Below are 57,671 nucleotides of genomic sequence, written 5' to 3'. Positions count from 1 at the left end.
CGGCCTGGAGGCGGCCGTCGTCGAGGCGGAGGCGGCGTGGGGCGAGCCGCTGGCCGGGGTGCTGCACCTGGCCGGGACCTACGAGTCCGCCCTGCTGGCCGACACCACGGCCGAGCGGTGGCGGGCGCGGACCCGGGCGGAGGTGGCCGGGTCGCTCGCGGTGGCCGAGGTGGTCCGGCGGCGGCCGGGCAGCGGGCTGATCGCGTTCTCCTCCCTGCTGGCCTGGTTCCCGGCGGTGGCCTCGGGCACCTACGCGGCGGGCAACCGGTACCTGGAGGCCGTCGCCGAGCACCTCGGCGCGGACCACCCGGTGCACACCCTGGTGTGGGGCCTGTGGCGGTCGACGGGCCTCAACGCGGAGCACGAGCACCGGGCGGCGGCCAACCGGGGCAGGCTGCTCGACTTCACCGCCGCCGACGGGAAAGCCCTGTTCACCGCCGCGCTGCACCAGCCGCCGGGCACGATCCTGCTCGGCGTCGACCGGGCCAACCCCGCCGCCCGGCGCATGTTGCCCGCCGAACCCCTGGAGGGCGCGGGGGCGCCGGGACGCGACGCGTTCGGCGTCGACCTGCCCGTGGTGCCGGCCGAGGAGGGGGTGGGGGAGTCGGGGAGGGCGGCCGCGCCCGCGCCCGGTCCGGTGCGCACCACCGAGCGCCCGACCGCCGGCGCGGCGGGCGTGCGCAGGCTGGTGCGCGACACCCTGCGCCGGGTCCTGCCGATCGGCACCGCCCCGGACACCCCGTTCCACGAGGCGGGCCTCGGCTCGCTCGGCCTGGTGCGGCTGCACGCCGCGCTCCAGCGGGCACTGCGCCGCGAGTTCCCGCTGACCGCGCTGTTCGCCCACCCCGACGAGGCCGCGCTGACCGCCCACCTGACCGAGCTGACCGGCACCCGCCCGACCGGTCCCCGCCGGGGCGTCGAGCGTGACCGGCGCGTCGCGATCATCGGCATGGCCGCCCGGTTCCCCGGCGCGCCGACCCTGGAGCGGTACTGGGAGAACCTGCTCGCCGGGGTCGTCAGCACCACCCGGTTCAGCCGGGACGAGCTGATCGCCGCGGGCCTGCCCGCGCCCCTGGTGGACGACCCGGCGTACGTGCCGGTCAGCGGCGCGCTCGACGACATCGCGGGCTTCGACGCCGAGCTGTTCGGCATCAGCCCGGCCGAGGCGGCGGTCACCGACCCGCAGCAGCGGCTGTTCCTCCAGGTCTGCCACCAGGCGCTGGAGCACGCCGGGTACGCCGGGGCGGCCGGCCGGACCGGGGTCTACGCGGGCTCCGGGATGACCCTGTACTCGCTGCGCACCTACCTGCGGGAGAACCTGGGCGGCGCCGACCCCGGCGACCAGCTGGCCGCGCTCCAGGTGGCGATCGGCAACGAGCCGGACTTCCTGGCCACCCGCGTGGCGTACCGGCTGGGCCTGACCGGGCCCGCGCTGACCGTGCGCTCCGCCTGCTCCACCTCGCTGGTCGCCGTGCACTCGGCGGTCACCGCGCTGCTGGCGGGCGACGCGGACATGGCGCTGGCCGGCGCGGCGGCGCTGCACGTGCCCCGGGCCGCCGGGTACCGGTACGAGCCGGGGTCGATCCTGTCGGGCACCGGCGCGTGCCGGGCGTTCGACGCGGCCGCGGACGGCACGGTCGGCGGCAACGGCGTCGCGGCCGTGCTGCTCAAGCCGCTGGGGGCGGCGCTGGCCGACGGCGACACCGTGCACGCGGTGATCCTCGGGTCGGCGGTCAACAACGACGGCGCGGCCAAGGTCGGCTACACCTCGCCCGGCGTCGCGGGGCAGGTGGCGGTGGTGCGCGACGCGCTCGCGGCGGCCGGGGTTGAGCCGGGGTCCGTCGGGTACGTCGAGGCGCACGGCACCGGGACCGCGCTGGGCGACCCGATCGAGGTGGAGGCGCTGCGCGCGGCGTTCGCCGGGCGGTCGGAACCGCTGCTGGTGGGGTCGGTCAAGCCCAACATCGGCCACCTCGACAGCGCGGCGGGCATGGCCGGGCTGCTCAAGGCGGTGCTCGCGCTGCGCGCCGGCACCGTGCCGCCGCAGGCGAACTTCGACACCCCCAACCCGGCGCTGCGCCTGGACGACGGCCTGATCGCGGTGCCCACCGCGCCGACGCCGTGGCCGCTGCCGGGGGTCCGCCGGGCCGGGGTGACCGCGCTGGGCGTGGGCGGGACAAACGCGCATGTCGTGCTGGAGCAGGCACCGGAGCCGGCCCGAGAAGGGGCTGCGGGAGGGGCTGTGGAAGGGGCTGCCGAAGAAGCCCCGCCGCCGCACCCGGACGCGCCGTGGGTGGTGCCGCTGTCGGCGCGGGGACCGGAGGCGTTGTCGCTGCTGGCCGAGGCCACCGCCGACGCGCTCGCCGGAGCCGACCCGGCGGACGTGCTGACCACGCTGGGCGCGGGGCGCGGGCGGCTGCCGCACCGGCTGGTCGCGTGGGGCCGGGACGCCGCCGGGACCGCCCGGGAGCTGCGGTCGGGCGGGTCGGCGCGCGGGGTCGCCGGGCGCCCCGGTCCGCTGGTGTTCGCCTTCGCCGGCCAGGGGGTGGATTGCGCGGGCGCGGGGACGTCGCTGCTGGCGCACCCCCGGTCGGCGGCCGTGCTCCGCGGGCTGCTCGACCGGCACCGCCGGGACTGGGGCGTCGACCTGCTGCCGCCGCTGCTGGGCGAGCCGCACGCGTGGACGACCGCGACCCTGCAACCGGCGCTGCTGGCCGTGCAGCTGGCCCAGGTGGCGCTGCTGGCCGAGCTGGGCGTGCGCCCGGAAGCCGTGGTCGGGCACAGCGCGGGGGAGTACGCGGCGCTGGCGGTCGCGGGCGCGTTGTCGCCGGAGGACGCCCTGCACCTGGCCGCCGTGCGCGGGGCGCTGGTGCAGTCGCTGCCCGAGGGCGCGCTGCTGGCGGTGTTCGACGAGGTCCAGGAGGACCCGGCCGGCCTGTCGGTGGCGGTGCGCAACGGACCCGGGCACACCGTGTTCGGCGGGTCGCCGGGCGCCGTGGCGGAGGCGGAGCGGTCGCTGACCGCGCGCGGGGTGCGGTGCCGGCGGTTGGCCGTCGACCGGGCCTTCCACACGCACGCGGTCGACCCGGTGCTGGACGCGCTGGGCCGGCAGGCGGCCGGGTTGGCGTGGCGGCCGCTGGCCCTGCCGGTGCACTCGGGGACCGGGGTGGTGCTCGCGGAGGGGACGGTGCCGGGCGCCGACCACGTCCGCGCGCACACCCGGCGCACGGCGGACTTCCGCGGCTCGGTCGACGGGCTGGTGGCGGACGGCCACACGACGTTCGTGGAGCTGGGCCCGTCCGGGGTGCTGTCGGCGCTGGGCGGGCAGTGGGCGGGCACGACCTGGCTGCCGCTGCGCCGCCGGGGCGCCGACACCGTCGTCCCCGGCCTGGCCGCCCTGTTCTGCAACGGCGTCGAGGTCGACTGGGCCGCGCTCGCCCCCGGCGGCAGGCGCGTGCCGCTGCCCACCTACCCGTTCCGGCCCACCCGGCACTGGGTCGACCCGGTGCCCGAGCCCGTGACCACGTCCGTCGACCAGGGGAGTACGCCCGCTGTGCCCGCTGTGCCCGCTGTGCCCGCTGTGCCCGCTGTGCCCGCTGTGCCCGCTGTGCCCGCTGTGCCCGTCGTGCCCGCCGTGCCCGTCGTGCAGAGCAGCGACCCGGACGGGGTGGTACTGACCCGGGTGCGCGAGCTGACCGCGCGCCACCTGGGCGACGACCCGGACCGGATCGCCCCGGACGTGCCGTTCTTCGACCTGGGCGCCGACTCGCTGTTGATGATCAACATGGTGCGGGAGCTGGAGGTCGCCTTCGGCGTGCGGGTGGCGATGCGGGAGCTGTTCGAGGAGGTCGACACCCCGGCCCGGCTGGCGGGGGTGATCACCGAGCGGATGTCGGCCGACCGGCGCGCCGAACTCGTGCCGACCCCCGCGCCGGTACCCACTGCATCGGCACTCCCCGCGTCGACACCCACCAGGCCGGCACCCACCGGGCCGGCACCCGCCGCGCCGGCACCTCCCCCGGAAGTCGCCCCGGCGGCCTCCGGAACGGCCCTGCTCACCGCGCCTGTCCCGCCCTCCGCCGCACCCGCCCCCACACCCCCGCCTCCGCCGACGCCCGACACCGGGCACGAAGCCGTGGTGCGGGAACAGCTCAACCTGATGGACCGGTTCACCCGGATCATGTCCGAGCAGCTGGCCCTGCTCTCGGGCAGCCCGGCCACCTCCGCACCACCCCCGCCGACCCCGCCACCCCCACCGCCCCCGGCGGAGGGCACCCAGCTCGGCCCGCGCCCGACGATCGCCAAGGGCTCCGGCATGACCGGTACGCGCCTGGACCCGGCCCAACGCGCGCACCTCGACGACCTCGTCACCCGCTACACCGCACGCACCAGGACCTCCAAGGAGATCGCCCAGCGCTTCCGCCGCCCGCTGGCCGACAGCCGGGCCGTGGTCGGGTTCCGGGGCGTCACCAAGGAGCTGCTGTACCCGCTGGCCGCGCGCCGCGCCGGGGGCGCCTACCTCGAAGACGTCGACGGCAACACCTACGTCGACATCACCATGGGCTTCGGCGTGCTGATGTTCGGCCACGACCCGGACTTCGTCACCGACGCCGTGGCCGCCCACCAGGCCGACGGCATGAGGCTGGGCCCGCGCGGTCCGGAGACCGGCGAGGCCGCCCAGCTGCTCGCCGAGCTGACCGGCCTGGACCGGGTGGCGTTCTCCACCTCCGGCACCGAGGCGAACTCGGCGGCGTTCCGGCTGGCGCGGGCCTACACCGGGCGCACCAGGATCGTCACCTTCGACGGCTCCTACCACGGGCACTTCGACCCGGTGCTCGGCCGACCCGTGCCCGCGGGCGGCGACGTGCCCCGGACGGTGCCGGTGTCGGCCGGGGTGCCGCTGTCGGCGGTGGCCGAGTCGGTGGTGCTGCCCTACGGCGACGAGGCGAGCCTCGACGTGATCCGCCGGCACGCCGGGGAGATCGCCGCCGTCGTGCTGGAGGCCGTGCCCAGCCGGTACCCGCTGAGGCAGCCGGTGGAGTTCGTGCGCGCGCTGCGGCGGCTGTGCGACGAGACCGGCATCGTGCTGGTGTTCGACGAGATGCTGACCGGTTTCCGCCCGCACCCGCAGGGCGCGCAGGGCGTCTTCGGGGTCAGGGCGGACCTGGCCACCTACGGCAAGCTGATCGGCGGCGGCTACCCGATCGGGGCCGTCGCGGGGCGCGCCGACATCATGGACTGGGTCGACGGCGGCTTCTGGCGGTACGGCGACGACAGCGTGCCCGAGGGCGAGACGACCTTCTTCGGCGGCACCTACATCCAGCACCCGCTGGCGATGGTCGCGGCCAAGGCGGTCCTGACCCACCTGCGCGACCGGGGTCCCGGCCTGCAACAGGCCGTCAACGCCCGCACCGAGCGGTTGGCCACCACGCTCAACGACTTCTTCGCCGCCGAGGGGTTCCCGGTGTCCGTGCACCGGTTCGGCTCGCTGTTCCGGTTCGCCCACCGGGGCAACCTGGAGCTGCTGTTCCACCACCTGGTGCTGGAGGGCGTGCACGTCTGGGAGTGGCGCAACTTCTTCCTCTCCACCGCGCACACCGACGCGGACGTGGACTTCGTCGTGGACGCGGTCCGCAACTCGCTGCACGACCTGCGCCGGGGCGGTTTCCTGCCGGGCGGGCCGGCCCCCGCGCCCGCACCGCGCCGCGCGCCGCCGCGCATCCCGCGCACCCCGGCCCGGACCGGTGCGGCCGAGGCGGAACCCGCCGGGGTCGGGAAGACCACCCCTGACTTCAGCCTGTACTTCTTCGGCGACTACCCGCACGACAGCCCGCACGACCGCGGCGGCGACAAGTACGCCGCGATCCTGGCCGCCGCCCGGTTCGCCGACCGCGGCGGCCTGCACGCGGTGTGGTTGCCGGAGCGGCACTTCGACTCCTTCGGCGGGGTGTTCCCCAACCCGTCCGTGCTCGCCGCCGCGATCGCCGCGCAGACCAGCCGGGTGCGGGTGCACTCGGGCAGCGTGGTGCTGCCGCTGCACGACCCGATCCGGGTCGCGGAGGAGTGGTCCGTCGTGGACAACCTCTCCGGCGGGCGGGTGTCGATCGGGGTGGCCAGCGGCTGGCACGCGCGGGACTTCGTGCTGGCGCCCGGGGTGTACGGCCGGCACCGGGAGGCCGTGTACGAGGGCGTGGAGGTGATCCGCGCGCTGTGGCGCGGCGACGCGGTCACCAGGACGGCCGGGAACGGCGAGGAGGTCGAGGTCAGGCTGTACCCGACCCCGGTGCAGCCGGAACCGGACTTCTACACCGCGATCGTCGGCAACCCCGAGAGCTACGAGCGGGCCGCGCGCGGCGGGTTCGGCGTCATCACCAACCTGATGGCGCAGGACGTGGCGCGGTTGGCGGACAACATCGCCCTCTACCGGCGCACCCGGGCCGAGGTCGGGCTCGACCCCGACGCGGGGCGGGTGGTGCTGCTGCTGCACACCTACCTCGGCGACGACACCGAGCGGGTGCGCGCGGAGGCGTTCGGGCCGTTCTGCGCGTACCTGCGCTCGTCGCTGTCGCTGTTCGGCCAGGTGACCAACAGCCTCGGCTTCTCCATCGACCTGGACCGCGCCAACCCCGAGGACCTGGACTACCTGCTGTCCCGCGCCTACGAGCGCTACTGCGCCGACCGGGCGCTGATCGGCACGCCGGACGACGCGGCGCCGATCGTGCGCGCGCTGGCCGGGCTGGGCGTGGACGAGGTGGCGTGCTTCGTGGACTTCGGCCTCCCTCCCGCGCGGATCACCGCCGGGCTGCCCTGGATCGACGCGCTGCGCGCGATGTTCGCCGACGCGCCGCCTGCCGCCGAACCGCCTGCCGCCGGCCCCGCCCCCGAACCGACCGCCGCCGAACCGACCGCCGAACCGCCCCCCGCCGAACCGACTATCGACGTGCGCGGCACCAGCCCGACCGAGCAGCAGATCTGGTACGTCGAGCAGACCCTGCCCGGCCGCCCCACCCACAACGAGTCGATCGTGGTGGCGCTGGAGGGCGAGCTGGACACCGGGGCGCTGCGCACGGCGCTGGCGGAGGTCACCGCCCGGCACGACGGCCTGCGGTCGACCTTCCACGACATCGGCGGCGAGCTGAAGCGGATCGTCACCGCCCCGACCGGGCCGGCGCTGCCGGTGCGCGAGGACCCGGGCGCGTCGGTGGCGGAGGCGGCGCGGCGGGTGGTGGCGCGGGAGACCACGACGCCGTTCGACCTGGCGCGCGGGCCGCTGTTCGAGCCCTACCTGGTCCGCCTCGCCCCCGACCGGCACCTGCTGGTGCTGCGGATGCACCACCTGGTCATCGACACCGTGTCGGCGACGGTCCTGACCGGGGAGGTCTCCGCCTGCTACCGGGCCGCCACCGGCGGCGTCGAGGCCGCCCTGCCCGCCCCGGACCCGCTGCCCGCGCCCCGCCCGCCGTCGGCGGGGTCGCTGTCCTACTGGACCGAACTGCTCGCGGGCGCCCCGCGCGAACTCGACCTGCCGCAGGACCACCCCCGACCGGGGGAGCCGTCCGGCCGGGGCGCGTCGGTCGGGTGCGAGCTGGACCCCGGTGTGACCGCGGCGCTGCGGGCGGTGGCGCGCCGGCACCGGGTGACGCCGTTCATGGCCCTGCTCGCCGGGTGGGCCGTCGCGCTGCGGGTGCTCGGCGGGCGGACCGACCTGGTCGTGGGCACGCCCTTCGCGCACCGGCCGGAGGGCGCGGAACGGGCGGTCGGGTTCTTCGTGCACACCCTGCCGCTGCGGATCGCGGTCGACGACGGGGCCTCGTTCGCCGAGCTGCTGAAGGAGGTGCGGGCCCGGGTGCTCGGCGCCCAGGAGCACCGGGGGGTGCCCCTCCCCGAGATCGTGCGGGCGCTCGGTGGCAACCCGGACCCGCTGCGCAACCCGCTGTTCGACACCGTGGTGGAGTACGACAACGAGGCCGTCTTCGAGCTGGACCTGCCCGGCGCGCGGTCGACCCTGGTGGACGTGGCGGTCGACCGGGCGCCGGTGGACCTGGTGCTGTTCCTGACCAACCTCGGCGACACCGTGCGCTGCCGGCTGAACCACGCCCTGGACCTGTTCGAGACCCCCACCGCCCGCCGCGTCCTCGACACCTACGGGCGGGTGCTCGCCGCGGCGGTGGCCGCCCCGGACCGGCCGCTGCGCGAGCTGGACGTGCTGACCCCCGGCGACGCCGCCCTGCTCGACGCCTGCTGCGACGGCGGTCCGCCGCCGCACGGCCCGGCCCTGCTGCACGAGGGGGTGCTCGCCCGGCCGGCCGACGACGTCGCGGCGGTGGTCGACGACGGGCGCGTGACCACCCGCGCGGAGCTGCGTGCCAGGTCCGCCGCCGTGGCCGGGGCCGTCGCCGCGCTGGGCGTGCCCGCCGGGACGCCGGTGGCGGTGCTGCTGCCGAGGGGCGCGGACGCGGTGGCGGCCGTGGTGGGCGCGCTCACCGCCGGGGTGCCCTACGTGCCGCTGGACCCGGAGCAGCCCCCGGCCCGGTTGGCGCACATGGTCCGCAAGGCCGGGGCGGCGGCGGTGCTCACCACCGCCGGCGCGGAGGCGCCCGGTGGGCTGCCGACGATCCCGGTCGACCGGCTGCCCGCGTGCCCCGGTGCCCCCGGCCACCCGGTGACGCCGGACGACGTGGCGTACGTGCTGTTCACCTCCGGCTCGACCGGGGAGCCCAAGGGCGTGCTGGTGGAGCACCGGTCGATCGCCAACACGATCGGCTGGTACAGCCGCGACCTGGGGCTGACGCCCGCCGACCGGCTGTCCTGGTTCTCCAGCCCCGGGTTCGACGCCTCCGCGATCGAGGTGTGGCCGGCGCTGGGGGCGGGCGCGCCGCTGCACGTCACCCCGCCCGGTCTGCGCCACGACCCGGCGCGGCTGCGCGACTGGCTGGTGGACACCGGCGTCACCGTCGCGTTCCTGCCCACCCCGGTGGGGGAGCTGCTGCTCGACCAGGACTGGCCGGCGGACGGCTCGGTGGCCCTGCGGCACCTGGTCGTCGGCGGGGACGTGCTGCGCCGCCGACCCCCGGTCGGGGCGCCGTTCCGGCTGTGGAACGTGTACGGCCCGACGGAGGCGGCCGTGGTGTCGACCTGGACCGAGGTCGCGCCTGCCGGGGTCGCGCCTGCCGGGGTCGTGCCTGCCGGGGACGGGCCGCCGACGATCGGGCGGCCGGTCCCGGGCACCTGGCTGCGGGTGGTCGACGGTGCCGGGCGGCGGGTGCCGGTGGGCGTGCCGGGGGAGTTGCTGCTCGGTGGGGTCCAGCTGGCCCGGGGGTACGCCGAGCCCACCCCGGAGCAGGCGGCGCGGTTCACCGGCGCCGGCGTGGACCGCGCCTACCGGACCGGTGACGTGGTGCGCGTGCGGGCCGACGGGGAGCTGGAGTTCCTGCGGCGCGCCGACCGGCAGGTGCAGCTGCACGGGTTCCGGGTGGAGCCGGGGGAGGTGGAGCACCAGATTTCCGCGCTGCCCGGGGTGCGGGAGGCGGCGGTGCGGGCCTGGACCGGGGCCGATGGCGTGGTGCGGCTGGCCGCGTACGTGGTTCTCGGGCTTGCGGTTCCCGCGCCGGGGGAGGCGGTCGCGGCGCTGCGCGCGGAGCTGGCCACCCGGCTGCCCGCGTACATGGTCCCGGCGACCTGGCACGTCCTCGACGCCCTGCCGCTGACCACCAACGGCAAGGTCGACCGGGCCGCGCTGCCCGAGCCGTCGCTCCTCGCACCCTCGCCGGCTACCTCCCCGCCGCCCGCCTCCCCGCCGCCCGCCTCCCCGCCCGCCTCCCCGTCGGCCGAACCCGCGCCGCCGGAGAGCGACGTCGAGCGCAGGCTGCGCGCGCTGTGGGCGACCGAGCTGGGCCGGGAGTCGGTGCCGCCGGAGGCCACGTTCTTCGAGCTGGGCGGGCACTCGCTGACCGCGATCCGCCTGGTGAACCGGATCTGCGCCGAACTGGGCGTGCGGCTGGACGTGCCGTCCTTCCTGCGCCGGCCGACCGTGCGCGGCCTGGCGGCGCTGCTGGCGCCGCAGGTGGGGCCGGCCGAACCCGGGGTCGAGGTCGGGGCTCCGGCGGGGTGGGGGCAGCGGCACGGGTTCCGGGTGACCGCGGCGAGCGACAACCCGGGCGTGCTGACGATCGCGCTGCGGTTCGCGCTGCACGGCCGGCTGGACGTCACCGCCCTCCGCCGCGCGCTGACCGCGCTGGTGGCCAGGCACCCGGCGCTGCGGACCCGGCTGCGCGAGGTCGACGGCCAGGTGCGCCAGGAAGTGCTGGTCGCGGCCGAGGTGCCGCTGCGCGTCGTGGCGGTCCCCGGGACCGGGGTGGACGCCGCGGTGCTCGCGGCCGCCGCCGAGGCGCCGGACCTCACCCGGACCGGCACGTTCCGCGCCACCCTGGTCACCGTGTCCGACCGGCACGCGGAACTGCTGCTGGCGGTGCACCACGCCTTCAGCGACGGCTGGTCGACCACGGTCCTCGTCCGGGACCTGGGCGAGCTGTACCGCGCGGACCTCGCCGGCCGGGCGCCCGACCTGCCCGGCCCGTCGGCCACCTACGTCGACTTCACCGAGTGGGAGGCGGCCCACCTGTCCGACCCGGCCACGCGCGCCGCCGTCGCGCGGTGGGCCGAGCACGTCACCTCGGTCGGGGCCCGACCGCTGCTGTTCCCCACCGACCGCCCGAGGGCCGGAACCCCGACCGGGAACGGCGAGGTCCGCACGACCACCCTCCCGCCGGCCCTGGCGGCCGGGGTCGACGCGCTGGCGGCCCGCCGGGGCACCACGGCGTTCGCGGTGCTGTCGGCGGCCTTCGCCGCGCTGGCCCACGAGGTGACCGGCATCCCCGCGCCGGCGTCGATGTGCGGGGCGGCCAACCGGCCGGAGGCCCGCTTCGAGGACGTCGTGGGGGTCTTCACGCACTCGTCCTGGGTGGTGGTCCCGGTGGCGGGCGTGCCGAGCTTCGACGCGCTGGTGTCGGCGGCGACCGAGGCGGTGTGGCAGCGGCTGGCGCTCCAGTCCGTTCCCGCGCCGGTGCTGGGCGAGGCCGCGGGCGGGGCGTTCGCGGGCACCCCGCCGAGGGTCATCTTCGGGTACTCCGGCGGCGCGCCGGCCCCGCGCCTGGAGCTGACCGGGGTGCTCCCGGCGGTCCCGGTGGACGTCGCCCTGCCGGTGGCCAGGGCCGAGCAGACCTGGGTGGTCGGGCCCAACCCGGCGGGAGGGCTCGACCTGGTGCTGGAGTACGCCACCGACCTGTTCGACGCCGACGCGGTGGCCGCCTGGGCGACGCGGTTCGTGGAGATCCTGAGCGCCGGGGTCGAGAATCCCGCCGGCAGGCCCTGGCGCTCGCCGTGACGGCCGCGGGCACGCCGGAACGCGCCGTAACGGGTCACGGGCACACCGGGACGCGCCGCGGGCACGCCGGAGCGGTCCGGCGTGCCCGTCCGCCGGTGCTTCAGGCCCGCCGGTGGGCCGCTTCGAACGCCTCGATGACGTGGGTGGGGATGCGCCCGCGGTCGGCGAGGTCGTGGCCGTTGCCGCGGGCCCAGTCGCGGATGGCCCGGGTCTGCTCCTTGTTCCGGGTTTCCGGGGCGGGCCGGCGCGGGGCGGTGCCGGTGGTCACCGCGCGCTTGGCGGCGCGGTCGCCGGTCTTCCGGGCGCCCGCGATGTAGTCGGCCAGGGCGTCGCGGAGCCGGTCGGCGTTCCGGGGGCGCAGGTCGATCTCGTAGGAGACGCCGTCGAGGGCGAACACGACGGTCTGCCCGTCCTCGGTCGGGGTGCCGTCGAGGTCGTCGATGAGCTGGACCAGGACTTTCTGAGCCACGGTTACCTCGCTGGCGCTCGGACTGAGGTGAAGTCGGCAGCCTAACAACACCGACTGTCACCACGTCGCCTCTCGACCGGGGGTGTCGTAGCACGTTCGGGTGAAAAATCTCCTATTGCTTCAGTGAAGACCAATACCGAGAGGTGCTCGGGTGGTGGTCCGCGCTCCAAGGCGCTGACGGTCCACCCGGGACCCTGGAGCCGCCGACTTCCCGGGGCTGCACGGGCGTTTCCTCGCCGAGGGCGGCCGCATTCCGGTCGCTCACTTCTCCGTGCTGGACACGCCCTTCCCGTTCACGCCGGCGTTGCCGCAGGCGCGTACGGAGCGGTTGCTCGAACATCACGTGCGAGGCGTGGGCGTCGACCTCCCGGAGGGGTGGCGGGACCGGGCCCCCGCCACCTGGCGCCCGGGACGTTCGCGGAGCGCCTGGACTTCGGCGTGGACCTGGTGCTCAGCCCGTTGGCCTGACCTGGGTTGGCCTGATCGGGGTTGGCCTGATCGGGGTCGTCGTCCCGGGGCGCGCGGCCCACACCCGGCGTTCGGTGCGCACCGCGAGGTCGTCGCGGCGCAGGAGCGACCGGGGGCCGTCGGTGTCGAGCAGCCCGTCCAGCGCGGCGAGGTCTTCGGGGGACAGCAGCCCGGCGACGCCGACGCGCAGGCGGCGCAGCCCGCTCAGCGCGTAGCGTCCGACCACCCCGGTGTGGGTGGCCTCCACGTCCACCGCGATGGTGCGTTCCGCTTCCACGACGAACCCGGCGGCGGTCAGTGCGGCACCCCAGTCGGCGCCCCGGTGGGGCAGGTGCTCGGCGTGGTGGTGCGCGAGGGCGGCGTGGCAGCGCTCCTCCAGTCCCGGGCGGTCGTCCGGGGCGTCCTCGGGCAGGAACCGGGGAAACCCGGCCAGTTCGACCACGGCGACCAGGCCGCCCGGCGCGAGCAGGTCGCGGACCCGGCGCAGGGCGCGTCCGGGGTCGGCCAGGTGGTGCAGGGAGGCCGAGGCCCACACCAGGTCGGGGGTGCCCGGTTCGGGCCACGTCGCGTCGAGGTCGGCCTCCGCGGTGCGCACCCGGTCGGACACCCCCGCGACCTGGGCCTTCTCCCGCAGGCGGCGCAGGTGGTTCGGGGAGGAGTCCACCGCCGTCACCTCCGCCGCGGGGAAGCGCGCCAGCAGGGCCAGGGTGCCCGCTCCCGTTCCGCAACCCAGGTCGAGGATGCGGCGGGGGGCGGTTGCGACGGGCAGCCAGGCGGTGATGGACGCGGTGTGCTCGGCCAGGGCCTCCGCGTCCAGGTCGAGGATCTCCGCCTGGTCGGCGTCGTGGTCCGGCTGGTCGCCGTGGTGGTCGCGGTGGTGGTCGCTGTGGTGCGTGCCGTGGTGGTCGCCGTGGTGCGGTGTGCGGGGGGATGCGTGGGTCACGACCGCCACGCTAGGAGCGTCGGGCGTTCCCGGCACGGGCGCTTCCCGGATGCGCAACTCGATGCCCGCCCGCGCTGCCGAACGCGCAAACACCCCGCTGCCGGCCGTCACCGGGGTGCCCGGTCCGCCTTGGCGTCCTCGCGGGTCTGGTGGCCGCGACGGGCGTCGCGGTCGAAGATGCCCAGCACCTCGCACGGTCCGCTCTCCACGCCGATGGCGTGCGGGAGCATCGTGGGGAACTCGGCGGACTGGTTCGTCTCCACCCGGAAGCGGCGGTTGCCCAGCAGCAGGATCGCCGTGCCCGACAGGACCACGAGCCACTCGCGGCCGGGGTGGGCGCGCAGGCGCGACAGGTTGTCGGGCGGCGGGTCCACCATGCGGTGGCGCACCACGGTCATGCCCGGGTCCGCCCGCACCGACCACCGCATCAGCCCGTGGGCCGCGTCGTGCGTGGGGTTGGACACCACGTCGTCCGCGGCCGTCTCCACCAGTTGGTCCAGGGAGGTGTTCAGCGCGCGGGCGAGGGTGACGAGCTGGTCCAGGGCCAGGCGGCGCTGACCGTTCTCGATCCGGCTGAGCGTGGACTGGCTCAGGCGGGCGCGGGAGGCCAGGTCCTCCAGCGACCAGCCCTGGGCCACCCGCAACGCCCGGATCCGCTTGCGCACCAGACCGTCCAACTCGCCGCTGTCGTGCTCCACGCGCAACAGCGTATGCCCCTGGCGCACGAAGCGCGCTCCGGTGATGCCGGCGGGGGTTGCCCGTCACGCGCCCGCTTCGCGCCGCGGCGCCGCCGGGCCCGGCCCGCCGGGCCGGTGTTGGCAGGCGGGCGGAGAGCCGGTGTCGGCCCGGCAGCGCCCACCCCTACCCGACGGTGAACTGCGTGGAGTGCCAGCCGGTGGCGCCGTCCGGCGTCGGCGCGACCCGGGCCTCGGGCTGGGTCGCGCCGGTGCGGTCGGTGGCCCGGCACTCCACGGTGTGCTCGCCGGGCCCCAGGTCCAGCTCCACGCGCCACATGCGCCAGGTGGCGAGGTTGACCTCGGTGCCCAGTTCCGCGGTGCGCCACGGCCCGCCGTCGGCCCGGACCTCGACCTTGCCGATGCCGCGCTGCTGGGCGTAGGCGATGCCCGCGACGGTGACCGACCCGGCGGGGACGGTGGTGAACGGCGAGGGCGCGTCGATGCGGGACTGGGTCTTGATCGGCGCCCGCTGCGCCCAGCCGCGCTCCAGCCAGTACGCCTGCTTGTCGTCGAAGCGGTTCAGCTCCAGGTCCACGACCCACTTGGTCGCGGAGACGTACCCGTAGAGGCCGGGCACGACCAGCCGGGCCGGGAAACCGTGCTCGATCGGCAGCGGCTCGCCGTTCATCCCGATCGCCAGCAGGCCCCGGTCCAGCACGTCGGCCACCGGGGTGCCGCAGGTCCAACCGTCCACACTGGTGGAGAACAGCTGGTCCGCGCCGGGCTTGACGCCGGCCCGCTCCAGCACGTCGCGCAGCGGCACGCCGATGAAGTTCGACGTGGACACGTACTCCCCGCCGACCTCGTTGGACACGCAGGTGATCGTCACGGTCCGCTCGACCAGCGGCATGTCCCGGATGTCGGCGTAGCCGAGCACCACCTCCCGGTCCACCCCGCCGTGCAGGCGCAGCGCCCAGTTCTCCACCCGCACCCGGGGCACCGACAGCGCCGTGTCCACCCGGTAGAAATCGCTGTTGGACGTGATGAAGGAGGGCGTGCCGAGCGGTGCGAAGTCCGCGCCCGCCGGGATCGGCGGCGCCGGCGTGGCGGGGGTGAGCGGACCCAGCCCGACCGCGGAACCCCCGGTGTCACCCCGACCGGCCAGCAGTTGCCCGCCGGTCCCGGCGACACCCGCGCCGACCGCCACCCCGGCGGACATGACCAGGAACCGCCGCCGACCGGTGCCGGCCCCCGCCGGGGAACCGTCCACCGCGGCACCGTCCACCGCGGCACCCTCAACACCTTCAGCGGAGGCACCGTCCCCGACGCGGGCGCCACGCCGGACCGCCACCGCGTGCAGCCACCGGAACACCACCACGCCGACCACCAGCGCGGCCACCGGCGCGAGCAGGTCCACCGGGCCCAGGTCGGGCCGCGACCACACCGCCGCGACCCCCACGGCCCCGAGGACGACGGCGAACACGGTGCCCGGCCGCGGACCGCGCCGCGACAGCAGCCCCGCCACGACCGCCAACCCCAGCAGCACCACGCCCATCCCGCCGATCAGCACCAGCTTGTCGTGGGTGCCGAAGGTGCGGATCGCGAACTCCTTGACCGGAGCCGGTGCCAGGTCGATCGCGGTGTTGCCCACCGCCAGGAACGGCGAGGCGTTGGGGCCCAGCACACCGGCCACCAGGTGACCGACCGCCAACCCCGCGCCCAGCCCCAGGACGCCGACCAGCGCCGCCGGTCCCGCCGGTAACCGGTCCGGCGCGCCCGCCCGGTGCCCCGCCGAGGACGACGGCGGTTCCGAAGGCGTCGCTCCCGGCCGTCCGCTCTCCATCATGCCCAGCCCTCCGGGAACTCGCGGCCCACGTCCCGCGCGGCAGGTCCCCGCCGCGCTGCCGTGGTGGCAGTCACGACAGGTAAAGCTACAAGTATTTCAACTCAGGCAGCAAGGCGGGCGGGGTCGGGCGGCGGCGCACGGGATGTGCGGGCCATCCCGCCGTCGTGTCGAAGACCGTGATCGACCTACCCGTATTGAGGTGTATCCGCTGGTCGTGCCGTCGATCCGGCGACCCGGCCGCGCACCCGAACCGCAATGACCGACTCCGGACCGACAAAGAATTCAAATAGTTATAGCCAATTGGGCCGGATGGGGCAAACTGGTCGGACTGATCTTGTGGAACTCCCGGACGTGCCGCCGGAGGGGGTGGGCCGACGATGTGGCCATCGTGCCGAGCCACCGGGCGCGGGCGCCCGCGGGTGGGGTGCTCCCGGGTCCGCGGATCGGGACCGAGGCAGTGACAACGGGAAGGACTACTGGTGATGAGCAACCGCGCGCACCGTTCGGCGCTCACGGGCCACCTTGTTGGCGCGGGGGTCGATCGGCGCGACTTCCTCCGGTGGACCGGGCTGGCGTTCGGCAGCGCCGTGGCGCTCACCTCGTGCAGCGCGAAAGAGGGCGAGCCCGCCGCCACGACCACACCGCCCCCGGCGACGGCCGAAGGGCCCTTCCCGGCCACCACGCCGCAGGTCAGCCGGAACTACTCCTACGTGACCGTCAAGCACCCGGAATCCGTCAAGACGACGGTTTTCGGGATCAACAACAGGGACGAGACGGTCGGTTACTTCGCGGACGGCCGGGGGGTGCACGGCTTCCTGCGCTCCGCCGCGGGTGAGTTCTCCCAGGTCGTGGACCACCCGGAGGCGGGGGACACGACGGCGTTGTACGGGCTGAACAACAACGGCGACGCGGTCGGCTACTACCAGCCCGGCAAGGGCTCGTACCCGGGGACGATGTCGCTGCCCGCGGAAGGCGTCTCCTCGTTCACCTACTCCTCGACGACCAAGGGGTTCGAGTCCATCGACACCCCCGAGGACGGCACCGGCACGGTGGTCGCCTTCGGCATCAACGACTCCGGTCTGGTCTCCGGCTGGTACTTCGCCCGCGACGAGTCCGGGCAGTCCCAGGCCATCATCAAGGGTTTCGTGTGGTCCAAGGGGGAGCGCAAGCACGTCGACACGTTCCGGCACCCCGACGACGCGGGCGAGGGCACCTTCTTCATGGGCATCAACAACGCCGGGCTGGTGGTCGGCCAGTATATCGGCGAGGGCAAGGCCGCGCACGCCTTCGTCCGCGACAGCAACAGCAAGGTCTTCGCCGCCTCCCCCATCGACCACCCGGACGTGCCGGCCAGCGAGGGCGGGACGAGCGGGCTGGGGATCAGCGACCTCGGTGTCATCGCCGGCTTCTACCTCGGCAAGCAGGGCCCCCAGGCGTACCTGCGGGCCGGGCAGGACGAGTTCATCCCGCTGAACTACGCCGAGGCCGCCTCCGGCATGTCCGCCTGTGGCATCAACACCTCCGGGAAGGTCGTGGGCGACTTCTACGACAGCCGCGGCGACAACCTCGGCTACATCGCCACCCCCGTGTAGGGGGCCGCTCGGGGCCGGGGTGGACCCGGCGGGGAGGCGCCGGCCCACCGCGGCCGGTGCCCTCCTCAGACACCCGGCGCCGCGGCGCGCATCCCCCCGAGCAGGGTGGCCAGGTAGCGGTGGGCGGTGGCGGTCCGGTCCTCGGGGCCGACGCCGTGGACCCGGGCGGCGTAGGCGATGCCGCACATCAGCGGCACCAGGTCCGCGTCGACCACGCCGACGCGGACCCAGGCCGCCCGGTAGGTTCCGACCCCGCACCCACACCGGTCGTGATCCGCTCGACCGGCACCGGCACGAGGACGGACAGCGCGATGCCCCACCCGGTCGAACCCGCCTTCGCCTCCTCGGTGTTCTTCATCCCCACCAACCGCGACTGCTCCCGCGCGGCGGCCGGCTACGCGGAGGAACTGGCGTTCGCCCGCGAGCGGTTCGGGCGGTCGATCCCGCTGGTGGTGTTCGAGACCGACGACGGCCCGCACGCGCGGGCCAACGCGGACGCGCTCGCCGACCTCGCGCGCGCCCACCCCGACCTGCCCGTCCACCACCTCACCGCCGACCGCCAGCGGACCTGGTTCGAGCGGCTGCTGCGCGACGAGCCGGCCGTGCTCGGGCAGGTGTTCCGGTCCCCGCGCCGCGACTACGGCACCGCGATGAACAAGCTGTTCCTCATGACGGTGTCCTTCGGCGCCGACGCCCTGCACCGGCGCGACTCCGACACCCGGCCGCTGGGCCAGGAGGTGCCCGAGGCCGCCGGGAAGCACCCGATCGAGGTGGAGCTGTCCTACCTCGGCCGGCGCGTCGGGGAGGTCGACCTGCCCCTCCCCGCCGACCCCGCCGTGGCCGACGCGCCGATCTGCGTGGTGGGCGGCAACTACTTCGGCGAGTGGAACCTCGACGTCAAGGACCTCGCCCACCGCTCCTACGACCTGGTCCACCGGCTCTACGAGATCCTCGGGTTCGCCCCCGACGACGTGGCCGCGCTGGTGGCCGAGGTGTTCCCGGCCGAGCAGGTCCACGACGCGCGGGACGCGCGCACCCTGCTCCTGGCCCCCAACCAGGGCGCCAACCCCGACTGCGGCAACGTCGCGGTCACCCGCCTGCACGAACTGCTGCCCACCGTGCCCGGCCGCAACAGCCTGGCCGCGGACTACTTCGCCTTCGACGTGGCGATGGCCCTGGGCGTCCCGGCGCTGCACCACACCCGGGCGGTGTTCCACGAGTACCACCCCGGGCGCTTCGACCCGGCGCAGAAACAGCTCTACTGGGAGGGCGTGGCCCGGTTCGCGGACTACTTCACCGCCTACGGCCCGCTGTTCGAACCCGGCGCGCCCGGTCGCGCCGGGCCCCCGGCCGACCTGGTCCCGGCGTCGCTGCGCGCGGCGCTCGGCCGGGCGGTCGGCGCCCTGCCCGGAGCGGACCCCGCGCCCCGCGCGGCCCGGATCAGGGCCCTGGCCGACGAGGTCCTGACCCCCGTCGACGAGCGCTACGCCCGCGTCGGCAGGCACCTGGCCGCCAACGCCGAGCGGTACGTGCGGGAGGCGGACGAGGACTACGCCACCCACCGGCTGCTGCTCGACCGCTGGCCGCACCTCGTCGAACGGGCCCGCGAACTGGACCTCCCGGCCATCGCGCCCGCCCTGCGGCCCTGACCGGCCGCGACCATCGTCGCCCACGCGCGGGACGAAGGTCGGTCCCCGCCCACCACCTTCGTCGCGAACCCGGCCCTCCGGCTTGACCGTGCCGCAGCGGCATGGTTTCCACTTGCGGTGTCGACGTGACCGCGTCGGCGAGGCCGGAACCGGGGAGGACGCGCGCCGTGGCGTGGAGCACCAGCCAGCTCGCCGACCTCGCCGGCACGACGCTGCGCACGATCCGGCACTACCACGACGTGGGCCTGCTCGCCCAGCCCGAACGCCGGGCCAACGGCTACAAGAGCTACGGCGTGCCCCACCTCGTGCGCGTGCTGCGGATCAAGCGGCTCACCGACCTCGGGCTGTCGCTGGGGCAGATCGCGGACCTCGGGGACGCCGACGAGCACCCCGGTGAGGCGCTGCGCCTGCTCGACGCCGAACTGGCCGCCACGATCGAACGCCTCCGGCGGGCGCGCGCCGAACTCGCCCTGCTGCTGAGCCGGGAGGCGCCGACCGACCTGCCGCCCGACGTGGCCGCGGTGATCGCCGAGGCGGACCTGTCGCCGCGCGACCGCTCGTTCACCGTCGTGCTGGCCCAGCTGCTCTCCCCGGAGGCGCTGTCCGTCTACGCCGGGGCGTTGGGCGGCTACTCGAAGGACCCCGTGGTGGTCGAGTTCGACGCCCTGCCCGTCGATGCGGACGAGGGGACCCGCCAACGGCTGGCCGAGGGGCTGCGCGCGCTCCCGCTGGTCAAGGAGGTGCACGCCGCCTTCCCGGACCCGGCCGGTGTCTACGCCGGTGCGCCGCGAGGTGAGGAATTCGTGGTGCGGACGATGGGCAAGGTCCTCGTCGAGCTCTACAACGAGGCCCAGATCGACGTCCTGGTCCGCGTGAACGGCTGAGTTCTCGTTCTCGGTTTTCGTTCTCGGCGCGCCAGGGCGGCGCGCCGTCGGGAGGTGTTCGCGGATGAAGAAGCTGTTGTCCCTGCTCGCGGTTCCGATCGCGGCGGCGGCACTGGTGGTGCCGGGGGTGTCGTCGGCCGAACCGGCGCCCGCCACCACCGTGGAGTGGGTCGAGTGCCCGGCGGACGCCGCCGCACCCGGCCTGGAGTGCGGGACGGTCCGGGTGCCGCTGGACTACCGGGACCCCCGGGGCCGCACGATCGAGGTGATGATCTCGCGGCTGGCGAGCCGGAACCCGGAGAAGCGCCGCGGCATCCTGCTGACCAACCCCGGCGGACCGAGCCCCGGCCTGAGGTTCCCGGCCGAGCTCGCGCTCGGCGGCCTGCCGCAGGAGGTGCGCGACGCGTACGACGTGATCGGCGTCGACCCGCGTGGCGTGGGCCACAGCACGCCGGTGACGTGCGACCTGACGCCGGAGCAGCAGTTCGCCGGCAGCGTCCCGCCCTACGCGGTGACGCCCGCCGACGTGCGGGAGTGGGCCGGCGAGACCCGGGAGATCGCGCGGCGGTGCGCCGCGTCGCCCACCGCGCACCTGATGCCCCACACCACGACCGCGAACGCCGCCCGCGACCTGGACCGGGTCCGCGCCGCGCTGGGTGAGCCGAAGGCGTCCTACCTCGGGTACTCCTACGGCACGTACCTGGGCGCGGTGTACGCCACGCTGTTCCCCCGGACCACCGACCGCGTCGTGCTGGACAGCAACCTCGGCGCGGGCGGCTGGGACGTCGAGGGCGGCCGCATGTACGCGCGCGGCGTGGAGGACACGTTCCCCGACTTCGCGCGGTGGGCCGCCGCCCGCCCCGACCTCGGCCTGGGCGGCACGCCCCGGCAGGTGCGCGCGAAGTACTTCGACCTCGCCGGCCGGCTCGACGCGGCGCCGGCGCAGGGCCTCACCGGGCCGCAGTTCCGGATGCTCACGTTCGTCGGCCTCTACGGCACCGGCGACGCGGCCTTCACCCGGCTGGCCGACCTCTGGCGGGCGCTGGACACCGGCACGCCGCTGCCGCCGGACGACACGCCCCTCCCGCCGGGACTGGAGAACATCATCGCCGGCCGCCTCCACATCGTGTGCGGCGACTCCCGCTGGCCCACCTCGGTGAAGACCTACGAGCGCAACGTCGCCGTCGACCGCGTCCGCTACCCGATGTTCGGCGCGGCGGCGGCCAACATCCAGCCGTGCGCCTTCTGGCCGGACCCCGTGGAGCAGCCGGTGCGGATCTCCGACCGGGGCCCGCGCAACGTGCTCATGGTGCAGAACGAGCGGGACCCCGCCACGCCGCTGGCCGGCGCGCGCTCGACGCGACGGGCCTTCGGGGACCGGGCGGCCATGGTGACCGCCGACCAGGGCGGGCACGGCGCCTACGTCCTGGGCGCCAACACCTGCGCCAACAACGCGGTGACCGGGTACCTGCTCGGCGGGCGGCGCCCGGCGCACGACCTCCGGTGCGCCGCCGAGACCCCGCGCACCTCCGGCTCCACGCGGACCCCGGCCATCGGGTAGCGCCCCGGTCCGGTTCCACCTCCGGCCGGTTCCACTACCCGGCCGCCCCACCACCCGACCGGCTCCACCCACCGACCGCGTCGCGGGTCGGCCCGCCCTCCACGGGGTGGGTCGGCCCGCGAATCCGTCACCCCGCCGACCGGTGTCACCAACCCGCACCGCCGACCGCCTTGCCGACGCCCGGTGGAGGTGATCGACCGGGTGTCACCCGGCCCGACGCGAACTCGCGGGTCGCCTCGCGTGGCGGAAGACTACCGTCTCGTCAACACCGATATCGAAGGGAAGGCTGAAACAACCCTTTCGTGTACTCCGGTCCGTGATGCGGTGGCATCCGGCGCGAGCACGGGTATGAAACCGCGCGTGCCAACGAAAACTTTGCCCCTCACGGCCGCCCAGCAGGGCGTGTGGTTCGCCCAGCAGCTCGACCCGGACAACCCGATCTACAAGGCCGCCGAGGCCGTGGACGTCGACGGGCCGCTGGACGTCGCGTTGCTGGAGGGGGCGATCCGCCGGGCGGTCGACGAGACCGAGGCGTTGCGGGCGGCGTTCCACCGCACCGGGCAGGGCCACCTCCGGCAGGTGATCGACCCGTCCTCGGGGTGGGACCTGCCGGTCCTGGACCTCCGCGGGCGGGCGGACCCGGTCGCGGCCGCGGCGGCGTGGGTGCGCGCCGACCTGGCCGAGCCCGTCGACCTCGAACGCCCACCGCTGTTCTCGTTCGCCCTGCTGCGCACGGGGGAGCGGCGGTGGACGGTCTACTTCGGAATCCACCACGTCCTCCTCGACGGCTACGGCTTCTCGCTGTTCATCCAGCGCGTCGCCGAGCTGTACGCGGCGGCCGAGGAGGACCGGGCCGCGGCGCCGTGCCCGTTCGGCTCGTTCGAGCAGGCCCTGGCCGAGGAGGCCGAGTACGAGGCGTCCGAGCGGTTCGCGGCCGACCGGCGGTTCTGGGCGGACCGGCTGACCGGCTGGCCCACCGCGGGCGACCCGACCGCGTCCTCGTCGGTGGTGCCGCGCACCTCCCTCCGCGAGACCGGCCACCTGGCCCCCGCCGACGCCGCGGGCCTGCGCGCGCTGGCGCGGCGGGCGAAGACGGGCCTGCCGTCGGTCGCGATGGCGGCGCTCGTGCTCTACGTGCACCGCCTGGCGGGCGAGGACGACGTCTCGCTGGAGCTGACGGTCAACGGCCGGTCGACCAGCGCCTCGCGCCGCGTGCCGTCGATGGTCGCCGGGGTGCTGCCGCTGCGCGTCTCGACCACCCCGTCCGCCACCGTCGCCGAGCTGGTGCGCGACACCGCCGCCGCGGCGAAGGACCTGTTGCGCCACCAGCGCTTCTCCACCACCCACCTGGTGCGCGACCTGGGCATCGCGCCGCACCGGGGCGGCTACCTGGGCGACTGGGGCATCAACATCATGATGCACGACGCGGAACTGCGCTTCGGTCGTCACCCGGCGGTGCTGCGCAACCTGTCGAACGGCCCGGTGACCGGCCTCGGCGTCAACGTCTACGACCGGCCCGCCGACGGCTCCCTGCGGATCGACTTCAACTCCGACCCCGCCAGGTACGACGCCGAGGCGCTGTCCGCCCACCACCGGCGCTTCCTCGCGCTGCTGCGCACCCTGGCCACCACGGACCTGGACCGGGAACTGGGCGAGGTCGACCTGCTCGACGAGCGCGAGCGCGCCCTCGTGCTGCACGAGTGGAACGACACCGCGCTGACCACGCCGGACACCACGCTGCCCGCGCTGTTCGAGGCGCAGGTCCGGGCCGCACCCGACGCCACGGCCCTGGTCTGCGGCGCGACGAGGCTGTCCGCGGCCGAGCTGAACCTCAGGGCCAACCGCCTGGCGCACTCGTTGATCGCGCGCGGGGCCGGACCGGAGACGTTCGTCGCCCTCGCCCTGCCCCGGTGCGCGGACTACGTGGTCGCGCTGCTGGCGGTCCTCAAGGCGGGCGCGGCCTGCGTGCCACTGGACGCCGGCCACCCGCCGGCCCGCCTGCGGGCGCTGCTGGCCGAGATCGGGCCCCTGTGCGTGCTCGCCACCGCGCGGACCGGCGCGGCCCTCCCCCCGGACCACCCCGTCGTGCTGCTGGACGAGGTACCGGACGGGGTCGACCCCGACCGGTGGCCGGGCACCGACCCCGTCGGCACCCACCGGCCGCACCACCCCGCGTACGTCAGCTTCACGTCCGGCTCGACCGGCCGGCCGAAGGCGGTCGTGGTGGAGCACCGCCAGCTGGCCAACCTGTTCCACGACCACCGGGCCGAACTCCTGGGCCCGGCCCGGGGGCGCCTGCGCTCGGCGGTGACCGCGTCGTTCTGCTTCGACACCTCCTGGGAGGGCGTGGTGTTCCTCGCCGCCGGGCAGGAGGTCCACCTGGTGGACGACGCGGTGCGCCTGGACCCCGCCGCGCTCGTGCGCTACTTCCGGCGCCACCGGATCGACTTCGCCGACCTCACGCCGTCGGTGCTGCGCACCCTGCTCGCGCGGGGCCTGTTCGCCGGCGAGGAGAGGTTCCCCTGGCTGCTCATGGTCGGCGGGGAGGCGATCGACCCCGTGCTGTGGCGGACGCTGCGCGAGTGCCCCGGCATCGAGGCGTGGAACTACTACGGACCGACGGAGACCACGGTCGACGCCGTGTACTGCCGGATCACCGGCGAGCAGCCCGTCATCGGGCGTCCGGGCCACAACGTCCGCGCCTACGTCCTCGACCGGGCGCTGCGGCCGCAGCCGCCGCTGGTGCCCGGCGAGCTGCACCTGTCCGGCGCGCAGGTCGCCCGCGGCTACCTCGGGCAACCCGGCCTCACCGCGCAGCGCTTCCTGCCCGACCCGTTCGGCCCGCCCGGCGCCCGCATGTACCGCACCGGCGACGTGGTCCGGTGGACCGGCGACGGCGCGCTGGAGTACCTGGGGCGCACCGACGACCAGGTCAAGGTCAGCGGGGTGCGCATCGAGCCCGGCGAGGTCGAGGCCGTGCTCCTCGCGCACCCCCGCGTCGCCGAGGCGGTGGTCACCACCTCGGCCTCCGCCCTGTCCGCCCACGTGGTCCCCGCCCGCCGCCCGCTCGACGAGGCGGAGCTGCGGTCCTGGGTGGCGGAACGGCTGCCCACCTCGATGGTGCCCTCGTCGGTCGTGCTGCTCGACCGGCTGCCGCTGACCGAGCACGGCAAGCTCGACCGCTCCGCCCTGCCCGCGCCCGAGGTCCGCGCCGGCCGGGCCGCGCGGACGCTGCGGGAGAAGCAGCTGTGCGCGTTGTTCGCCGAGGTGCTCGGCGTCGCCGAGGTCGGCGCGGACAGCAGCTTCTTCACCCTGGGCGGGAACTCGCTGCTCGCCGCCGAACTCGTCAGCCGCGTGGGCTCTGAGCTGGGCGCCGGTCTCCCGCTCGGCGCGGTGTACGGGGCGCCGACCGCGGCCGACCTCGCCCGGCTGATCGACCGGGCGACCCCGTCCCGGGCGTTCGACGCGCTGCTCCCGCTGCGCGCCGGCGGTTCCCGGCCGCCGCTGTTCTGCGTGCACCCGGTGGGCGGGCTCGCCTGGTGCTACGCCGGGCTGCCCCACCACCTGCCCGACGACGTCCCGGTGTACGGCCTCCAGGTCCCCGGCCTGGTCGACCCCGACGACCTGCCCGCCACGTTCCACCAGATGATCGACGGCTACGTGCGCCGCATCCGCTCCGTGCGCCCGACCGGGCCCTACCACCTGCTGGGCTGGTCGATCGGCGGCGCGCTCGCCCACGCCATCGCCGCCCGCCTGCGCTCCGAGGGCGAGGACGTGGGGCTGCTGGCGCTGCTCGACGCGCGGCCGATCGACCCGGGGGCGGTGTTCGAGGGGCAGGACGTCCTGCCCCTGCTGCTGGAGGCGGCCGGCCTGACCTCCGACGGGTGCTGCGGGCTCGGCGAGCGGGACATCGGCACCCTCACCGCGGTGCTGGCCCACTTCGCCACCCTGGTGCCCACCTACCACGACTCGGTGTTCGACGGGGACGTGCTGTACTTCGAGGCCACGGAGGGCGACCGCGCCCACGGCAGCGGCACGTGGCGCTCCCGGGTCACCGGCCGGGTCGTCTCCCACGGCATCGCCTGCACCCACCACGCCATGACCCAGGCGGAACCGCTCGCCGTGGTCGGCGGCCTGATCTCGCGCCACCTGCGGGACCGGGCCGGTGCCCCGGACCGCGTGGGCGTCGTCACCGCGCTCCCGGCGGAGGCGTGATCCCCCGGCTCCGCGGCACCGGCGAGGCGGCTCAGGGTTCGTCGCCGATGGCTTTCCCGTGGACGCGTTCGTGGGTCTGCCGCGGGTCGGCGCCGTGCTCTCGGGCGTCGATGGCGGTGCGCAACTCGTCGGGACCCATTCGGTCGTGGCCGAGCACGCCCAGCAGTTCGGCGCGTTTGTGCAGCGCCTCTATGTCTGTTTTATCCATTGTGGCCCTTTCTGTCGGCGTGGGTCCCGAAAAGGGAACTACCCCGGTGGCCGACCCCTGATACGCGTTTCCCCCCATGAACCGCGACCGGCGATCCGGGGCGTCACACCCGCACCCCTCGGCCTTCGGCCGGCCGTATAGGCGACCCGACGGGGGATGGCGGCCGGCGCGGCGCGGCCGGCACCGTCTCGCTGCCCGCGTGCGGCCCGCCCGCGGCCGGGAACGAGGGGAGCGCCGTGCCGGACGACGAGAGCGGTGGCCTGCTCCGGCAGTTGTCGAGCCGCCAGATCGGCATGATCTCGCTGGGCGGCACCATCGGCACCGGCCTGTTCCTCGGCGCCGGCCTGGCCATCTCCCTGGCGGGCCCCGCCGTGGTGCTGGTCTACCTGGTCGGCGCGCTGGCGGCGGTGGCGGTCGCCTACGCGGTGGCCGAGATGGTCGTGGCGCACCCGGGAGCCGGCGGGTTCGGCGCGGTCGTCGCGCGGTACGCCGGGCCGCTCACCGGCTACGTCCAGCGGTGGTGCTACTGGGCGACGCAGGTGATCACGGTCGGCGGTGAGGTGGTCGCGGCTGGCCTCTACGTCCGGTACTGGTGGCCGCAGGTGCCGCTGTGGGCGGCGGTGTGCCTGTTCTCGCTGCTCATCCTGGTGGTCAACTTCGCCGCCGTGCGGTTGTTCGGCGAGGTCGAGTACTGGTTCGCGATGATCAAGGTGACGGCGCTGGTCGTCTTCCTGGTGCTCGGCGGGCTCTACGTGGTGTTCGGGCTGCCGGGGCGGGACGCGGTCGGGCTGTCGGCGTGGACCGACCACGGCGGCTTCACCCCCAACGGGCTGACCGGCGTGGTGCTGGCGATCACCGTGGCGACGTTCAGCTACGGCGGCGTGGAGTCGGTGGCGATGACCGCCGCCGAGTCGCGCGACCCGGCCCGCGACATCCCGCGCGCGGCCCGGCGGGTGGTGCTGCGGCTGGCGCTGTTCTACGTGCTGGCCACCGGCATCATCGTGGCGATCGTGCCGTGGACCGAGGCGGCGGCGGCCGAGGGGGTGGCGGAGAGCCCGTTCGTGCGGCTGTTCACCACCCTCGGCGTCCCGGCGGCCGCGGGGCTGATGAACCTCGTCATCCTCACCGCCGCGCTGTCCGCCGCCAACACCACCCTCTACCTCGCGTCCCGCACCCTGCACTCCCTGGCCCTGGACGGCTACGCGCCGCGCCGGCTGGCCTCGGTGACCGACCGGGGCAGCCCGGTGAACGCGGTGCTCGCCTCGACCGTCGGCCTGGCCGTCGCGGCGGTCGCGGCGGCCCTGTCGCCCGGCACGGCGTTCCCCGTGCTGCTGGGCATCGCCATGTTCAGCGGTATGACGGCCTGGCTGCTGATCTTCGTCGGCCACCGGGCGTTCCGGCGCGCCCGCGCGGACCAGCCGCCGTCGGCGGTGCGGTTGCCGGGCGCGCCGGTGACCTCGGTGCTGAGCGTGGTGTACGTGGTGCTGGTGCTGGTCGCCTCGGCCTTCACCGCGGCGTTCGGCCCGGCCTGGCAGGTCGGCGTGCCGTTCGTGCTGCTGGTGCTGGCGTCCTACCCGCTGGTCCGGGCCCGCCGCGCGGCCCGGGAACGCCGGGTGGCGGGCAACTACAACGACTCGGTGTAACCGTGCTCGACGATCCGCCGCGCGGACTCGACGTAGTAGCCCTCCGGGCCCTCCGGCGCGAACGTCGCCAGGCCGTCGACGTACCGGTTGAACATGCAGAACGCCGCCGCGATCAGCACGGTGTCGTGGATCTCGACGTCGGTGGCGCCCTGCGCCCGCGCCGCGTCCACCATCTCGGCGGTGACCTCGCGGCCGGAGCGCTGCACCGCGCCCGCGATCCGCAGCAGCGCCTTCAGCTTGTCCGGGATCGGCGCGGTGTCGAGGTCCGCGCGCACCCGCTGCACCAGCGGCAGGCCCTCGTCGAGCTGCGCGGCGGCGAAAGCGGAGTGGGAGTTGCAGCAGAAGTCGCAGTCGTTGAGCCCGGACACGTACGCGGCGATCAGCTCGCGCTCGCCCGCGGGCATCGAGTGAGGTGCCCGAAGCAGGACTTCGGCCAGTTCGTTGAGCGGTTTCGCCGTCTCGGACCGGAACTTCATGGGGCCGGTGATGCCGGGGAACCGCGTCTCGTCCACGCCCAGATCGATGTGCGCCATGACCGCCACGCTAGCCGTCGCCGTTCGCGGCGTGGACCGGCCGACTGCGTGGTCCCGCAACGCCGATCGCCGCCCGGACCGCGCCCGGACCGGTGCGACGACGCGCGGGTCAGGCGGTGCCCTCCCGGGTGTGGTGCCTGCCCACCGGGAGCATGAGCGGCTTGCCGGAGACGGGGTCGGTGATCACCCGGCAGTCCAGGCCGAAGGTGGCGCGCACGGTCTCGGCGGTGAGGACCTGCTCGGCGGTGCCGGCCGCGTGCAGGCCGCCGCGGGCCAGGGCGATGAGGTGGTCGGCGTAGCGGGCGGCCAGGTTCAGGTCGTGCAGCACCATGACGATGGTCGTGCCGCGCGAGCGGTTGAGATCGGTGAGCAGGTCCAGCACCTCGATCTGGTGGCTGACGTCCAGGAACGTGGTCGGCTCGTCCAGCAGGAGCAGGTCGGTCTGCTGGGCCAGCACCATCGCGATCCAGACGCGCTGGCGCTGGCCGCCGGACAGCTCGTCCACGGCGCGGTCGGCCAGGTCCGCGGTCCCGGTCGCCTCCAGCGCGGCGGCCACGGCCAGGTCGTCCTCCCGGCTCCAGCGGGACAGCACGCCCTGGTGCGGGTGGCGGCCACGGCCGACCAGCTCGGTGACCGTGATGCCCTCGGGCGCCAGCGGCGACTGGGGGAGCAGGCCCATGGTGCGGGCCAGCTCCTTGGCGGGCATCCGGTGCACCCGCTCGCCGTTGAGCAGGACCCGGCCCGCCCTCGGGGTGAGCAGCCGGGACATCGAGCGCAGCAGGGTGGACTTGCCGCAGGCGTTCGCGCCGACGATCGCGGTGATCCCGCCGGGCGGCACCACCAGGTCCAGCGAGGTGATGACGGCGCGGTCGCCGTAGCCGATGGTCAGCTGCTCCACCGCGAGGGTGTGGGTGGCGGTCACAGCGAGCCTCCGGCGCGGTTGGTGCGGATGATGAGGTAGATCAGGTAGGGGGCGCCGAGCACGCCGGTGACCACGCCGACGGGGTAGCGCGCGCCCAGCAGGAACTGGCCGGCGAAGTCGGCCACGAGCACCAGCAGCGCGCCGACCAGCGCCGCCGGGAGCACCAGCGACCCGCTGGGCCCGACGAGCCTGGCCGCGATGGGGCCGGACAGGAACGCGACGAAGGCGATCGGCCCGGTGGCCGCGGTCGCGAACGAGATCAGCCCGACCGCGGAGACGATCACCGCGATCCGGGTGGGGTCGAGGCGGACGCCCAGCGCCGAGGCGGCGTCGTCGCCGAGCTGCATGGTGGCCAGCGCGCGGGTCTGGGCCAGCAGCAGCGGACCGAGGACGACCACGGCGCCCAGCACCGGCAGGACGTCGGACCAGGCGGTGCCGTTGAGGCTGCCGGTCAGCCACCGCAGCGCCTGCTGGAGGTCCCACTCGCCGGCGCCGTTGAGCACCCAGTTGATGGTGCTGTCCAGCATCGCGGAGATGCCGATGCCGATCAGGACCAGCCGGGTGCCCGCCACCCCGCCCCGGTGCGACAGCAGGTAGATCAGCAGCGCGACGCCGAGCCCGGCGACGATGGCGAAGACCTCGACGGCGGGACCGGACAGCGAGAGCGAGACGATGGCGAACGCGGCGGCCGCGCTCGCGCCGGCGCTGATGCCGATGACGTCCGGGCTGGCCAGCGGGTTGCGCAGCATGGTCTGGAAGGTCACGCCGCCCAGGCCGAAGCAGAGCCCGACCAGCGTCGCCAGCACGGTGCGCGGCAGCCGCAGGCGGCCGACGGTGAACGACGCCCCGGGCACCTGCTCGCCCAGGACGACGGCGATGACGTCGCCGGGCGGGTAGAACCGCCGGCCGACCATGAGCGACACCGACGCGGCCACCAGGACGAGCGCGGTGAGCACCGCGATCACGGCGCGGCGGCGGCGGGCCCGGCGCGTCCTCGTGCGGACCACCAGGGCGACGGTCGCGGGGGTGGCGGTGGCCGTGGTGTTCACAGGGAGCGGACCTTCTGCCGGCGGACGATCCAGATGAAGAACGGCGCCCCGACGAGCGCGGTGATGATGCCGACGTCGACCTCCTCGGGCCGGGTCACCAGGCGGCCGACGACGTCGGCGGCGGTCAGCAGCACCGCGCCGCCCAGCGCGGAGAAGGGCAGCAGCCGGCGGTGGTCGACCCCGATCAGCAACCTGAACAGGTGCGGGACCACCAGGCCGACGAACCCGATGGGCCCGGCGACCGCGGTGGCCGCCCCGCACAGCACGACCGCGCCGGCGAACGCGCCGAGGCGGGTGAGCACGACCCGTTCGCCGAGCCCGGCGGCCAGGTCGTCGCCCAGCGCCAGCGAGTTCAGCCCACGCGCGGTGAGCGCGCACACGACCGCGCCGGCCACCAGGAAGGGCAGCACCTGCCCGATCCGGTCGAAGGAGGCGCCGCCGACCCCGCCGATCTGCCAGGACCGGAAGGTGGCCGCGACGTCGTTGCGCGCCAGGACGACCGCGCTGATCAGCGAGGTCAGGGCGGCCGAGGTGACCGCGCCCGCGAGGGCGAGCTTGAGCGGGGTGGGCCCGCCGCGGCCCAGGGAGCCGACGGCGTAGACGAACACCGCGGCCGCCGCCGCGCCGAGGATGGCCACCCAGATGTGGGAGGTGGCGCTGACCAGCCCGAAGGACACCATGCCGGTCACCACGGCCAGCGAGGCGCCCATGTTCACGCCCAGGATGCCGGGATCGGCCAGCGGGTTGCGGGTCACCCCCTGCATGACCGCGCCGGCCAGCCCCAGCGCCGCGCCGACCAGCGCGGCCAGCACGGTGCGCGGGACGCGCTGCGCGACGGCCGCCTGGGCCAGGGTGTCCTCCACCCCGCGCACGCCGGCCAGGACGTCGGCCACCGCGACGTCGCGCGCCCCGGCCACCACCGACGCGACCACGGCCGCGAGCAGGGCGACCAGGACGGCGAGCAGCCACCAGGCGCGGGCCCGCCCCGGGTGCCGCGCGGTGGCGGCGCCCGGGGCGGGCCGGTCGGTCGACGTGGTCATCTGACCTTGTCGGCGGCGGCCGCGAGCTGGGCCGCGTACTCGTCCAGCACCCACGACACCGACATCGGCGTCGGGTTGGCCGCGGTGCCCGCGGGGGAGGAGCCGGACAGCATGACGACCGAGCCGTTGGCCACCGCGCGCATCTTGGACAGCAGCGGGTTGGCGGCCAGCGCGCGGCCCACCTCCTCGTCGCCGTAGCCGACCACGATGTCCACGTCGTCGAAGGCGTCGATCTGCTCGGTGCTGTGGCGCAGGCTGAACTTGTCGGTGGTCGCCGACGCCCCGGCGATGCTGCCCGGCGTGGTCATGCCGAGGTCCTCGAAGAACATCGCGCGGGTGTCGTGCGTGGTGTAGAAGCCGATCTGGCTCAGGTCCGTGGTGTCGAAGTGGGTCATGAACATCGTCGACTTGCCCCGCAGCTGCGGGTACTTCCCGGCGACGTCCTCGATCTGCCGCTCGATGTCGGCGATCATCTTCTCGCCGTCGGCGGAGCGGCCGAGCGCCTTGCTGCCGGCCGTGATGCTGTCGCGCCACGGGGTGGCCCACGCCGTCTTCGGGTAGGCGACCACGGGGGCGATGTCGCCGAGGGTGTCGTAGTCCTCCCGCGTCAGCCCCGAGTAGGGGGCGAGGATGACGTCCGGGCGGGTGTCGGCCACCGCCTCGAAGTCGATGCCGTCGGTCTCGTCGAACAGCACCGGGGTGGGCGCGCCGAGCTCCTTCAGCTTCTCCGAGACCCAGGGCAGCAGCCCGTCGCCGTCGTCGTCGCCGAAGTTGGCCTTGGCCATGCCCACGGGCACGATGCCCAGCGCGAGCGGCACCTCGTGGTTGGCCCAGGCGACGGTGGCGACCCGCTCGGGCTTCTCCGGGATCGTGGTCGACCCGAGCGCGTGCTCGATCGTGACCGGGAACGAGTCCCCGGCGGGGGTCGGGCCGGCGCCGGCGTCCTCACCGCCGTTCTCGCTCGGGGAGGAACAGGCGCTGAGCGCCATCGCGGCGACGGCGGCGACGGCCCCCACCCGCAGGCGGCGTGAACGCACGGGCGAACCCCTTTCGTCGAGGCCAGGCACCGGCGGTCGAGATGATCACGAGCCTGAGGTGTGCTTAGCCTTGCCTAAGCTAGAGGACCGTGATCGCGGTTCGGTAGGTCTGTCCACTGTGATCTGGAACCCGTCGGTACCGGATCTGTGTCCGGTCGGTCGCGGGGTGCGACCGCCGTCCGCCGGGGGCTGGCGACCGTCCGCCGGCGGGTCGGCGACGGCTCGTGCGGAGGTCCGGCGACGGCTCGTGCCGCCTCTCCCGGACGGTGGACCCGGTTGTCTCGATCGAGTGATGTTGAGGAGCGGTCACCACCCCGGCGGTGACCGTCGTCGGAACCGCGGACGGGCGGCGGGGTCCACGATCGTGCAGGTAACGCCCCTGTGACGCGCCGCCGCCGGGCGAGGGGACCGGTCGGTGGCGGGTCCGGCGAGCCGGTTTTCTCCGCCGGGTGTGGTTTGGCGTCCCGGGTTCCGAGGGCATTCGGTTTTCCCGGAGGTCCCCACGGAGAGCAGGAGTGAACATGACGGCACCGGTGCGCGGCACCGACCGGTATTGGGCGTCGCTGGAAGAGGCGGCGTCCGATTTCGTCCTGGCCCTGCGCGAGGGCGGGCGGGACGACGAGGAGTGGGTGCGCGCGCTGGGTGAGGCGCACGGACTCGACGGCCTGGCCGACCTGGTGGCCCTGCTCCTGCGACACCTGCACCTGGCCCACCCGGACCTGCCGCGCACCCCCGCGGGCGGGGTCGACCTGGCGGCCCTGGTGCCGACCAGGGAGGACGCGGTCACCGTGCTGCTGGCCTCGTCGCAGTGGGCCCGCGCCGACGGCGTCGCCGTGCCCGACGCCGGCCACATCACCCTCGCCGACCGCATGGCCGCCGCCGTCGAACGGGTGTGCCCGGTGCTCCAGGCAGCCCTGGACGCCGCGGCGACGCCCGGGAGCGCCCGGTCGATCATGCCGGTGCGCGAGGTGCTGTACGACCTCGACCGCGACCCCTACAGCATCACCAGGACCCTGGCGCTGGTGGCCGACGCCATCGTGGTGGCCACGGGTCGCGCGAACGGGTGAGCCGGTCCGGTACCGGGTGGACCGGGGACGAGCCGCCCCGGCACGTCGAGCGGGCTCTCCCGCCACTGCGGCCCGCGCGGCGGCTGGTCGGACCCGGCGGGTAGAGCGCGTTCTCCACCCGCTGCGGCTGCTGCCCGCCGCGGCCCGCGCGGTGGCCGTGTCGACCACCGCGCGGGCCCGGTCCACGATCTGGTCCGTCGGCACCGGTCCGTCGGCACCGGTCCGTCGGCACCGGTCCGTCGGCACCGGTCCGTCGGCACCGGTCCGGCGGACTCGCGCCTAGCAGGTGCCGTCGGACTCCCTCATGCCCGTGTTGGCGCCCGCCGTGCGGCTGACGATGCCCGGCACGCAGCTCGTCTGGTCGAGCCGGTAGCTGTAGGGGATGCCGACCGAGGTGGTGGACGTGGGGTTGGGACCGGCGGGGTTGGTCTCCTCGTCGGGGGCCGACCAGGTCACGTTGTCGAAGGTGTTCCCGCTGACCTGCCAGTACCCGGCCTCGTCGGTGTAGAAGGTGCCGAGGGCGTCGTGGACGTCCTTGAAGTAGTTGTTCTCCACCTTGGCCTTCGCCCCCGCCCGGGAGTTGATCCCGGACTCGTGGACGTCCACGTAGTGGTTGTTGTACATGTGCCCGATACCGCCCCGCAGCAAAGGGGTGCGGGAATCGATGTTCTGGTACAGGTTGTGGTGGTAGGTGACGAACCCGTTCGAGGTGTCGCTCTCGCTCGAACCCACCAGACCGCCGCGACCGGAATTGCGCAGGGTGCTGTAGGACAGGGTCACGTACTGGGTGTTGTCCTTCATGTCGAACAGGCCGTCGAAGCCCTCCGACTCGCCGCCCGAGGCCAGCAGGGTGGCGTGGTCCACCCAGACGTTGCGGACGTTCTTCTCCATCCCGATGGCGTCACCGCCGTTCGAGGTGGGCGAACCCGACTTCTTGACGTTCTGGATCGTCACGTTCCGGATGATGATGTTGCGCGACTCGCGGATGTGGATGCCGAGCTGGTCGAACACGGCTCCGCTGCCGACCCCGATGATCGTGACGTTGCTGATCCGCTTGAGCTCGATCACGCCGGCGGCGGTCTCGCAGCTGTCGCCCGAGACCTTGGTGGTGTTGCCGTGGTTGATCCGGCCCTCGACCTGGATGGTGATCGGCGTGCTGCTGCCGGCCCGGCCGCACAGGGCCTGGTGGATCTGGGTCCCGGAGGTGGCCCGGACCGTCGCCCCGCCCTGACCGCCGGTGGTCCCGCCGTTCTGGGACGCGTAGCCCGTCGCGGCACCGGCCGCCGCCGACGCCGGCGGCATCGCCAGGACCACGCCGGCCGAGGTCGCGGCGACCAGCGCGGCCGCGGCCGCGGGGAATCGCCGTGCGACTGATCTCTTCATTCCTTCTCCTGCGTCGTCGAAGGGTGGGAAGGCTGTCGAATTCGTTCGGAACCAGTTCCGGCACAGCTCGGAAAGCGCTTGCCTCACGCTAGGTGCCGATGTCGACCGTGTCAATCAGCGACGGCTTGTTCACGAATGTGCACAACGCCCCGCGAAGTTCCGGTACGTGAACCCGGCGCTCCTCCCGCCCGCCGCGCCCCGGCCACGTCCTGCTGATCAACGGGGAGCGGTGGCACTCACCCCGTGGTGTTCCGACCACCCATGCGGTTCGGCAGGCGAAAACCGAGGGTCACGATCAAGGCCGCCGCCGCCACCGTGAAGAGTGTCGCGCTGCCTTGAGGGCGTATTTTCCGCACCGCCCCTGGGTGGCGACAAAATTTCGCGCTGTCATGTTCCTGACAGGTAGTCCGGAACTCACGGCACACACGGGAAGGCAGGAAGATGGGCAGATCCAGGTTCACGGCCGCGGCATCGGCCGTCGCACTGGCGGTTTCGGGGTTGCTCGTGGCCGCCGGAGGCACGGCCCAGGCGGAAGCCGGGTACGACAACATCGCCATGTACAAGCAGGAGAAGACCCAGTGGTGCTGGGTCGCCTCGGGGCTGACGATCGCCAAGTACCACGGCCTCGGCAGCACGCAGGCGGACTTCTGCACCCGGGCCCAGCCCTACTACGGCTGCAACAACCAGCCCGCCACGCTCGACGACATGGCCAGGGGCTGGAGCAGCCTCGGCATGGCCCACCCCGGCTCCGGCCTGAACAGCGCGGCCTCGTTCAACCAGGTCTACACCGACGTCAAGGCCGCCCGCCCCCTCGGCGCGCGCATCGGGTGGACCTCGGGCGGGGGCCACATGAACGTGGTCTACGGCTTCGACACCGCGAACAACACCATCGCCGTGGCCGACCCGTGGCCGGACACCGCCACCTACACCTGGTGGAACTACAGCGACTACGTCAACAACAACTCGTTCAAGTGGACCCACTCCCGGATCGGCATCTCCCGTTGAGGCAGGCGACATGCGCGAAACACGAACACCCGGTGTGCGGACGGCCTCACGCCTCTCGCGGCTGACCGCCGTCCTGGCCCTGGGCGCGTCGGTCCTGCTGTCCACCCCCGGCCCCGGCCGCGCCGCCGAGGACCCGCTCCCGGACATCCCCGACTACCAGGCCGCCCTCGACGCGGTGAAGTCGACCGACGCACTCAACGCCGTCTGCCGCTTCCTGGCCGCGCCGGTGCCGCAGGGCGGTTCGGAGACACCGCAGACGATCCCGGACAAGGCCGAGCCGTGCGAGGGCATGCCGACCTTCACGATCAAGGACCCGCTGGCGCTCAACGAGCTCACGCCGGGCTTCGTCGCGGGCACCTCCCCGCCGGTCGCCGTCGAGGCGATCAGGCTCGGCTACCTGGTGTCCTCGCTGAGCGTCACCGTCAACAACCGCCAGGCCACCGTCATCCTCGCCCCGACGCAGGGTGGCGGTTGGCACCTGGCGGCGGTGCGCGAGGGCGACAGCGACGCCGCGTACGCCGCCAAGGCCGGTGTGGGGTCCCTGGTGTTCAACGAGCCGCAGGTCCGCGGCTGGTACGAGCTGAGGCTCCTCACGGTCAAGCCGCTCAACGACCAGGCGCGCGAAGCCCTGGGCGGCCAGTCGTCGGTGTCGCTGAGCGACTACCAGAAGCTGGTCAAGGCCCGCTACGCCGACAAGCTGCCCGGGTCGGACTACGACACGCGGGGCATGTCCAGCGGCTACGGCACCGCCCGGGAGCCCGGGGACACGACGTCCTCGGCACCCCTGCTGATCGGCGGTTCCGGCACGGCCCTCGCGCTCGCGGGCGGCGCTTTCCTGCTCTTCCGCCGCCGGCGCGCCACCACCGGCTGAACCCGCCCCTTTCGCCCCGGCACCCGGCATCCTGCCGGTGCCGGGGCGAAGCCGTGGCTACCCTTCGGCGCAGTGCCACCGGCAGGGGAGGGGGCGGAGTGGAGCGAGAAGACCTGCGTGCCGGCGCTTACGTGGTGTGGGCGCCGCCGGAAGGGCTGGAGGGCGTCGACCTGGGGCCGGGGGCGCCCGGCGTCACCGCCCGTTCCGCGCCACGTCGGACTTGATGGTCTTCATGGCGAAGCGCGACTGGAGCTTCGCCAGGCCGGGTACGGCCATCAGCCGTTGGGTCAGGAAGCGCTCGTAGGTGGGCAGGTCGGCCACGGCGATCAGGGCGTGGTAGTCCGGTGCGCCGAACATGCGGCGCGCCTCGACGACCTCGTCGAAGGCGACCAGCGCGGCCTCGAACCGCTCGACGGTGGCCCGCGCCTGGTCGGTGAGTTCGAGGTCGACCTGGACCTCGAAGCCGCGGGCGAGGGCGTCGGGGGCGATGCGGGCGTGGTAGCCGAGGATCACCCCGTCCTCCTCCAGCCTCTTGACCCTGCGCAGGCACGGCGAGGGGGTGAGGCCGATCCGGTCGGCGAGTTCGGTGTTGGTCAGGCGGCAGTCGCGACGCAGTTGGTCGATTATCGCGCGGTCGATGCGATCCACGGGGCGATTGTGCCAACAGTGGGCCGTTCGCGGGCAACAAAAGCAATCGGCTGCTCCGGTCTCCCGCCTACCGTCGTCGGCAATGGCCGCTCGGAGACAGGGGTAGGACATGAGCACCACCATCGAGCCCTCCACGCCGTCACCCACGCCGTCATCCGCGCCGCCGTTCCCGGCGCTGCCCCCGGCGGGCGCGCGGGCCACCACCGAGGAGTTCTGGGCCACGGCCCGCCGTCACCTGATCCGCTACTCGGGCGGCGACTTCACCCCGGCGATCATCGAACGCGCCGCCGGGTCGGAGGTGTTCGACAGCGACGGGCGCGCGATCCTGGACTTCACCTCCGGGCAGATGAGCGCCCTGCTGGGGCACTCGCACCCGGCCGTCGTGGAGGCGGTCAGCCGCTCGATCGCGACGCTGGACCACCTCTTCAGCTGGATGCTCAGCCGCCCGGTGGTCGACCTGGCCGCCGCGCTGGCCGCCACGTTGCCCGACCCGCTCGACAAGGTGATGCTGCTGAGCACCGGCGGCGAGTCCAACGAGGCGGCCATCCGGATGGCCAAGCTCTGCACCGGCGGGCACGAGATCGTCGCCTTCGACCAGTCCTACCACGGCGTCACCCACGCGGCCGGCGCGGCGACCTTCAGCGTCGCCCGCACCGGGTACGGGCCGGTCGCGCCGGGCAACATCGTCGTCCCGACCCCCAACGCCTACCGCCCGCTGCTCACCCGCGACGGGGAGCACGACTGGCGGGCCGAGCTGGACTTCGCGTTCACGATGGTCGACCGGCAGTCCGTGGGCAGCCTCGCCGCGTTCATCGCCGAACCGATCCTGAGCACCGGCGGCGTCATCGAACCCCCACCGGGCTACTTCGCCGCGCTCAAGCGCAAGTGCGAGGAGCGCGGCATGCTGCTGATCCTCGACGAGGCGCAGACCGGGCTGTGCCGCACCGGCGACTGGTACGCCTTCCAGCGCGACGGCGTGGTGCCCGACATCCTCACCCTGTCCAAGACCCTCGGCGCGGGGCTGCCGGTGTCGGCGGTGATCACGAGCGCGGAGGTCGAGGAGCGCTGCCACGAGCGCGGCTACTACTTCGTCACCACCCACGTCTCCGACCCGCTGGCCGCGGCGGTCGGCCTGGCGGTCGTCACCGTCCTGGCCGAGCACGGCTTCGACCGGATCGCCCGGCGCCGGGGCGAGCGGCTGCGCCACGGCCTGCTGGAGCTCCAGTCCCGCCACGACCGGATCGGCGACGTCCGCGGCCGCGGGCTGTTGCAGGGCGTCGAGCTGGTCACCGACCGCGTCGACAAGCACCCGGCCGAGCGGTTCGGGGCCGAGGTCACCGCCGCCTGCTTCGAGCTGGGCCTGCACCTCAACATCGTCCAGTTCCCCGGCAGCAGCAGCATCCTCCGGGTGGCCCCGCCGCTGACGATCACGGACGCCGAGCTCGACCGCGGCCTGGACCTCCTCGACCGGGCGCTGACCACCGCCGCGCGACGCGCCTGACCCGACCGCCGCTGCCGGTACCGTGCGGCCGTGAGCACGAGGAACATCACCTGGGCCGAGGTCGTCGAGCTGTTCCGGCAGCGGGGTCTTCCCCCGTCCACCCGGGAGAACCTGCACGAGGGCGAGTACGTCCTGCACGCCGGGAACGCCGTCGTCACCGGCAACTTCCCCCTCAACCGCGGTGAACCGCACCCGTGGGACGTGGCCTGGGACATCGGCTGCGTCGTGGACGGCGACCTGACCGTGTCAGGCAGCGTCTACGACGTGGACGACGGCGCGGCGGCGCTGGTGGTGCTCGGCGACCTGCGCACGACCGGCATCCACACCACGTGCGACCCGAAGATCGTCGTCACCGGCGACACGACCGCGGAGGTCGTCTTCGGCGAGTACACCGACAAGTACCTGGAGTTCCGCGGCGACCTGCGGGCCGCCGTGCAGGTGTGGCTGGCCGAGTGCGCCCCCGACCACGTCGGCGGCACGCTGTCGGGCCGCCTCGTCCAGCCGCCCTGCGCCGACCACACCCACCTGAACGCGGCGGAGGTGGAGGCCACCACCGTCCCGGTCGCGGACCTCCTCGTGCCCGAGGTGCTCGACGGCGCGGGCGGGGTCGACGGCGACGCCCTGCGCGAGCGGCTGGTCGCCGGTCTGCCGGTGCTCAGGGGATGAGGTCGTTCCCCGTTGCGCGACATTCGGCTTTTCCCGGTGCGGCAGTACCCGCTCGGACCACATCAATACGCTGTACAGGTGATATCACCGGATGGGCCGGTCACAATACCGGTCGACCGGAGCGGGCATTCTTGGCCCGGCACCGCCGCCTGTCAAGCATTGTGGGCAAGCCGTAGGTGCGGGGTGTGTGCGGTGGCGGGACATCAATCCGGGTGGTAGAACGGTATGAAGAGGTCGGCGGTCGGAGTCAGGCTGCCGCGCGGTGCGGAAAAATGCGGTGGGCGCCTGGGAACGGTGGGCCCCGGAATGAGCGGCGAATCTCATTTCGCCATTCCCGAGGAGGTGGCCTTGATCCTCAGCGGCTCGGCCATCCAACGCGCCGTGGCTGCGGGTGAGATCTGCGTCGATCCTTTTGACCCGGCGCTGACGAATCCGAACAGCCACAACTACCGGCTCGGCCCCCGGCTGCGGGTGATGGCCGACGACGTCGCCGATCCGACCAGGTCGCCCGCGTTGACGGAGTTCACCGTCTCCGAGGTGGACGGGCACGTGCTCGAACCCGGCCGCGTCTACCTCGGCACCACGGCCGAGCGCATCGGCAGCACCCACTACGTCCCGAGCCTCATCGGGCGGTCCTCCCTCGGCCGGCTCGGCGTTTTCCTCCAGGTCTCCGCCGACCTGGGCCAGCTCGGCGCGGTGCACCACTGGACGTTGGAGATCGTGGTGACGCAACCGGTCCGGGTCTACGCGGGCATGGTGGTCGGGCAGGTCAGCTTCTGGCGCCCGGTCGGCGGGCGGATGCCGTACGAGGGGCACTACGGGACCCGGTCCGACCCGGCTCCCTGGAACCCGGCCGTCGCCTCCGGTTTCCCCGAACACGGCGAGAGGAAGAAACGGTGATCCTCACCGGTCCCGAGATCGAGAAGCAGGTCGCCGCGGGTCGCATACGAATCGAACCGTTCGACCCGTCGAGGCTGAGCCCCAACAGCTACGACTTCCTGCTCGGCGACGAGATCTGCTGGTACGTCGACGAGGTGCTCGATTGCCGGGTCGAGAACAAGGTGCGCTACGCGACCATCCCCGAGCACGGCACGGTCCTCGAACCCGGCCGGATCTACCTGGCCGGCACCGCGGAGCGGATGGGCAGCGAGCACTACGTCCCCATCATCCGCGCGAGGTCCTCCATCGCCCGGCTCGGGCTGTTCATCCACGTGACCGCCGATCTGATCGACATCGGTTCGATCAACAACTGGACGCTCCAGCTGCACGCGGTACAACCGGTCCGGGTCTACCCGGGAATGCGCATCGGGCAGGTGACCTTCTGGTCCGTCGAAGGCGAGATCGAGCTCTACCGGGGCAAGTACCAGCACTCGCGCCGCCCGATGCCCTCGATGATCCACCGCGACTTCAGCGACGAGGAGCTGACGACCCAGCCCGTCGGCTGATGCCCGTGGACCGACCTGGACCGAGGAGCACCCATGCGCATCGCCACCGGGATCGACCTGCCGCTGGCACCGTCGGCGGGCAGCCCGATCCTGTGCGGTGACGTGTACCGCGCCCTGCGCCGCACCGGGGGAGCGGGGCTGCGGACGACCTTCTTCTGCCTGCCCCCGGTCACACCCGACTGGGACCACGGGTTCACCGAAATCGTCGTGTGCGAGAGCGTGAAGCAGCCGTACGGCCCGGAGTTCCCCGCCTACGTGGACGCGCTGACCGACGAGGTCTCCCGCCACCTCGCCCGCGCCGACCACGACGTGATCCACGCCCAGCACCTGGGGTTCGGCCTCAGCCTCGCGTTCTCCCGCGCCGCCACCGACCTGCCGGTGGTGTCGATCGCGCACGGCACCGACGTCATCTCGGCGCTGGCCTCGGCGCAGGCGCGGGCGGCCCTGGTCGAGGTGGTCGAACGCAGCGCCGCGGTCGTCGTGCCCAACACCGCGCTGCGGGACCGGGTCGACGAGGTGACCGGCGGCCGGTTCGGCGACCGGCTCGACATCGTCCCGTGGGGAATTCCGCTGCACCGGGTCGCCCGGCGGCACGTGCCGGGCGCCAACCGCGTGCTCAACCTCCTGCACGCCGGTCGGCTGGTGGAGAACAAGAGCACCCGCACGGCGCTGGAGAGCCTGCCCCTGACCCGGTACCCGCACCGGCTGACGATCGCGGGGGACGGCGAGGAGCTGCCGTGGCTGCGCCGGCGGACCGTCGAACTCGGCCTGTCGGACCGCGTCGACTTCCTGCCCTTCCTGACCCGGGAGGAGCTGTGGCGGCGGTTCGCCGACCACGACGCGTTCGTCTTCACCACCCGTGGGATCGAGGCGTTCGGGCTGGTGGCCGTCGAGGCGCAGGCCCACGGGCTCCCGGTGGTGCACTCCGAGATCCCGGGGTTGTCGCGGACGCTCGGTCCCGCCGCGGTGCCCTTCCGCCCCGGCGATCCCGCCGCGCTCGCGGCCGCGATCGACCTGTTGGCCGACGACCCGGCCGCGCGCCGGGAGGCGAGCGCCCAGGGGTTGCGCAACGCCGCGACCTTCGACGTGGCGCGGACCGCCGACCGGGTGGCGGAGGTGTCGCGGCGGGTGCTGTCGTCCGCCCGACCGGTCGCCCGCTGAACCGGTGACCGCCGAGTCGGTGCCGCCCGAGCCGGTGACCGCCGAGTCGGTGCCCCCTGAGCCGGTGACCGCTGAGCCGGTGACCGCTGAGTTTGTGACCTCCGGGCCGCAGACCTCCGGGCCGCAGACCGCCGGCGCCGAGACGTTCCGGCAGCACCTCCGCCGGACGGTCACCGGACCGTTCCGCGACCCGTCGCTGCGCCGGACCTGCCTCCCCTTCACCGCCGCGGGCAGCGCCGTGTCGATCCTGTTCGTGCTCATCCCCGTCTTCGCCGTCACCGAGCTGGACGCGGACGTGGCCGCGGTCGGGTTGCTCTTCGTGCTCATGACGACGACCGCGGTCCCGACCAGCCTGCTGCTGGGGCGCCTGGCCGACCGCACCGGCAGCAGGCGCCGACTCGGCGTCGGCAGCGTGCTGTGGGTGTGCGCCGGCTGCACGGCCCTGCTCGTCGTGGACGACGTCGTCCACCTCGTGGTCGTCGGCGTGGTCTTCCTCGGCGTGCTCGAAGCCGCCAACGCCCAGCTCTTCGCGGCGGGCCGAAGAGCCGCCGGCCGACCCGACGAACCGACCGAGCTCGTCGCCCTCACGGCGCTCATGCGGACCGCGTACGCGCTGGGCTACGTGCTCGGGCCGGTGATCGGCACGGCGCTGCTGACCGGGTTCGGGGTGCGCGTGGCGCTCGGCGCGTGCGGGCTGATCTACCTCGGGACGCTCCGCACCCACCTGACCCGCCGGTCCCCCGACGACCACCGGACCCCGGGGAACCGCCCGGTCCCGACGACCCGGCGGCGGGCCGGGCTCGGCTTGCTGCTGGCCGCGCTCGGCCTGGCGCTGACGGCGCCGATCGTCCGGTCCGCGTTCCTCGTGGTGTTCCTGACCGAGGGGGCGGGCCTGCCGCTCGCACGGGTCCTGCTGGTGCTGGGCGTCGCGCCGCTGGCTGAGGTGGTGCTGATCCCGGTCTGCGGCGTGGCCGCGGCCCGGTGGGGCCCGGACCGGGTGGTGCTGGGCGGCTGCGTCGCGGCCGGCGTCGAGATGGTCCTGCTGGCCCACGTCGACCGGGTGTGGCAACTGGCGCTGCTCCAGGTGCTCGGCGCGGTGGCGGTCGCCTGCCTGGTGAGCGTCGGGATGGCCGCGGTGCAGGAGCGGTTCCCCCGGCGGGACGCGTTCGGCACCGGCGTCTTCGTCGCCACCCGGTCGGTCGCCGGTCTGCTCGGCAACGGCGCGGGCGGACTCCTGGGCAGCGCCCTCGGCCTGCGCTGGGTGTTCCTCGCCGCGGCCGTGTGCTCGTTCCTCGCCGCCGGCCTGTGCGCCCTGGCCGTCGCACGCCCGCGCCGGCCGGTCCACGAGCGGACCTGACCTCGTGTCGTCGGGGGCAGGTGCCGGAGGTGCTGCAATGGGCGCATGTGCCTCGAAGAGCTCCGCGCCCTGCTGGCCCGGCACGTCCGCCCCGACTGGACCACCGCCATCGACGGCGTCCTGATCTCGAAGGTCGACCGGCCGGACCCGCCGACGCCCTCCACGTCCGGCACGGTCCTCGCGGTCATCGCCCAGGGCGCCAAGCGCCTCGCCCTGGGCGACCGGATCTACGAGTACGGCCCCGGGCAGTACCTGGTCGCCTCCGTGGACCTGCCCGTCACCGGGCACTTCACCCGGGCGGACCCCGAGCGGCCCGCCCTGGGCTTCGGTCTCGTGCTGGAACCCGCCGCCGTCGCCGAGTTGCTGCTCCAGGCCGGTCCCGGGGACGTCCCGCGCGCCGGCGGGGGCGTTCCGTCGGGCATCGCCGTCAGCGACGCTTCCCCCGCGCTGCTCGACGCGGTGGTCCGGTTGCTGCGCCTGCTCGACGAGCCCCGCGACCGGGCCGTGCTGGCGCCGATGGTCAAGCGCGAGGTCCTGTGGCGGGTGATCACCGGGGAGCAGGGGGCGACGGTGCGCCAGCTCGGCCTGGCCGACAGCGGCCTCAGCCACGTCTCGCGGGCCGTGCGCTGGATCCGCGAGCACTACGCGCAGCCCTTCCGGGTCGAGGACGTGGCGCGCATGTCCGGCATGAGCGTCTCCGCCTTCCACCGCAACTTCCAGGCGGTGACCGCGATGAGCCCCATCCAGTTCCAGAAGCAGATCCGGCTCCAGGAGGCCCGGCTGCTGCTCGCCACCCACCCGGGCGACGTCACGGGGGTCGGCCGGCGCGTCGGCTACGACAACCCGTCGCAGTTCAGCCGGGAGTACCGCCGCCGGTTCGGCGCGCCCCCGAGCCGGGACGCGGCCCGCCTGCGGGACGCCGGGCGCGCCACGGCGGGCGCCCTGGGCTGAACCGGACCGGGCCCGGTGGAGGATCGTGCAAGGGCGGGGCAGGATAGTTCTACTGTTCCAGCAGGTCAGAGCGGTTGAATGGGATCACGACTTCTCCACCCGGGTAGGGAGGTGTTGCTCCGCCCGGGGGTTCCACGACACCGCAGGGAGCACCACGTGAAGACGGTCCTGATCACCGGCACCTCCTCCGGCTACGGGCGGGAGACCGCCCTCCACTTCCACGACCGGGGCTGGAACGTCATCGCCACGATGCGCACCCCGCGCCCGGACGTCCTGCCCGGGTCGGACCGGCTGCGCGTCATCGGCCTCGACGTGACCGAACCGGCCGGCATCGCCGCCGCGTTCGAGGCGGCGGGACCCGTCGACGCCCTGGTCAACAACGCGGGCATCCCGTCGATCGGCGTGTTCGAGGGCACCCCCGCGGCCCGGGTGCGGGAGGTGTTCGAGACCAACACGTTCGGCGTGATGGAGACGACCCGGGCGGTGCTGCCGCAGTTCCGCGAGCGCGGCTCCGGCGTGGTGGTCAACGTGACCTCCAGCGTGGTGCTGGGCCACATGCCGCTCACGGCCGTGTACAAGGCGAGCAAGATGGCGGTCGAGGGGTTCACCGCGTCCCTCGCGCTCGAACTCGCGCCCTTCGGCGTGCGGGCGAAGACGGTCGAGCCTGGCGCCTGCCTGACGACGAACTTCGGGGTCCGGGCCACGAACGGGGCCTCGCCGGACGACATGTTCCCGGAGCCCTACGCGATGTGGGCGAAGAAGGCCGTGGACGGCTTCATGGATCAGGACCTGTTCACCCGGGAGAGCGACGTTGCCGAGGCGGTGTGGCGGGCGGTGCACGACACGACCGGTCAGCTCCGCTTCCCGGCCGGCCCCGACGCCGTCCGGCTCGCCGAGGCGAGGTGATCGACGAACGGGAGGGTGACGCCGTGCCGTCACCACGAGCAGCCGGCTCCGCGGGGACGCGCGGAGCCGGCTGCTCGTCCGGCCGGGTCCGAGTCCACGCACTCCCGTCGCGGACCCCCGCCGCGGGCCGTACCCGGGGTGCCGGGTCAGGAGTGCCGGTTCAGTAGTGCCGGTTCAGGGGTGCTGTCGCACCTCGTGCCTGCCGTGCCGGAGTTGCGGGGCGCGTCGTCGGCGGGCGAGGGTCGCGACCACGGCGAGGGCGATGCCGCCGAGGGCGTAGGCGGAGAGGGTCCACAGCGGTCCGGCGGTGGCGTGGCCCGAGAAGTAGACCGTGTTGCGGATCGCGGTGGTGGCCGCCCCGGGCGGGAGCCAGGGGCCGATGGCGCGCCAGAACGTCGGCAGCAGCGGCGTCGGGTAGGCGCCGCCCGCGCTGGGGTTGCCCAGGACGACGAAGGCCAGGATGGTCACGCCGATGCCGACCATCCCCAGCAGGACCTGGAAGGCGAGGGTGGCGGCGGCCGCGGCGAAGACGACGAGCGCGCCGATGGTCCACAGCCGGAGGTGGTGACCCGGCAGGGCGTCGAGCACAGGGCCGGCGATGAGCGCGCCACCGAGGCCCGAGGCCACCGCGTAGAGGGCGAGGGCGCCCAGGCGGATGAGGGTGCGGTGCAGGTTGACGGGGAGGGCGCCGCCCGCGAGACCGATGATGGCGGCGGCGAGGTAGCCGCCGACGATCCAGCCCAGCGCCAGGTAGAACGACGACAGACCGCGCCCGTCGCCCGCGGCGGGCGGGAGGATGTCCTCGACGGTGACCTGCCGGTTCTGGGCGGTTTCGACCTGCTGGGCGATCTGGGCGGCGGTGGAGGACACGGCCGGGCCGCTCGCGGAGGCGACCAGCAGGGTGTCGGTGGTGCCGCCGGTGTCGACGACGATGGCCGCGTCGACGGTCCGGTCCAGGATCAGGGCGCGGGCCCGGTCCTCGCTGTCGGCGGTGCGCGCCCGGAGCGGTTCACCGTCGAGCGCGTCGAGCCGCTGGACGAGCTGGTCGGCCACGGGTGCGGGCGCGACGACCGCGACGGGGATGCGGTGCGGCGTGGGTGCGTGGAAGGCGCCGATGTAGGACAGCACGAAGCCCAGCTGCAACGCCAGGACGCCCAGGATCAGCAGCACCGCGCGCAGGTCGAGCGCGTCGCGCAGCTCGTCGGCGAAGCGGGTCCGCTCCTGGCCCCCGGTCACGGGCTGCCCGGTGGGGGATGGGTGGGTCATCGGGTGGGTGTCCTCCGCGGTGCTGCCTGCCGTCCTCTTCGGACAGCATGGGGCAGGCCGTCCGGTCACGCAGTCCGGGCGGCGGGTTCGTTCACCCGTCCCGGGCGCGCTGCCCGACCTGCGCCGTGACCACGCCGGGGAACGCCTCGGCCGACCGGAGCGGGACGGTGACCGCGATGCGCATCCGGGTGACACCCAGGCGGGGAGATTCGCGGTCACGTGGTGGACGATGTCGACGCCGTCGGCCAGGGGGACCTCGCGGATGCGCTCGCGGGTGGTCAGCGGGACCGGCCGGGGGTGGAACACCTCGCGCGGGACGTACCCGAAGTGGCTCAGGCCACGTGCCGGCGGGCGGCCGGGTCCCGGGACCCGGCCGCCCCCCCCCCCCCCCCCCCCCCCCCCCCCCCCCCCCCCCCCACCGGCCACCGACCCGACGCCGTACCGGGGTGCGTTCTTCCCCTCGCGGGCGACGCCGGGCCCACCGGGCTCAGACGAAGCGCCAGAGCTGGTCGGCGGCGCCGTTGTCGTCGTACAGCACGACCTGCGCGCCACGGGCGGTGGAGCCGCCGGTCACGCCGAGGACCCGCCCGCCGTTGCCGCACTGGACGCGGAAGTAGCCGTTGCCGCCGTGGCGGAGCCGCCACCTGTGGTCGGTGGTGCCGTTGTCCGACCACTGGAGCACCCGGGCGTTGTTGGCGTTGGCGCCGTTCTCGACGCCGAGCACCTTGCCGCTGTGCGAGTTGCGCAGCCGGAAGTACCCGTCGGGGTCGAGCACGGCGGTCCACAGGTGGTCGGCGGTGCCGTTGTCGTCCCACTGCACGACCGAACCGCCGTCGGCGGTGGACATGTCCTGCACGCCGAGCACGAGGCCGCTGGCGCGGTTCTGCACGCGCCGGGCGCCGGTGGGCACGAACCGCCACCGGTTGTCGGCCGAGCCGTTGTCGGGGTCCTGCACGGCCTGTGCTCCCTGCGCCGTCGATCCGCTCAGGATGCCCAGCAGCTTGCCGCTGTTGACGTTGCGGATCTTGTGCGTGCCGTCGCCGTTGTCCACCAGGGTCCACTTGTGGTCGGCGGTGCCGGTGTCGCTCCACTGGAGGACGCGGGCGTTGTCGGCGGTCGACATGTCCTGCACGCCGAGGACCTTGCCGCTGTTGAGGTTGCGCAGCCGGACGTTGCTCCCGTCCGCGACGACCTGCCAGTTGTGGTCCGCGGTGCCGGTGTCGCCCCACTGCACGGCCAGGCCGCCGTCGGCGGTGGACATGTCCTGCACGCCGAGCACGAGGCCGCTGGCGGCGTTGAACAGCCGGTACCCGCCCTCCGACCCGCCGCCCCCGCCGGTGGTGCTCCAGTAGACGGTGTAGTTGTGGCCGTGGGCGTCGTGGAACGGGCCGAGGTTGACCGTCGCGCCGTCGGCCCGCGCGGTGAAGGCCAGCGACGACGTGCTGGTGCGGGTGATGGAGCCGACGTCGAGCACGGGCAGCCGGGACAGGGCGGTGTTGCCGTAGTTGCCCGACAGGACCGCGGGACCGTAGGTGATCGCGACGACGGCCGGGTTGTCGTTGGCGGCCTGCGTCACCACGCGCATCGGCAGGCGGAGGGAGACCGTGTCGCCGGGCGCCCACGACCTGGTCAGCGAGGCGTAGGTGCCCGGGGTGGCGGTGACGCCCTGCGCGACGCCGTTGACGCTGACGGTGGCCCCGGTGGTCCACGCGGGGATGCGCAGGCGCATCGTCCACGACCCGGCCGCGCTGCCGCCGACGGTGAGGGTGGTGGTGTCGGAGGCCGGGTAGGTCGTGGTCTGGGTGACCGTGATGCCGCGCTCCGACCACGTCAGCACCGACGGGGTGTAGAGGTTCACCGTGAGCGTGGTGCCGTCGCGGAAGTAGATCGAACCCGCCAGGGACGTGTTGACCTCCAGCGCGGTGCCCTGGCAGCACCAGAAGGTGGTGTAGTCGGTGCTCCAGTTGCCGCCTCCCCACGCGGGCCCCGTGTTGCCCCGCCGGTGACCGGGGTTGAGGCCGGTGAAGTAGCAGATGTGGCCGTGCGGGTCGGCGGGGTTCTGCTGGCCGATCAGGTGGTTGAGCAGCGCGCGCTCGTAGAAGTCGAAGTACGCCGCGTGGTCGGGGTTGAGCAGCCACAGCTCGCGGGTCAGCTTGAGCATGTTGTAGGTGTTGCACGCCTCGGCGGTGTCCGTGTTGAGGTAGGCGGCGATGGCGTTGGGCGCGCGGAAGTGCTCGGCCTGGCTGTTGCCGCCGATCACGTAGGTGTGCGCGGCCACGGTGATGTTCCAGGCGTTGGACGCGATGTCGCGGTAGCGGGTCGTGCCGGTGGCCTTGTACTCGCGCGCCGCGCCGATCCACTTGGGCACCTGGGTGTTGGCGTGCAGCCCGTTGAGCCGGTCCTGGTTGGCCGCCAGGGGGTCGAACACGGCCGCGTGGTCGAACCGCTGGGCGGTGGCGAGCCAGCGGGCGTCGCCGGTCTGCTGGTAGAGGTCGGCCAGCACCGCGTTCATGCCACCGAACTCCGTGCCCAGCACGCGCTGCATCTGGGCGTAGGACAGCCTGGCGGTGCGCCAGTCCACCCAGCCCGCGAACCGCAGCAGCACGTCGCGCGCCTGCGTGTTGCCGATGTGGCGCCACACGTCCAGCAGCCCGGCGAGGGTCTTGTGCAGCGAGTAGTACGACACGGACTTCGGGCTGCCCGCCTCCATCGCGTCGAAGTCCGACTCGGGGAACCCGGACAGGTACCCGGCGGTGAACCCGGCCGCCGCGTTGTTCGCCTGGCACTTGGCCAGCTCGGCGACCACGAGGTTGGCCCGGTCCCGGCAGGTGGTGTCGCCCAGGACCGCCCACGCCTGCGCCCACGCGGTGAGGAAGTGGCCCTGGCTGTGGGTGCGGAAGGGGAAGTTCGGCGCCTCCCACCCGCCCAGGGCGGCCGCGCCCTGCGTGGACAGCCGGTGGTTCATCCGGAAGTTGTAGAGCAACCGGTTGACGTCCACGAACCGCAGGTAGGACAGGGTGCGGTCCTGGTTGGCCAGCCAACGCCCCGAGGTCAGGCGGACCTGGCCCAGGTCGAACGGGTGCGCCGACACGCCGAGGTCGCCGCGGACCGGCGGGACCGAGGCCCCGTGGGCGACCCCCGGGAGCATCGACGGCGCGGCGGTCGCGACCGCCGCGACCCCGGCGGCCTGGAGCAGTCTGCGTCGGCTCAGCGGTGAGGACGACATGGCACTCCTGTCATCGGCCGCCGCCGGACGCGGTGGGTCCGGCGGCGGCGTGGTGGTGTCCGGTCGTGCTTCGCCGCGGCGGCGCGGCGTGGTCAGGGGGTCGAGCAGGTGGTGCCGTTGAGGGCGAACGAGGTCGGGGCGGCGGTGTTGCCGGTGTGGTTCGCCTGGAAGCCGATGGTGACCGAGGCGTTCGGCGCGAGGCCGGCGTTGTGGGCGACGTTCCTGGCCGTCACCTGGCCCGAGGTGGGGGAGTAGGTGGCGTTCCAGCCGGAGGTGATGGTCTGCCCGCCGGGCAGCGTGAAGACCAGCGACCAGCCGTTGACCGGGGTGGTGCCGGTGTTGGTGATGGTGATGCTGGACGTCAGGCCGGTGTTCCAGGCGTTGATGGTGTCGGTGACGCGGCAGGTCGTACCCCCGGGCACCGAAGTCGTGGTGGTCGTGGTCGTCGTCGTCGTGGTGGTGGTCGTCGTGGTGGTCGTGGGGCCGCTGCCCTCGAACTGGGTGATGAACTTCCATGCCTCGGCGGACGTCCAGGTCCGCCAGCCGGTGCAGGAGCAGCCGTCGACCGGGGCGGGCGTGTGGCCGCCGTCGAACGCGGCCCACACGACCGGGTACCCGGCGCGGCAGCCGGTGTAGGCCGTGACGACGTGGGTCAGGCTGCCCGCGCGCGGCTCCGGCGGGTTCTGGGCCGTGCAGCCGTTGTTGCGCACGAACGTGTCGCGCATCGCCCGCCCCTGGGAGATGTTGAGCACCGTGTCGCCGATGCCGTGCAGCCCCAGGTAGGCGATGGGCTGGGTGCCGCCGTTGCACCCGCTGAGCTGCCCGCCCGCGTAGACCACGACCGCGCGGAAGACGGTGGGGCGGGCGCAGGCGACCGCGTACGACATGGCTCCGCCGTAGCTGAAGCCGCCGGCGAAGCGCTGGGTGGTGTCGATGCACAGGGCGGTGTCGAGCTGCCGGACCAGGTCGTCGACGAAGGTCAGGTCGCGACCGCCGGAGTTCGCCCAGCCGTTGTTGAGGCCCTGCGGTGCGACGAAGATCGTGTTGTTGTTCGCGGCGTCCGCCAGGCGCCGCAGCCCGTAGTACGACCAGTTGTAGCCGTCCGCGCCGCCCGAGTCGACGTCGTTGGCGGTGCCGTTCAGCCAGTGGAAGCCCACGAACAGCCGGTACTGGCGGTCGCGGTCGTAGTCGGCGGGCAGCCGCAGGACGTAGGTGCGGCTCTGGCCGCTGCTGGTGATCGTGTGCGTGCCGCTGGTCAGGGTGGGCGCCTTGCCGCACCCGGCGGTGGCCGCCGTCGTGCCGACCTGGTCGGGGGTCGTGCCCCCGAGCGCCACGCCGCCGGCGCCCAGCAGGAGCAGGGCGCCCGCGGCGACGGCCGCGATCAGGGACCTGCGTCGGACCTCGTGCTGGTGGAACATCGTTGTTCCTCCTGTCGTCGTGGACCGCCCACGTGGTGCTGGTGGGCGGCGAACCGGTGACGTCGTGGTCGTGGTGCGGTCCAGGCCGGGGGAGTCGACGGGGTGCGGGCGTGCCGGGGTGCGGCGGGGTGCGCCCGGTGGGTGGACCGAGCCGCCGACCCCGCCGCACCGCAGTGTGACAGCCGGATGTTCACGCTCACAACCGTTCTCCGGGACCTGGGTGGAGATTGGTTCAGATGGCGCAGCAGAGAAGAACGACGTTGACGCTCGTGAAGTGAGCGCTAACATCTTTAGCTTCGGGACGGTTCACCGCGGGCCTCAGAAGTTCTTCCGGGCCACCACCCAGGGCGCCCTGGCGGCCAGTCCCGACGGGCTGAGGACGTAGTCGCGCGCCACCTGGTTCCCGTTGAGCACCATGTCGAGGAACTGCACGACGGTCGTCATGCCGTCGGTCATCTGGGCTCCGGTGATGAAGCCGCCGTGACCGGCCTGCGGGTGGCGGGCGAGCACGGCCGGGACGCCGGCCAGGTCGTAGTTGGCCTGGTTGTTGGCGTAGGCGATGTCGGCGGAGCCGCCGTCCATGAACAGGGCGGGCGTGTGCAGCTTGCCGAGTTCGGAACGCGGGTAGCCGAAGGCGCCGTCGGCGAAGAAACCGCTGTTCAAGGAGACGACAGCGGACACCCTGCGGTCCTGCGCGGCAACCATGGCCTCCAGGCCGCCGCACGAGTGGCCGGCGGTGGCGACCCTGCCCAGGTCGAGGTGCCGGCCCAGCGGCGCTCCGGAGCGGTCCTGCTCGCGCTCGGCCCACGTGATGGCGTCGGTCAGCAGGGAGGGGATGGGCGAGCCGCTGGGCACCCCGTTGGGCGAGCCGTCCACCGAGCCGGTGTCCACCACGGCGAAGCCCTTCGAGGCGATGAACGTCAGCGCCCGGGTGACCTCGCTGTTGTTCGTGTGGGCGCACGCGCCGTTCCCGAACGCCAGCACGGGGAGCGCGCGGCCGACCGCCCGGGGGTCGGACGGGCGGAACACGGTGAACCGGTTGTCGCCGTACGCGCCTTCCCTGGTGACCGGGAAGTTGTTCTCGACCATGGGACGACCGGGTTGGGGCGTCGTCGTGGTGGTGGTGGTCGTCGTGGTGGTGGTCGTGGTCGTCGTGGTCGAACCGGTGCACGCGGTGCCGTTGAGGGTGAACACCGGCGGCGTGGTCGGGCGGGCGTCGGACGTGGCGTTGAAGCCGAAGGAGACCGAGGCCCCGGTGGCGACGGAGCCGTTCCAGGCCGCGTTGACCGCGGTGACCTGGTTGCCCGACTGGGTGTGCGACCCGTTCCACGACTGCGTGATCCGCTCGTTCCCGGGGAACGCCCACGAGAGCCGCCACCCGGTCACGGGGTCGCCCAGGTTCGTCACGACCACGGTGGCGCTGAAGCCGCCCGGCCACTGCGAGCCGATCGGGTAGTCGACCCGGCAACCGGCGGCGGCCGAGGCGGGCTGCGATCCGATCAGGGCGCCGGCCGCCGCGACGAGCGCGGCGGCGACCGCCACCGCGGCCGGTCGTGACGCGTTGGAGTCCTTCCTGCGCATGGAACTGCTCCTTACCACTCCGGTTGGCGGCGGATCGGTGTCGGAACGGGAGCGGGAGGGCCCGGTGGCTCCGGACCCTCCCGCGGTGGTTCAGCCGACCCGGCAGGAGATGCTGGGCCAGTTCCAGTTGCCGCCGTGCTGGATGGTGAAGCCGAACGAGTTGCCGTTGCCGTTGGGGCGGGCGGTCATCACGTTGGCCGTTTCCCACGTCGCGCTGGTGTTCCAGGTGGAGATGATCCGCTGGGGCGAGCTGACGGTGACCGTGACGATCCAGTTGTTCGTGCCCGAGACCGTGACCTGGCCGTTGAAGCGGTCACTCCACTTCTGGCCCTCGGCGTAGGTCGCGGTGCAGCCGCCGGGGTCCGGGTTCTGCGTGGTGGTGGTCGGGCCGGTCGGGTCCGTGGTCGACGGGATCGAGGTCGAGACGTTGTTCAGGACGGAGAGGACCGAGTTGTACGCGGCCTTCTTGTTGCCCGAGTTGTCGAACAGCAGCGGGGTGCCGGAGGCGCGCCAGGAGTCGCTGTCGCGGATGCCCCACACCGTGATGCCGGTGCACCGCGTGACGGACAGGCAGGCTTGGACGACGCCCTGGTACTGCTGGGCCTGGCTGGAGCCGGAGCCCTCGATGTCGAGTTCGGTGATCTGGACGTCGACGCCGAGGTTGGCGAAGTTCTGGAGCGTGGTGTGGTAGTTCGACGGCACGGGGTTGCCGCTGTTGAAGTGGGCCTGGAAGCCGACGCAGTCGATGGGCACGCCGCGGGTCTTGAAGTCCTGGACCATGCGGTAGACGCCCTGGGTCTTGGCGTGCGACCAGTTGTCGGTGTTGTAGTCGTTGTAGCAGAGCTTCGCGCCGGGGTCGGCGGCGCGGGCGGCGCGGAACGCGGCCTCGATCCAGTCGTTGCCGGTGCGCTGGAGGTTGGAGTCCCGCCGACCGCCGCCGCTGCCGTCCGCGAACGCCTCGTTCACCACGTCCCAGGCGTAGATCTTGCCCCGGTAGTAGGTCGCGACCTGCGTCACGTGGTTGAGCATCGCGCTGCGCAACGAGCTGCCGGACATGTTCTGCATCCAGCTCGGCTGCTGCGAGTGCCACGCCAGGGCGTGACCGCGCACCCGCTTGCCCTGGCCGATGGCCTGGTTCACGATCCGGTCCGCGTTGCCGTAGCTGAACCGGCCCTGGGACGGCTCGGTCGCGTCCATCTTCATCTCGTTCTCGGCCGTGACCATGTCGAACTCGCGGTTGAGGATCCCGACGTAGGTCGAGTCGCCCAGCCTGCTCGCGGCCACCGCGGTGCCGAAGTAGCGGCCGCTCTGCTGGGCCGCCCCGGCGAGCGTGGAGGCGGCGCCGCTGGCGGGTGACGCCACCAGGACCGCGGCGCCCGCGGCGGCGGCGACCAAGGTCGACACGAGTGCGGCCCGTGTGACTGACTTCGCTGTCAGCGTCATGTTCGGCGCTTTCTGAGGAGCACCCGCGGGAGTGCGGGTGGGGTGGGTGGGGTGGGAGCGGGTCGGTGGTCCGCTCGGTGCGGGTGGCGGGGAGCCATTGTCCACACGCTGTTCGGTTCGAAACGTTAAGCAGTATTAACCGAAACAGATCGGCCGATCAAGGCTTGTCCGAGCCCACTCTCCCGCCGAGGTTTACATCCATGAACATCGCCGAACCGGTTAAGCATGATCTTGATGTGGAGTTGAAACCCCAGGTGGAAGCCCTTTTTGGGTGGGTGGAACACGCTGTGCTTCGAGGGTGCCGAAACGGGTTGCGGCGGGATCTTTTTTCGCAAGAATTCGAAACTAGTTTCGGAAATTTTGTCCTGTGGCGGTCGAGGGCATGGCGAAAGAGCGGCGGTCCCGGGTACTCCTTGGTGCCGGAACCGCCGCTCGGGAGGTGCACGCGAGTCAGGGAGTGGTCAGGTTGAACTCGCGCACGGTGACGGAGCCGCCCAGGGCCTGGGTGGCGTGGTTGAAGATGCCGAAGCGGTAGCCCATGAAGAACTGCCAGGCGTTGTTGAGGGTGAAGGCCGGGCCGAGCGGGCTGAAGTTGACGCCGTCGGTGCTGAAGGAGAAGCGGGCGACGCGGTTGGCGCCGGGTTGGATGTCGGCGTTGATCCGCAGCCAGGTCCGGCCGCCGCTGATCGCGGCGCTCGCGGCCTCGGTGCCGGTGCTGGTGGTGCGCCAGCTGCTGTCCATGGCCAACCCGGTGGTCATCACGACCCGGGTCTGGCCGTTGTCGCGCTTGACGCCGATCCACGCCGAGGACTGGCGCAGCATCGCCAGGCCGGACCGGTCACCGTCGCGCATGGTGCTGTGGTCCAGCTCGATGGTGGCGGTCGACGTCGGCCCCTGGATGCGGTGGGTCAGCGTGTTGCGGGCGGCGTACAGGTCGCCTGTGACCGTGGCCGTCTGCAACGTCAGCCCGTTGTTCACCGAGTACCGGCTGGTGTCGGGGTCGTGGTTCCACTCCCACTGCGGGCCCAGCGCGGTGCCCGCGAAGGTGTCCGACCCGGTGAGCGGCTTGACCGGGCGGATCGGCAGCGGCGAGGGGTAGTTCACGCCCCACCGGCCGTTGACCGTCTGGAGGGTCGGCCAGCCGTCCGCGGTCCAGGTGATCGGGGCGAGCGCCGGCACGCGGCCGCCGGGGTAGGCGTCCACGAACGACATGTAGTGCCAGGACCCGTTCTGGGTCTGGACCAGGCTGCCCTGGTGGGGCACGCCGCCACCGGAGATGGGTCCCGGCAGGTCGAGCAGCACCTGCCGCAGGGTGTACGGGCCGAACGGCCCGTTGTCCGACTTGAGCACGTACTGGCCGTTGGCGGGTCGGGTCAGCCAGATGTAGTAGCTGCCGTTGCGCTTGTAGAACCGCGCCCCCTCCAGCGTCCCGATGTTCGACGGGGTCTGGAAGACCTGCTGCGCGCGGACCTGGCTGCGGCCGTCGGCGGACAGCTGGGCGACGCTGATGGTGCCGTTGCCGTAGGCGACGTACATGGTGTCGTTGTCGTCGATGAGCATGCCCGCGTCGTAGTAGCAGTTGTCGATCTGGGCGTGCCGGTTCCACGGTCCCGCGACGTCGGACGCGGTGTAGACGTAGGTGTCGTTGAAGTCGATGCACCCGGCCCAGTAGTAGGTGCGGTTGCTCGGTCGGTACTGGAGCGTCGAGGCCCAGATGCCGTTGACGTAGGCCCGCTGCCCGTTGGTCAGGTCGTACTTGGCGCCGAAGTCCAGGGAGGGCACGGAGTGACCGGCGAACTCCCAGTTGACCAGGTCGTACGAGCGCAGGACCGGCGCGCCGGGGGAGTAGTGCATCGTCGACGCGGTCATGTAGTAGACGTCCCCGACCCGGATGACCTCCACGTCGGCGAAGTCCTGCCACACCACCGGGTTCGTGTACTGCCCGCCCGGCGGCTGGGACGTGGTCGTGGGGCCGGAGCCGACGCGGGCGAGCTGCCACTGCTGGTTGGCGCCGCCCCAGTCGCTGTACTGGACGATGTTGCCGCCGTCGGCGGTGGAGGCGTTCTGGACCTCGACCGCCTTGTTGCTGTTGCGGTTGATCAGGCGCACGTAGCCGCTGTCGGAGTCGGCGAGGCGGAACTGCTGGTTGGTGCCGTTGCCGTCGGCCCACTGGACGATCGCGCCGCCGTCGGCGGTGGAGAAGTTGTGGACGTCGAGCACCTTGCCGGAGTGGCGGGACTTGAGCCGGTAGTAGCCGTTGCCGGAGTCGACGAACTGCCACTGCTGGTTGGCGCCGTCACCCCTGGTCCACTGGGTGATCCGCGCGCCGTCGTTGGTGGCGAGGTTGTAGACGTCGAGCGCCTTGCCGCTGTTGCGGTTGACCAGCACGTACCACGCGGTGGTGTCGACGGTGGCCGCCGACCCGGTGGCCGCGCCGAAGACCACCACGACACCGCCGAGCACGACCACCGCCAGCGCCGCGGCCACCCGCGACAACCGGCGTCCGCGTGCGGGGTGCCGCGGGAGTCGATCGGGGACGGACATGACAACTCCTTACCCGCCGCTTCGGGCGGTGTGCGGCCCGGCGCCCCGCACGGGTGTGCGGGGCGCCGGGGGTCGGTCAGCGTTGTAGGGTCAGCAGGCCCGGTCGGTAGGGCAGCTTGCCGTAGTCGCCGCCCGAGCTGGGGTTGCGGCCCTGGTAGAGGAGCTGGAGGTTGCAGGGGTCGATGGTCTTGGTCTGGTCGGGGTTGGCGCGGATCAGGTCGCCGTGGCTGATGTCGTTGGTCCAGGTGGCGCCGCTGTTGGCCTTGCCGGCGAAGGGGTTGCCCTCGGTGGCGGCCTGCGGCGTCCACGAACCACCGAGGCTGCTGGAGGTGAACGAGCGGAAGTAGCGCCCGTTCGACCCGATCGCCTCGACGATCATCAGGTACTGGTTCTGGCCCTGGACCTTGTAGACCTCGACCGCTTCGAACAGGTTGTTCGTCGTGTCGCTCATGATCGTGGTGTAGGAGGAGCCGAAGCTGCCCGGGAAGTTCCCGATCGGCATGACCTGGCGGTAGATCTTGCCGTTGTCACCGGCGAAGAACAGGTACATGTTCTGGCCGTCACCGATGATCGTCTGGTCGATGGGTCCGGTGCCGGAGCCGGTGATGCTCGCCGTGGAGAGCACCTGCTGCGCCGACCACCCGTTCGGGTTGGTGGGGTCGGTCGACGTCCGGTAGCTGAACGCGGTCCCGCCCCACTGGTAGGCCATCACCCAGATGTTCCTCGGGGCGAAGTAGAACAGCGTGGGCGCGACGGTGCCGATGTTCATGGCCTGCTGGGGCGCCGAGGCCATGTCGGACCAGTTGCTGAAGAGCCCGAAGTTCATCGATCCCCAGGACGTCCCCGTGTCGTGGGTCGTGGCGTAGACCAGGTGCCTGCCGTTGTAGGGGACGTAGGTGAAGTCCTTGAGCGAGACCCAGCCCGACCTCGGCTGCGCCAGCGCGCCCGTGGACGACCAGCGGTAGGACGAGGGGAGGGAGCACCCACCGCCCGGCTGGGTGGTCGTCGTCGTGGTGGGGCCGGAGCCGACGCGGGCGAGCTGCCACTGCTGGTTGGCGCCGCCCCAGTCGCTGTACTGGACGATGTTGCCGCCGTCGGCGGTGGAGGCGCCCT

The 57,671-nt window shown here is 73.6% G+C and carries 38 protein-coding genes (1 of these 38 running past the window's edge); 18 read left to right on the top strand and 20 right to left on the bottom strand.

Features of this window, described 5'->3' with window-relative positions; all coding sequences use genetic code 11:
* A protein-coding gene (locus tag ACFP3R_RS24265; protein WP_380638691.1) for a MupA/Atu3671 family FMN-dependent luciferase-like monooxygenase crosses the window boundary here: on the top strand, window positions 1–11,383 show its 3' portion. It extends 2,831 nt beyond the left edge of the window; only the last 11,383 of its 14,214 coding nucleotides appear in the window; its start codon lies off the left edge, out of view; it ends in the stop codon at window positions 11,381–11,383.
* Between the two features lie 100 nt (window positions 11,384–11,483).
* On the opposite strand, the gene ACFP3R_RS24260 is transcribed toward ACFP3R_RS24265, so the two are convergent.
* From ACFP3R_RS24260 to ACFP3R_RS24245, 4 genes are all read right to left on the bottom strand, one after another.
* The gene (locus ACFP3R_RS24260; RefSeq protein WP_380638690.1) at window positions 11,484–11,852 is read right to left on the bottom strand and encodes a histone-like nucleoid-structuring protein Lsr2; all 369 of its coding nucleotides are present in this window, start codon (window positions 11,850–11,852) and stop codon (window positions 11,484–11,486) included.
* 451 nt (window positions 11,853–12,303) lie between these two features.
* On the bottom strand, window positions 12,304–13,263 hold the full coding sequence (locus ACFP3R_RS24255; protein ID WP_380638689.1) for a class I SAM-dependent methyltransferase: 960 nt from the start codon (window positions 13,261–13,263) through the stop codon (window positions 12,304–12,306).
* Window positions 13,264–13,370: 107 nt separating this feature from the next.
* Entirely contained in the window at window positions 13,371–13,961 is a 591-nt protein-coding gene (locus ACFP3R_RS24250; protein ID WP_380638688.1) for a helix-turn-helix domain-containing protein, read from the bottom strand.
* A gap of 163 nt (window positions 13,962–14,124) precedes the next feature.
* Window positions 14,125–15,783: a molybdopterin-dependent oxidoreductase gene (locus tag ACFP3R_RS24245; protein WP_380638716.1), complete on the bottom strand. Its 1,659-nt coding sequence runs from the start codon at window positions 15,781–15,783 to the stop codon at window positions 14,125–14,127.
* A gap of 482 nt (window positions 15,784–16,265) precedes the next feature.
* Between ACFP3R_RS24245 and ACFP3R_RS24240 the strand changes: the two genes are divergently transcribed.
* Window positions 16,266–17,378 carry a hypothetical protein gene (locus ACFP3R_RS24240; protein ID WP_380638687.1) on the top strand — a complete coding sequence of 371 codons (1,113 nt, stop codon included), beginning with the start codon at window positions 16,266–16,268 and terminating at the stop codon, window positions 17,376–17,378.
* A 65-nt stretch (window positions 17,379–17,443) separates the two neighbouring features.
* Here ACFP3R_RS24240 and ACFP3R_RS24235 read toward each other — a convergent pair whose 3' ends face one another.
* Window positions 17,444–17,593 (bottom strand): hypothetical protein, encoded by a 150-nt coding sequence (locus ACFP3R_RS24235; protein WP_380638686.1) that lies wholly within the window; start codon window positions 17,591–17,593, stop codon window positions 17,444–17,446.
* Between the two features lie 54 nt (window positions 17,594–17,647).
* On the opposite strand from ACFP3R_RS24235, the gene ACFP3R_RS24230 reads away from it, so the two are divergent.
* The 4 genes from ACFP3R_RS24230 (at window position 17,648) to ACFP3R_RS24215 (ending at window position 25,687) form a co-directional block, all read left to right on the top strand.
* Entirely contained in the window at window positions 17,648–19,027 is a 1,380-nt protein-coding gene (locus tag ACFP3R_RS24230; RefSeq protein ID WP_380638685.1) for a DUF6271 family protein, read from the top strand.
* Window positions 19,028–19,194: 167 nt separating this feature from the next.
* Entirely contained in the window at window positions 19,195–19,911 is a 717-nt protein-coding gene (locus ACFP3R_RS24225; protein ID WP_380638684.1) for a MerR family transcriptional regulator, read from the top strand.
* 64 nt (window positions 19,912–19,975) lie between these two features.
* The gene (locus tag ACFP3R_RS24220) at window positions 19,976–21,472 is read left to right on the top strand and encodes an alpha/beta hydrolase (protein WP_380638683.1); all 1,497 of its coding nucleotides are present in this window, start codon (window positions 19,976–19,978) and stop codon (window positions 21,470–21,472) included.
* Window positions 21,473–21,832: 360 nt separating this feature from the next.
* On the top strand, window positions 21,833–25,687 hold the full coding sequence (locus tag ACFP3R_RS24215; RefSeq protein ID WP_380638682.1) for an amino acid adenylation domain-containing protein: 3,855 nt from the start codon (window positions 21,833–21,835) through the stop codon (window positions 25,685–25,687).
* 31 nt (window positions 25,688–25,718) lie between these two features.
* Here the strand turns inward: ACFP3R_RS24215 and ACFP3R_RS24210 are convergent, their stop codons facing one another.
* Window positions 25,719–25,895 carry a hypothetical protein gene (locus tag ACFP3R_RS24210; RefSeq protein ID WP_380638681.1) on the bottom strand — a complete coding sequence of 59 codons (177 nt, stop codon included), beginning with the start codon at window positions 25,893–25,895 and terminating at the stop codon, window positions 25,719–25,721.
* 236 nt (window positions 25,896–26,131) lie between these two features.
* On the opposite strand from ACFP3R_RS24210, the gene ACFP3R_RS24205 reads away from it, so the two are divergent.
* Window positions 26,132–27,538: an amino acid permease gene (locus ACFP3R_RS24205; RefSeq protein ID WP_380638680.1), complete on the top strand. Its 1,407-nt coding sequence runs from the start codon at window positions 26,132–26,134 to the stop codon at window positions 27,536–27,538.
* Here ACFP3R_RS24205 and ACFP3R_RS24200 read toward each other — a convergent pair.
* The 5 genes from ACFP3R_RS24200 to ACFP3R_RS24180 all read right to left on the bottom strand — a co-directional run bounded on the left by ACFP3R_RS24200 (window position 27,520) and on the right by ACFP3R_RS24180 (window position 32,119).
* Entirely contained in the window at window positions 27,520–28,071 is a 552-nt protein-coding gene (locus ACFP3R_RS24200) for a carboxymuconolactone decarboxylase family protein (RefSeq protein WP_380638679.1), read from the bottom strand. The genes ACFP3R_RS24205 and ACFP3R_RS24200 overlap by 19 nt on opposite strands.
* A 109-nt stretch (window positions 28,072–28,180) precedes the next feature.
* On the bottom strand, window positions 28,181–28,993 hold the full coding sequence (locus ACFP3R_RS24195; RefSeq protein WP_380638678.1) for an ABC transporter ATP-binding protein: 813 nt from the start codon (window positions 28,991–28,993) through the stop codon (window positions 28,181–28,183).
* Complete coding sequence (locus ACFP3R_RS24190; RefSeq protein ID WP_380638677.1) at window positions 28,990–30,042, bottom strand: FecCD family ABC transporter permease; 1,053 nt, start codon at window positions 30,040–30,042, stop codon at window positions 28,990–28,992. The genes ACFP3R_RS24195 and ACFP3R_RS24190 overlap by 4 nt, the downstream gene beginning before the upstream one ends.
* A complete protein-coding gene (locus ACFP3R_RS24185) occupies window positions 30,039–31,082 on the bottom strand; it encodes a FecCD family ABC transporter permease (protein WP_380638676.1) in 1,044 nt (347 codons plus the stop codon). The genes ACFP3R_RS24190 and ACFP3R_RS24185 overlap by 4 nt, the downstream gene beginning before the upstream one ends.
* Entirely contained in the window at window positions 31,079–32,119 is a 1,041-nt protein-coding gene (locus ACFP3R_RS24180) for an iron-siderophore ABC transporter substrate-binding protein (RefSeq protein ID WP_380638675.1), read from the bottom strand. Before ACFP3R_RS24180 ends, ACFP3R_RS24185 begins: the two co-directional genes overlap by 4 nt.
* A 521-nt stretch (window positions 32,120–32,640) precedes the next feature.
* Between ACFP3R_RS24180 and ACFP3R_RS24175 the strand changes: the two genes are divergently transcribed.
* Window positions 32,641–33,186 (top strand): hypothetical protein, encoded by a 546-nt coding sequence (locus tag ACFP3R_RS24175; RefSeq protein ID WP_380638674.1) that lies wholly within the window; start codon window positions 32,641–32,643, stop codon window positions 33,184–33,186.
* 279 nt (window positions 33,187–33,465) lie between these two features.
* On the opposite strand, the gene ACFP3R_RS24170 is transcribed toward ACFP3R_RS24175, so the two are convergent.
* On the bottom strand, window positions 33,466–34,569 hold the full coding sequence (locus ACFP3R_RS24170; protein WP_380638673.1) for a pectate lyase family protein: 1,104 nt from the start codon (window positions 34,567–34,569) through the stop codon (window positions 33,466–33,468).
* A gap of 441 nt (window positions 34,570–35,010) precedes the next feature.
* On the opposite strand from ACFP3R_RS24170, the gene ACFP3R_RS24165 reads away from it, so the two are divergent.
* Together ACFP3R_RS24165 and ACFP3R_RS24160 are read left to right on the top strand one after the other, a co-directional pair.
* A complete protein-coding gene (locus ACFP3R_RS24165; RefSeq protein ID WP_380638672.1) occupies window positions 35,011–35,574 on the top strand; it encodes a papain-like cysteine protease family protein in 564 nt (187 codons plus the stop codon).
* Window positions 35,575–35,584: 10 nt separating this feature from the next.
* On the top strand, window positions 35,585–36,445 hold the full coding sequence (locus ACFP3R_RS24160) for an LPXTG cell wall anchor domain-containing protein (RefSeq protein WP_380638671.1): 861 nt from the start codon (window positions 35,585–35,587) through the stop codon (window positions 36,443–36,445).
* A 192-nt stretch (window positions 36,446–36,637) separates the two neighbouring features.
* On the opposite strand, the gene ACFP3R_RS24155 is transcribed toward ACFP3R_RS24160, so the two are convergent.
* On the bottom strand, window positions 36,638–37,093 hold the full coding sequence (locus ACFP3R_RS24155; protein ID WP_380638670.1) for an Lrp/AsnC family transcriptional regulator: 456 nt from the start codon (window positions 37,091–37,093) through the stop codon (window positions 36,638–36,640).
* Between the two features lie 109 nt (window positions 37,094–37,202).
* Between ACFP3R_RS24155 and ACFP3R_RS24150 the strand changes: the two genes are divergently transcribed.
* The 8 genes from ACFP3R_RS24150 to ACFP3R_RS24115 all read left to right on the top strand — a co-directional run bounded on the left by ACFP3R_RS24150 (window position 37,203) and on the right by ACFP3R_RS24115 (window position 45,080).
* Window positions 37,203–38,594 carry an aspartate aminotransferase family protein gene (locus ACFP3R_RS24150; protein ID WP_380638669.1) on the top strand — a complete coding sequence of 464 codons (1,392 nt, stop codon included), beginning with the start codon at window positions 37,203–37,205 and terminating at the stop codon, window positions 38,592–38,594.
* 30 nt (window positions 38,595–38,624) lie between these two features.
* A complete protein-coding gene (locus ACFP3R_RS24145; RefSeq protein ID WP_380638668.1) occupies window positions 38,625–39,260 on the top strand; it encodes a hypothetical protein in 636 nt (211 codons plus the stop codon).
* A gap of 348 nt (window positions 39,261–39,608) precedes the next feature.
* Window positions 39,609–40,160 carry a dCTP deaminase gene (locus ACFP3R_RS24140; RefSeq protein WP_380638667.1) on the top strand — a complete coding sequence of 184 codons (552 nt, stop codon included), beginning with the start codon at window positions 39,609–39,611 and terminating at the stop codon, window positions 40,158–40,160.
* The gene (gene dcd, locus ACFP3R_RS24135) at window positions 40,157–40,705 is read left to right on the top strand and encodes a dCTP deaminase (RefSeq protein ID WP_380638666.1); all 549 of its coding nucleotides are present in this window, start codon (window positions 40,157–40,159) and stop codon (window positions 40,703–40,705) included. Before ACFP3R_RS24140 ends, dcd begins: the two co-directional genes overlap by 4 nt.
* A gap of 33 nt (window positions 40,706–40,738) precedes the next feature.
* Entirely contained in the window at window positions 40,739–41,866 is a 1,128-nt protein-coding gene (locus ACFP3R_RS24130) for a glycosyltransferase family 4 protein (protein ID WP_380638665.1), read from the top strand.
* A 79-nt stretch (window positions 41,867–41,945) separates the two neighbouring features.
* Window positions 41,946–43,223 (top strand): MFS transporter, encoded by a 1,278-nt coding sequence (locus ACFP3R_RS24125; protein ID WP_380638664.1) that lies wholly within the window; start codon window positions 41,946–41,948, stop codon window positions 43,221–43,223.
* A gap of 45 nt (window positions 43,224–43,268) precedes the next feature.
* Window positions 43,269–44,174 carry an AraC family transcriptional regulator gene (locus ACFP3R_RS24120; protein WP_380638663.1) on the top strand — a complete coding sequence of 302 codons (906 nt, stop codon included), beginning with the start codon at window positions 43,269–43,271 and terminating at the stop codon, window positions 44,172–44,174.
* 156 nt (window positions 44,175–44,330) lie between these two features.
* Entirely contained in the window at window positions 44,331–45,080 is a 750-nt protein-coding gene (locus ACFP3R_RS24115; protein WP_380638662.1) for an SDR family NAD(P)-dependent oxidoreductase, read from the top strand.
* A gap of 174 nt (window positions 45,081–45,254) precedes the next feature.
* Here ACFP3R_RS24115 and ACFP3R_RS24110 read toward each other — a convergent pair whose 3' ends face one another.
* The 7 genes from ACFP3R_RS24110 to ACFP3R_RS24080 all read right to left on the bottom strand — a co-directional run.
* Entirely contained in the window at window positions 45,255–46,346 is a 1,092-nt protein-coding gene (locus ACFP3R_RS24110; RefSeq protein ID WP_380638661.1) for a DUF3533 domain-containing protein, read from the bottom strand.
* A 487-nt stretch (window positions 46,347–46,833) separates the two neighbouring features.
* A complete protein-coding gene (locus ACFP3R_RS24105; protein WP_380638660.1) occupies window positions 46,834–49,572 on the bottom strand; it encodes a beta-L-arabinofuranosidase domain-containing protein in 2,739 nt (912 codons plus the stop codon).
* Between the two features lie 92 nt (window positions 49,573–49,664).
* Window positions 49,665–50,990 (bottom strand): CE1 family esterase, encoded by a 1,326-nt coding sequence (locus ACFP3R_RS24100; RefSeq protein WP_380638659.1) that lies wholly within the window; start codon window positions 50,988–50,990, stop codon window positions 49,665–49,667.
* Between the two features lie 318 nt (window positions 50,991–51,308).
* Window positions 51,309–52,571 carry a cellulose binding domain-containing protein gene (locus ACFP3R_RS24095; protein WP_380638658.1) on the bottom strand — a complete coding sequence of 421 codons (1,263 nt, stop codon included), beginning with the start codon at window positions 52,569–52,571 and terminating at the stop codon, window positions 51,309–51,311.
* A 90-nt stretch (window positions 52,572–52,661) separates the two neighbouring features.
* Window positions 52,662–54,014, bottom strand: a complete 1,353-nt coding sequence (locus ACFP3R_RS24090) for a glycoside hydrolase family 10 protein (protein ID WP_380638657.1) — start codon at window positions 54,012–54,014, stop codon at window positions 52,662–52,664.
* 450 nt (window positions 54,015–54,464) lie between these two features.
* Window positions 54,465–56,558 (bottom strand): family 43 glycosylhydrolase, encoded by a 2,094-nt coding sequence (locus ACFP3R_RS24085; RefSeq protein ID WP_380638656.1) that lies wholly within the window; start codon window positions 56,556–56,558, stop codon window positions 54,465–54,467.
* Window positions 56,559–56,634: 76 nt separating this feature from the next.
* Window positions 56,635–57,671: non-reducing end alpha-L-arabinofuranosidase family hydrolase (locus ACFP3R_RS24080; RefSeq protein ID WP_380638655.1), on the bottom strand; the 1,037-nt coding region annotated here is incomplete at its 5' end.

Source organism: Saccharothrix lopnurensis, assembly GCF_042658445.1.
Classification (GTDB): Bacteria; Actinomycetota; Actinomycetes; order Mycobacteriales; family Pseudonocardiaceae; genus Actinosynnema; species Actinosynnema lopnurensis.
The sequence above is the reverse complement of the archived record's forward strand: the minus strand, read 5'-3'. Positions and strand labels throughout refer to the sequence as shown.

Excerpts from the sequence above, each read along its gene's own strand:
- ACFP3R_RS24175 (WP_380638674.1), top strand. The coding sequence starts at position 32,641 with ATGACGGCACCGGTGCGCGGCACCGACCGGTATTGGGCGTCGCTGGAA.
- ACFP3R_RS24095 (WP_380638658.1), bottom strand. The coding sequence starts at position 52,571 with ATGCGCAGGAAGGACTCCAACGCGTCACGACCGGCCGCGGTGGCGGTC.
- ACFP3R_RS24165 (WP_380638672.1), top strand. The coding sequence starts at position 35,011 with ATGGGCAGATCCAGGTTCACGGCCGCGGCATCGGCCGTCGCACTGGCG.
- ACFP3R_RS24150 (WP_380638669.1), top strand. The coding sequence starts at position 37,203 with ATGAGCACCACCATCGAGCCCTCCACGCCGTCACCCACGCCGTCATCC.
- ACFP3R_RS24100 (WP_380638659.1), bottom strand. The coding sequence starts at position 50,990 with ATGTTCCACCAGCACGAGGTCCGACGCAGGTCCCTGATCGCGGCCGTC.
- ACFP3R_RS24085 (WP_380638656.1), bottom strand. The coding sequence starts at position 56,558 with ATGTCCGTCCCCGATCGACTCCCGCGGCACCCCGCACGCGGACGCCGG.
- ACFP3R_RS24210 (WP_380638681.1), bottom strand. The coding sequence starts at position 25,895 with ATGGATAAAACAGACATAGAGGCGCTGCACAAACGCGCCGAACTGCTG.
- ACFP3R_RS24245 (WP_380638716.1), bottom strand. The coding sequence starts at position 15,783 with ATGGAGAGCGGACGGCCGGGAGCGACGCCTTCGGAACCGCCGTCGTCC.
- ACFP3R_RS24160 (WP_380638671.1), top strand. The coding sequence starts at position 35,585 with ATGCGCGAAACACGAACACCCGGTGTGCGGACGGCCTCACGCCTCTCG.
- ACFP3R_RS24105 (WP_380638660.1), bottom strand. The coding sequence starts at position 49,572 with ATGTCGTCCTCACCGCTGAGCCGACGCAGACTGCTCCAGGCCGCCGGG.
- ACFP3R_RS24120 (WP_380638663.1), top strand. The coding sequence starts at position 43,269 with ATGTGCCTCGAAGAGCTCCGCGCCCTGCTGGCCCGGCACGTCCGCCCC.
- ACFP3R_RS24220 (WP_380638683.1), top strand. The coding sequence starts at position 19,976 with ATGAAGAAGCTGTTGTCCCTGCTCGCGGTTCCGATCGCGGCGGCGGCA.
- ACFP3R_RS24110 (WP_380638661.1), bottom strand. The coding sequence starts at position 46,346 with ATGACCCACCCATCCCCCACCGGGCAGCCCGTGACCGGGGGCCAGGAG.
- ACFP3R_RS24185 (WP_380638676.1), bottom strand. The coding sequence starts at position 31,082 with ATGACCACGTCGACCGACCGGCCCGCCCCGGGCGCCGCCACCGCGCGG.
- ACFP3R_RS24130 (WP_380638665.1), top strand. The coding sequence starts at position 40,739 with ATGCGCATCGCCACCGGGATCGACCTGCCGCTGGCACCGTCGGCGGGC.
- ACFP3R_RS24170 (WP_380638673.1), bottom strand. The coding sequence starts at position 34,569 with ATGAAGAGATCAGTCGCACGGCGATTCCCCGCGGCCGCGGCCGCGCTG.
- ACFP3R_RS24200 (WP_380638679.1), bottom strand. The coding sequence starts at position 28,071 with ATGGCGCACATCGATCTGGGCGTGGACGAGACGCGGTTCCCCGGCATC.
- ACFP3R_RS24090 (WP_380638657.1), bottom strand. The coding sequence starts at position 54,014 with ATGACGCTGACAGCGAAGTCAGTCACACGGGCCGCACTCGTGTCGACC.